Source organism: Dactylosporangium sp. NPDC048998, assembly GCF_043197855.1.
Taxonomy (GTDB): domain Bacteria; phylum Actinomycetota; class Actinomycetes; order Mycobacteriales; family Micromonosporaceae; genus Dactylosporangium.
In genome coordinates, this window is sequence record NZ_JBICTV010000013.1 from 163,986 (window position 1) to 211,759 (window position 47,774).

Below are 47,774 nucleotides of genomic sequence, written 5' to 3' on the forward strand. Positions count from 1 at the left end.
GAGCCAGGCCGCGATCCACCACGCCGCCTGCCCCGTCGCCGTCGTCAGATAGGCGTCAGCCGGTCGGCTCGACGACCCGGACGGTGTCGATGCCCATCGTGGTGCGCACCAGCGCCTCGACGACCGCGCGCTCGGTGTCGTCGTCGAACGTGCCCTCGACGGTCGCGACGGTGTCCCGGACGGTCACCGGCCAGTGGTGCCGCCCGTCGGCGTACACGTCCACGCGCCGCTGGGCCTCCCGCTGGGCGGCCCGCTCGGTCGGCAGGACCGTACGCAGCACGTCGCAGCGGCTCACGACGCCGACGACGTGCTCCTCGACGACAACGGGGACGGTGTGCGCGTCGCGGTTCACCATCGCGTCCGCGACGTCGATGACGTCGGCGTCCGGCCACGCCGACAGCGGCAGGCCCGACATCGCCTCGCGCACACGGCCGCCGCCGGCCTCTCTCGGCGCCGAGCCGGACAGCCGGCGGCGCAGCACATCCACCTCGCTGATCATCCCGACCAGCGCCCCGCTGTCGTCGACGACCGGCACGGCGGTGTACGACCGGTCCTCCAGCAGCGTCACCGCATCGCCCAGCGGCGCGTCGGCGCGCACCGTTTGGGCCGGAAAGGTCATGATGTCCTTGACGTGCATCTGCTGCTCCTTTCGTGCAGTTCCGCCGTCGCTCAGGCGTTCCCCTGCGCTGCTCCGGTGGCCGCCGGCCCGGCCGGCGAGGGCGCGGACGGCCGGGGCGGGGGCAGGCAGTAGCGGACGGGGATCCGCTGCGGCATCGTCCGGGCGCGTCCGCCGGTGCCGGCGGGTGCCGCCATCGGCTGCGGGTTCACGCCGCAGTAGACCTGGCTCGGCGGCGTGGCGCCCCCGGCGACCATCTGGGCCAGGGCGCGCTCCATGCCGATGCAGGCGTCCTCGACGTAGTCCAGCCCGGCCGCCTCGGCGAGCCGGCGCGCCTCGGCGCTGACGATCCCCCATTGCAGCCAGACCGCGCCGGCACCGATCGCCGCCGCGGTGCGGACGATGTCGGGCGCCTCGTCCGGGCGCCGGAAGACGTCCACGATGTCGACGTGCGACGGGATGTCGGCCAGCCCGGCGTACACCTGCTCGCCGAACAGCCGCTCGGCGTGCGGATTCACCGGGATGACCCGCCACCCCTGCTCCTGGAGCATCCGCGGCACCCAGTGCGCGGGCTTGAGCGGATCGCGGGACGCGCCGACGACCGCGACGGTCCGCGCATCGGCCAGAATCTGCCTCGCGGTGCGCATCGGACTCATCTCCAATCCTCGCCCGAGTCCCCACCACAGTCCCCACCACACCTCCACCATCGAGCGGGCCCCCGGCGGCGTGCAGTGCCGAAGGTCCCGACGTACGGGCGAAGGGCCCGCCGGGAAACCGTCAGGCATGCGATCCGCCTGGGCGCGGGCGAACCACCGCGACCGGGCACGGTGCATGGTGTATGGCGGCCCGGCCGACCGAGCCCAGCCGCAGGCCCGCGAACCCGCCGCGGCCGCGCGCGCCGACGACCAGCAACTGCGCCCCGGCCGATGCCCGGACGAGCACGCCTGCCGCCCGCCCGGCGGCGATGTCGGTGCGCACGTCTACTTCCGGGTACGTTTCGCGGCAGCCGGCGATCGATTCGGACAGCACACGGCGCTCCGCGTCTCGCATGCCTTCGAGCTCGTAGCGGTCCGCCGTGATGGCCGCCGGCACCTGGTAGGCGTGCAGGGCGGTCAGGCCGGCACGGCGGAACGCGGCCTGTTCGAACGCGAACCGGACGGCGTCGCGGGCGTGCCCCGACCCGTCGACGCCGACCACCACCCGGCCAGCGTTCGGGCCGTCGCCCTCCCGCGGCCGGACCACCACGGCGGGGCAGGCGGCATGGGTAACGAGTTGTGCGGCGGTCGACCCGGTCAGCAGTTCGGCGAAGCCGCCGGTACCGCGGCCGCCGACCACCACCTCGGCGGCGCGCCGCGACGCGGCCACCAGCGCGGCCCCGGGTCGCCGAGCGACGCTCTCGGTGGTGATCCGGAGCTCGAGACCGATGTCGCGGGCCTGCACGACCGCCTCGGCGAGCAGATGCGCCGGCGACCCCTCGGGAGGCGGCCCGCCGGCGGCCAGCGACCCGGGACCGGGGCCCGGTCCCGCACGCCCGGGCGCGCCGCAGGCATGCAGCAGGTGCAGCGGCAGATGTCGCCGAGCCGCGTCCGCGGCCGCCCACTGCACGGCGCGGACGCCGTCCCGCGAACCGTCGACGCCGACGACGACGGCCGTGGAGGGGGCCATGGAGGGGGACATGGAGAAGGCCGGGGAGGGTGCGTTCATGATCCGGCCTCCGGGGTGTCCGCGGCGGCTCCCGAGGTGTGCGGGCCACCGTCCGGCCGCTCGTGGGCGATCATCACCGGGCAGTCGGCGCGCTGCAGCAGGTGCATGCCGACCGAGCCCAGCAGCAGGCCGGTGAAGCCGCCGTGGCCGCGGCTGCCGACGACGGCCAGCCGCGCCCGGCGCGAGCGGTCGGTCAGGACGTTGGCCGCGTCACCGGCGATGCCGTGGCACTCCCACCGGACGTCGGGGTGCCGCTCACCCGCCGCCGCCACCTCCGCGGCCGCCTCCGCCGACAGCGAACGGCGGGTCTCCGCCGTGTCGTGCAGCAACGGGGGCGCGCCGAGCGCCGGCGGCGCGACCGGCGCCTCGATCGCCCGGACGGCGACCAGCCCGGACCGGCAGAGCCCGGCCTCGGTGAAGGCAAGGTCCAGCGCGCGGTCGGCGGACTCGGACCCGTCGATGCCGACGAGGACGTCACCGGACGGGTCGGCGCGCCCCCGGACCACGACGACGGGGCACGTCGCGTGCATCGCCACCTGCTGGCTGACCGACCCCAGGACGATCCCGGCCGCGCGGTGCCGGGCGCGGGTACCGACGACCAGCAACGCGGCGTCGCCGCTCTCCTGCAGCAGCACGTCGGCCGCGCGCCCCAGCACCGCCGTGCCCTGGATGGAGGTGCCGGGCGCGACGGTCTCCACGTCCCGGACCACGTCCGCGACGAGCATCTCCGCGAGCTGACGCGCGGTGTCGGCGAGCCCGCCGCGCGGCGCCATCACCGCCGGCACCCGCCAGTGATACGCCAGCACGATCCGCAGCGGCGCCCCGCGCCGGGCGGCCTCGGCCGCCGCCCACCGCGCGGCCCCCAGCGAGAGCGACCCGCCGTCCACGCCCACGACCACCGCGTCGCCCATTCACAACACCCCCACCGAACCGTCCACCCCGGCAATTCCCCCGACGCCGCGGTCCATGCGGGAGCCGTGGCGGCTCACTCCGCGGCATCACCCCCGCGACTCACCCCGCCTCATGCGGATCCCTGTGCGAATCCCAAGGCCCAGCGGGTAGGTCCGGGGCATCACCGCCGCACGAGAGGTTGCGTGTCATGTACTTCACCGACCGTGCCGAGGCGGGCCGACGCCTGGGCGAGCTACTGAGCGAGCGACTGCGGCACCTGCGGGTGCCGGACCCGATCGTGGTCGGCATCCCGGGCGGCGGGATGCCGGTCGCGGTCCAGGTCGCCGCCGCGCTCGGCGCGCCGCTGGACGTGCTGGTCGTACAGCGGCTCGGGGTGCCGTTCCAGCTCGACGTGACGACCGGTGCCGTCGCCCCGAACGGCGTCCTCGCCGTGAACACCCACGTGCTGCGCCCCGCCGGCATCGAGGCCGACGATCTCGCCGCCGCGGAGGAGCGCGCCCGGGAGGCGCTCGGCGAGCGGGCGCGGCGCATCCGGGGCCTGCGCGCGGCGCTGCCGCTGCGCGGGCGGCGGGTCGTCGTCGTCGACGACGGGATGGCCACCGGCGCGACCGCGTACGCCGCGTGCCGCGCCGTCCGGGACCGCGGCGCGGCGTATGTCCTGGTGGCCGTCCCGGTCGCCAGCGACCGCGCGGTCGAGTGGGTCGGCGCGGTCGCGGACGGAGTGATCCGCCTGGAGGCCCTGGCCGACGGCACGGCCGTCGGCGGCTGCTACGCCGACTTCCCGCCGGTGCCCGACGACCGGGCCGCCGTCCTGCTGGCGAGCGGGGCCGGACCCGGCGCCGATCCGCCGCCGGGCGCGGCGACGAAGAGCGCGCGGCCGGGCACCGCGCGGGCGCCGGGCCGGCACGACGCGCCGACGGACGCCCGCGGCCTGGTCATCGCCGCGTACACGAGCGACAGCGCCCTGCAGAGCCCGCGCCACCGCCGCGTCGCGAGGCGCCTGCGCGACGCGGGGCTGGCCACGCTGTCGATGAACCTGCTGACGCCGGAGGAGGAGCTGGACTGGGACAGGGCATCCGACGCCGAACTCCTCGCCGAGCGGCTCGTCGCCCGGCTGGAGCCGCTCGAACGGCACGACAGCGTCCAGGGCCTGCCGATCGGCCTGTTCGCCACGGGCACGGCCGCGGCGGCCGCGCTCAAGGTCTCCGCCGCGGCGGGACCAGACGCGATCGCGGCCATCGTGTGCCACGACGGGCGGCCGGATCTCGCCGGGCCGGACCTCGCTCAGGTGCGGGCCCCGACGCTGCTCATCGTCGCCGGGCGCGACCGGCACCTGTTCGAGCTCAACCGGTCGGCGCAGCAGCGACTGGCCTGCACCAGCCGCCTGCAGACCGTTCCCGGCGCCGGTCACCTGCTGCAGGAGGCGGGCGCGATGCCGGCGATGACCGATCTCGTTCGCGCCTGGTTCGTGACCCATCTCGTGGGCGAGCCGGCGGTCACGGCTCGATGACGTCCTCGAGCGGCCGGCGGTTGGTGTAGCACGTGGTGGGCGCGTAGCCGAACCGCAGGACGAGCTGCGGATCGTGGAGGCGGCCCAGCGTCAGCCGGAGCCGTTCGCGGATCGTGGGTACCTCGATCGGCTGGGAGTACATCGCGGTGCTCAGCCCGAGATCGGCGGCGGTGAGCAGCACCCGCTGCAGCGCCATGCCGGCCTGGACGGCGTCCGCGGGCCCGTCGCCGAGCACCCCGAACACGGCCACGACCGGTTCGCGGGACAGGTCGCGGGTGGTGCCGTGCTCGGCGCCGCCGAAGTCGCGGCGGGCCAGCAGCTCGGCAGGGTGCGGCGCGGCGCCGGCGGCGTCCCGGTCGACGCCCTCCACCCGGTGATCCGCCTCGGTGGTCCACGCCCGCATCTCGGCCACGTACGCGGGATCGGCGCTCAGCTCGGCGTCCGCGCTGCGGATCAGCGACGCCACGGCCTCGAGGGCCGGCTCACCGACGACGAAGTCCAGCCAGCCGCTCTCCTGCCGCGCGGCATCCGTCAGCTGGACCACGAGACTCCGGTCGACCGCACCCTCGGAAAACGGCCCGCGGTTGGTGTGCCGGCGGCGGATCTGCCGATACAGCCGGCGCTCCACCGGCAGGGGCGGCCGCCGGCCGGCCGGCGAGAGATGGACGAGCGTGTCGCCGCGGCCGAGCCGGTACTGGGCCGGCTCGCCGGTGTCGGCGAGCGCCAGCCTCAGGTTGAACGTGGCGGCCCCGCACGACACACGCGAGGCGCGGCAATGCGGGTCGCACACCGGAACCTGGCGGGCCGGGTCGAGGAGCACGTCGATGCCCTCGTCGGTGTACCGGAATCGCCACGGCTGGGTGTTGTGGATGGACGGCGCCCACACGGCAGCACCGACCGCCGCGATGAACGTCTCGCGGCTCCAGGTCCGCGGCATCGTCATCTGGGACATGGCCGTACCTCCGTTCCCGAAAGGCGCGCGGCTCCTATCCCAACGGTGACACGGCCGGGTTCACCCCGGTCAGGGCAGAAGGTCCCGAGCGCACCGTCCCACCCGGCGGTAATCGCGCCGGGTGGCGGCGGTCCGGCGGCCACAACCACGGGCACGGCCACGCGGTGTCACGTGGCCGGCGCGCCCAGCTCGTAGCCGTTGACCAGGTCGCAGTCGATGCCGATGACGCAGTTCATCGACGCGTCGACCCACGGGTACAGCTCGCGCTCGTACCGGGCGAGCCGCGCCTCGTCGAGCACGAGCCGGGCGGCACCGGTCACCACCACCGTCCAGCCGGCCTGGCGCTCCAGGTCGATCATGTCGGCCTCGTAGGCGACGACGACCGACCCGTCCGTGGTGGCCGCGGTGGCCAGGCTGGTGCCGAGGTTGCTGCGGATGATGATGGTGTCGCCGTCGAGCAGGTGATTGACGGGTCTGATCGCGGGTAACGCGCGCACGGTGAAGACCACCCGGCCGATCGGCACGGAGGCCAGCAGCTCCAGGCAGCGTTCCCGGCTCAGCGGTCGCAGCGCCGCCATCCGCGCCCTCCTTCCGGTTACCGACTCACCGACGAATTACCGAGGAACTGTGCGGCACGTCCCGCAGGGACGCCAGGGACCAAAGGCCCGGCTTCGGCGGGACCTTCCGACCGTGCCGGCGAGCTTGCCCGGGGGCCGGGCCGCACCGCGCGGGCCGGGCCGCGCGGTGCCCGCACCGCTTCAGAAGATGACCGGCGCCCGGTAGGACCGCGGCTCGTCCTCGGTCTGCGCTGACAGGTGGCTGACCACGTCGACCACCCCGTCGACCCGCTCGACCTGGCGGACCACGGAGGGGACGACCGAGCTGCGCTCGACCTCGCCCAGCAGCGTCACCACGCCGTCGTCGACCTCGACCCGCAGCTGGGAGAGCTCGACGCCGACCAGCCCGTCGAGGGCCTCGGCCAGGATCTCCCGGCGGATCTCCGCGTCCGAGCGCAGGAAGACCTTCAGCAGGTCGCGCCGGGTCACCATGCCGATGAGCCGGCCCAGTTCGTCGACGACCGGCAGCCGCTTCAGCCCGGCCGACTCCATGATCCGCGCCGCCGCCGGCAGCGAGGTCGTGCCCATGACGGTGACCGCCGGGGCGTTCATCAGCTCGCCCGCGGCGGTCGCGTGCGCCTTGCCGCGCGCCTGGCGGGTATGGCGGGTCTCGAACAGCCGGACCCGGTCGTCGTCGCCCGCGAACTCGATCTTCGCCAGCAGGTCCGCCGACGACACGACGCCGACGACACGGTCGAACGCGTCGACCACCGGCGCCGCGTTGACCTCGTGCGCCTCCAGCAGGTCGACGATCTCCTTGAACGGGGTGTCCTCCTGCACCGACACCGCCCCGATGGTCATCACGTCCGCCACGTTCCACCGGCTCATCTCCGGCCTCCTTCGTCGTGTCATCACGTCGTCACGGCCCGACCGTATGACCGGCCCCGGATCGGCGGGCAGGGCCCAACGGCACGGTCGCCGGGAGCCGTTGGACACCACGCCCGGCCGCCTCCCGGCCCTGCCCGGCGCCGCGCGGGCGTGGTTAGCGTCCGAAGTGGACCCCGAACGGACACCCGAGGAGGGCGGCCATGAACGGCACGGACGCGGACACGGGCAAGGACGTGATCGTCGGCGTCGACGGCACACCGGCGAGCGACGCCGCGCTGCGCTGGGCCGCGGCGGAGGCCGCCCGCAGCCGGGCGCGGCTGCGGGTCGTGCTCGTCTACCACTGGCGCTGGCCCGGCGGGATCGGCGCCACCGACCGGATCGAGGGGTACACCCGGGAACAGGCCGAGGCGGCCGTCGACGCGGCGGTCCGCGCGGTCCGCGCCCACCGGCCCGGCCTCGACGTCTCCGGGTTCGCGGTCTTCGGCGACCCGGCCGACGTCCTGGCGGGCCTGGCGGCCGGCGCGGCGCTCACGGTGGTGGGCAGCCACGGGCGCACGGCGCTCGCCGACGCGACGCGCGGCGCCACCGGCACACGGGTGGCCATGCGGGCCCGCGGCCGCGTCGCGGTGGTCCGCGGCCGCACCGAGGCCGCCGACGGCCCGGTCGTCGTCGGCGTCGACGGCTCCCCCACCGACGACCGCCTTCTGGCCACCGCCTTCGAACACGCGGCGCGGCGCGGATGCGAGGTCGTCGCCCTGCGGGTCCAGGCCCCGCAGGCGGCGCCGTGGGGCGTCGGCATCCCGCCGCTGGCCACCAATCCCGTGCAGGCCCGGGCCAACCGGCTCGCCGAGCTCACCGACGACGTGCAGCGGTGGCACGAGAAGTACCCGACCGTGCCGGCCATGGCCCGCATGCCCGGCGGCGACCCGGCCAGCGCGCTGCTGGACGCCTCGGGCGAGGCGCAGTTGCTGGTGCTCGGCGGCCGCGCGCACGGCCCGGTCGCCGGGCTGCTGGCCGGCTCCGTCAGCCAGCGCCTGCTCTTCCACGCCGAGTGCCCGCTGCTCATCGTCCACGACGGGCGGCGTGGCTGAGGTCCCGCCGCCCGCGGGACCTCGGCCCCGCGGGATCGGGAGATTCGGCACCGGCGTGACGGCGACGCTGCGACGAGGCTGAAGACATCGACGAGACATCGACGAGAGAGGAACGGGAGACCACGATGAGCACCTCGCACACCCAGCACACCCCCGCCAGTCACCTCGAGCGCGTCGAGGCCCCGGGCAGCATGCTCACCAAGACCGCGGCCAAGGCCCTCGCCGTGCTGCGCTACGCGACCGGGTTCGTCTTCCTGTGGGCGTTCCTCGACAAGACCTTCGGCCTGGGCTACTCCACCCCCGAGGCCAGGGCCTGGATCAACGGCGGCAGCCCGACCAAGGGCTTCCTCTCCTCCGTCGACGCCGGTCCCCTGCAAGGCTTCTTCCACACCATCGCCGGCACCTGGTGGGCCAACTGGCTGTTCATGCTCGGCATGCTCGGCATCGGCCTGGCCTTGATCGCCGGCATCGGCCTGCGCATCGCGGCAGCCTCCGGCACCCTCATCATGGCCATGATGTGGCTGGCCGAGTTCCCTCTCGCGCAGCACACCGCCAAGGGCGCCCCCAGCGGCTCGACCAACCCGCTCACCGACTACCACTTCATCTACGCCGCGGTGCTCATCGTCCTGGCCGCCGCCTACGCCGGCCACACCTGGGGCCTCGGCCGCCGCTGGGCCAAGCTCCACATCGTCCAGCGCAACCGCTGGCTCATCTGACCACACTGCCAACCCCCCTCGCCCGGGAGGCCGCCGCCAGGCGCCTCCCGGGCTTCATGCACGGCGGGCGGCCCGGGCTGGCGGTGCTGGTCCTGGTGCGCCCGCCGGCCCGCACGCCGGCGCGGCCCGAGCCGGTCACCGCCGGGTCGGTTTGACCCGTCACCGCGGGGAAAGTCCGCTCGGGTGAGCGCGCCGAGGATGGCCGACACGACCGGCGACGAGATCCGGGAGAAGTCCCGGCTCCGCCGCAGCCTCCGGCGCTTCGACCTGTTCTTCTTCCTGCTCTGCACGATCGTCGGGCTCGACACGATCGGCGCGGTCGCGAAGAACGGCGCGGAGGGGTTCACCTGGCTGGTCTTTCTCGCGGTGGCGTTCTTCGTGCCGTACGGCCTGCTGATGGCCGAGCTCGGCGCGGCCTTCCCGGTCGAGGGCGGCCCGTACGTGTGGTGCCGGCTCTCCTTCGGCCGGTTCGTCGCCGCGATCGTCACGGTGCTGTACTGGTGCTCCAACCCGATCTGGCTGGGCGGGACGCTGACCATCCTCGCGGTCTCCGCGTTCGGCGAGTTCTTCACGCCGCTGCACGGCATCGCGAAGCTGCTGTTCGCGCTGGCGTTCATCTGGCTCGCGGTGGCCTCGGCGATCGTGTCGGTCCGGCTCGGCCGGTGGGTGCCGAGCCTGGGTGCCTTCGTCCGGGTGGCGGTCGTGGGGTTCTTCACGGTGTCGGTGCTGCTGTACGCGCTGCGCAACGGCGTCGGCGGCTTCGGCCCGTCGGCGTTCGCGCCGCAATACGCGGTGTTCATCGCCGTGGTACCCGTGCTGGTCTTCAACTACGTCGGGTTCGAGCTGCCCAGCGCCGCCAGCGAGGAGATGCTCGACCCGCGCCGGGACGTGCCGCGCGCCATCGCCTGGTCCGGTCTCGGCGCGGTGCTGCTCTACGGCACCCCGATCCTGGCCATCCTGCTGGTCCTGCCCCGGGAGCAGGTGACCGGCGTCGGCGGGTTCCTCGACGCGACCCGGCAGGTGTTCACCGTCTACGGCGGGTCGGTGGCCGGCGACGGCACCGCGACCCTGAGCGGCACCGGGAAGGTCCTCGGCGCCGTCATGGCGGCCGCGTTCATCTTCGCGCTGCTGTCCAGCGGCGCGACCTGGATCATCGGCGCCGACCGGGCGCTGGCGGCGGCCGGCCTGGACGGTGCCGCACCGCGAGGGCTCGGGCGCATCTCGCCCCGGACCGGCACCCCGATCGCGGCGAACCTGCTCAGCGGCGTCATGGCGACGATCGTGATGCTGCTGGCGTTCCGCCTGTCGGCCGGCAGCGCCGAGCGGTACTTCGCGATCGCGCTCGGCGTCGCCGTCTCCACCACGACGATCTCCTACCTCGGCATCTTCCCGGCGCTGGTCCGGCTGCGCCGCACGCACCCGGACGCGCCCCGGCCGTACCGCGTCCCGGGCGGCCCGGCCGGGGCCTGGCTCGCCAGCGGGCTGACCACGTTCTGGGCCGCCGTCGCCACCGTGTGGCTGCTCTGGCCGGGGCTGGGCACCGACTGGTTCGGCGCCGGCGGCGACCCCGACGCGGCGCTGCCGAAGGGGGTCGGGCGCGCCGCGTTCGAGCTCACCCAGATCGGCCCGGTCGTCGTCCTGCTCGCGACCGGCGTACTGTTCTATGCCCTGGGCGCGCCCACCCGCGGCCGGCGGGTCGCATCCGACCGGGCGCGCACGACCGGCGATGGCGGGTGATGAGCCGGGTGATGGGCCAGGTGACGAGCCAGGTTACGAGCATGGAGACGGACGCGCCCCCGGCGGGGCGGGCCCGGGGTCGCCTGAGGATCTTCGTCGGCGCCGCCCCCGGCGTGGGCAAGACCTACGCCATGCTCGTCGAGGGCCACCATCGCCGGGCGCAGGGCACCGACGTGGTCGTCGGCTTCGTCGAGACCCACGGCCGCCGGCCGATCGCCGAGATGGCGGAGGGGCTGGAGGTGGTCCCGCGCCGGAGCACCGTCTATCGCGGGATGCGCTGTGCCGAGATGGACCTGAACACGGTATTGGCCCGGCACCCGCAGGTCGCGCTGGTCGACGAGCTGGCGCACACCAACGTCCCCGGCTGCGGCAACGCCAAGCGGTGGCAGGACGTCGAGGAGCTGCTGGCGGCCGGCATCGACGTGATCACCACGCTGAACGTGCAGCATCTGGAGTCGCTCAACGACACCGTGGAGCAGATCACCGGCGTGGTACAGCGGGAGCGCCTGCCCGACGCGGTGGCGCGCCGGGCCGACCAGATCGAGCTGGTCGACCTGTCCGTCGAGGCGCTGCGCCGCCGGTTGGCGCACGGCGACGTGTACCCGTCCGACCGGATCGAGGCGGCGCTGACCCACTACTTCCGGCCGGGCAACCTCGCCGCGCTGCGCGAGCTGGCGCTGCTGTGGGTCGCGGACCGGGTCGAGGAGGGGCTGCAGCAGTACCGCACCGAGCACGGCATCGGCGCGCTGTGGGAGGCGCGCGAGCGGATCGTGATCGGGCTGGCCGGCGGCGTCGGCGGCGAGACGATCATCCGGCGCGCCGCCCGCATCGCGGCCAGGACGCCGGGCTGCGACCTCACCGCGGTGCACGTGACCGAGTGCAGCGGGCTGGTCGGGGCCGATCCGGCCCTGCTGGCCCGCCAGCGCACGCTGGTGGAGTCGCTGGGCGGGCGCTATCAGCAGGTCGTCGGCAACGACGTCGCCGACGCGCTGCTGGCCGCCGCGCAGGCGCAGAACGCCACCCAGATCGTGCTCGGGGTCAGCCGGCGGGGCCGGTGCGCCCGGCTGCTCGCCGGCGAGGACGTCGCGGCGAAGGTGATCCGGCTGTGCGGGCCGATCAACGTCCACATCGTCACGCACGAGGGCGCCGCCGGTCCGCCGCGCCTGGCGTGGCCGCGCATCGCCAGGGGGCTGGGCCCGCATCCGCGCTGGTACGCGCTCATCCTCTTGGCTGTGCTGCTCCCGGTGCTCGCCGTGGCGCTCGGGCCCGCCGGTCCGGCTGCGCCCCTCGTCACCGGGCTGGCGGCCGTGCTCGGCGCGCTCCTCGTCGTCGGCGCGGTGGCCGGCCTGGCCTTCGAGGCGGCGACGGACCGGGCCCGGCAGGCCGCCGCCGAGTCCACCCAGGCGAGCATCCTGAGCATCCTGGCCGCGGACGTGCTGCGCGGCCAGGGCAGCCCGGCCGCGCTGCTGGAGCAGCTGCGCGAGGCGTTCGGCCTGGACGCGGTCAGCATGCTGGAGCACCGCCACCGCAACGGCGAACCCGCGCCGGAGTGGCACGTCGCCGCGAGCGCCGGCCCGGACCCGCCGGAACGGCCCGACGACGCCGACGTCGCCGTGCCGGCCCGCGCCGGTGTCGTCGTCGCCGGGCGGGGCCGGCGCCTCAGCGTCGGCGAGCTGCGCATTCTCACCGCTTACGTCGCCCATGTCGCGGCCCTGCTGGCCGAGCGGACCGACACCCAGGACGCGGCCTCGGCGCTGGAGCAGGCGCTGGCGGCAGCCGTGCCCACGCTGCGCGCGGCACTGGGCGGCAGCGCCCAGGCCGAACTGCCCGAGCTGCCTGAGCTGGCCGAGCCGGCCCACCCGGCCCGGGCGGCCGAGCCGGGCGGCACCGGGCCCGGCGCGGCGCGGGCCTCGCTCGACGAGGCGGTCCGGCTGCTCACCGACCTCGACGACCTCCGCCGGCTCGAGGCCGGGACGCTGGACTCCCGGCTACGCCCGCTCGACCTGGCGGAACTGGCCGATGAGCTGGCCGACGCGGTGCGGTCCCAGGCCGGCGTACGGTGCGCGCCGGGGTGGACGCTGCCGGAACCGCCGCCCCTCGTCATCGCCGACCGCTGGATGCTGACCCGGGCGCTCGCGGGCCTGATCGCCGACGCGGTGCGGCACGGGCCGCCGGACCGGCCCGTGGCCGTCGCCGCCGCCGAGGCGAACGGCCAGGTCCAGATCCGGATCGTCGATCACCGCCGCGAGGACGAGGAACCCCCCGATGCCTCGTGTGCACCAGAGGCCCCGGACGGGGCCGCGGCGGCACCGGAGGCACCCGAGGCCGCGGACGGCGCGGGCCTCGCCGATGTCGCGGCCGACACCGCGTACCGCCTGGCGCAGGGGCTCACCGAGGCCACCGGCGGCACCCTGCGGCTCGAGCAGAGCCCCGGCGGGGGCCGCACCGCGGTCGTCACGTTGCCGGCGGCCTGCCGGCCGGCCGCCGCGGTGGCGGCCGGCCGGTCGTAACGCCCGGCCCGCCGCGCGCGCTACTCATCCGTCGCCGGTGGCACCGGGGCCGAGGCGAGCAGCCGCTCGACCATCGCGGTCAGCGCCTCGATGCGCCGCTCCGCGCGGCACATGCGCAACGCCATGTCGGTGGTGTCCGTGCTGGGCCTGTCCTCGTGGATCACGTCCGGTGCCGGCTGCCAGGCAGCCCGTGTCATCGTGGTCGACATCGCCGTCACACCTCCCCGTTCCCGCTCCGATGTTCCCTTCCCGCACCTCAAGCATCCCGGCGGGCGGGGCGGCCCGGTCAGGCCCTTCGTCCCGAACGCGCGGGACGTGCACCGGCCCGGCTCAGGGCTGGGCGAAGGTGTAGCCGGCGTCCAGCAGGCGCGGCAGGGCGATGGTGAGGGCGCTGAGGGTCTGGTCGCGGTCGCCGCCGCCGTCGTGCTCGAGGATGATCGCGCCGGGGCGGGTCCTGGTCAGGATCGTGTCGACGATGTGCTGGACGCCGGGGCGGCTCCAGTCGCGCGGGTCCACGCTCCAGTCGAGGGGGCGCATGCCCAGGGTGCCGCACTCGGAGAGCACGGCCGACGACCAGGCGCCGCCGGGGGCCCGGAACAGGGTGGGTTGATGCCCGCCGGACGCGGTGCTGATCGCGTCGGTGGCGCGGTGCAGCTCGGCCCGGATCTGGGCCGCCGACTGCTTCGTCAGGTCGAGCGGGTGCGTGTAGGTGTGGTTGGCGACGTGGTGCCCGGCGGCGACGACCTGCTTGACGAGGTCGGGGTGGGCGGCGGCGGCCCGGCCGATCATGCAGAACGTCGCCCGGATGTCGTGCTTGGCCAGCAGCGCCAGCATTCGCGGGGTGTACTGCGGGTCGGGCCCGTCGTCGACGGTCAGGGCGATCTGCGTGTCCTTGCAGGGCAGGTAGTACTGCGGCCCGCCCCGGCGGGGCGTCCCGGCGCCGGGGATCGCCGGGCAATGCCCGGGGGTGGGCGGCGCGACGGACGGGATGACCGACGGCGTGGGATCGGCGGACGCCTCGCCGGAGTGGGAGTCGCCGGGTAGCTCCCCGCCGGCGTGCCACTGCGTCGTGTCGTTGCCGCACGCGGCCAGCAGCGAAGCACCACCGAGCGCCAGCAACACCGACCGTCGCGTCACCGTCCTGCGGGCCGTGTCCACACGGCGACTCAAGCACACGCCCGTCCGTTGCGGCAACGCGCACCCGTCGCGTGATGGTGACCGGTACAGCCACGCTCAGCCGCCCGGCCGGGCGGCTGAGCGTGGGTTGAGCGGCCCGGTTACGACCGGGTGAGGATCTTGTTCATCGTGTCGATCTCGGCCTGCTGAGCGGTGATGATCCGCCGCGCGAGGGCCTTCGCGTCGGTGTTGGCGCCGTTGGCCAGCTCGTCCTCGGCCATCGTGACGGCGCCCCGGTGGTGGGCGATCATCATGGTGCAGAACTGCCGGTCGAAGTCCTTGCCGGTGGCGGCCTCGAGCCTGGCCATGTCGGCGTCGGACATCATGCCCGGCATGGCTGAGAACATGCCGGGGTGGTGCATGCCGCCGCTCATCATCGGGGCGGGCCGGCCCCACGCGGCGAGCCAGCCGGTCATGGTCTTGATCTCCGGCTCCTGCGCCGCCTCGATCTGCGCGGCGAGGGTCTTGACCTCGGGGTCGGCGGCGCGGGTGCCGGCCAGCGCGGCCATCTCCACGGCCTGCCGGTGGTGCGGGATCATCATCTGGGCGAACATGACGTCCGCGTCGTTGAACGCGGCCACGCCCGGCGAGGCGCCGCCGCCCGGGGTGGTGCCGCCGGAATGCATGCCGGACATCGGATCGTGCCCGCCGCCGCAGGCGGCCAGCAGCAGCGCGGTGCCGAGAGCGGCGCCGGCCAGGACGGCTCGGCGCACGAGGGTGCGTGTCATGACGGTTGGAGACCTTTCGGTTCGGAAGCTGCGCAGGACTCGGCAGCACGGCGCCGGCCGATGCGGCCGGGCCGTGCGGGGCGTCCTATGTGCGCAGGACCGACACCGCGGCGAGGGTGAGACCGACCGGTCTGGGTGGTGGTGCCCGCGGCCCGGAGCGCCCCGTGACGCGGGCGCGGGCGGCCGCCGCGATGGTGCCGCGGCGGGCGTGCAGGATCGCGGCGGCGAACAGGAGAACGGCGAAGGCGACCAGGACGGCCAGGCAGACCTCCCAGCCGCTCATCCCGCCGCAGCCGTCGGCGGCACACGCGCCGGCGGCGGTCAGCACGGCGACGAGCGGCGCCAAGGCAGCGTGCTCCGCGGCGGGCCCGCCGGTTGACCCGGCGGTGGGCCCGGCGGTGGGCCCGGCGGTGGGCCCGGCGGCCGTGGCGGGGTGCTCGTGGCCGCCGGCCGGCCGCGGGGCGTGGTGGCCGAGGCTGTGCATCGCGGTCAGGCCCAGCAGGGTGGCCAGCAGCAGCGCGAGCCGGGCGGACCGCCCCAGCCTGCCGTTCACCGCGTACGCCACGCCTTTACGGTACCGGCGGGCGCCGCCCGGGTCCGCCGCGCGGTCGGGCGACCTCACTCTGCAGCTGGGCAAGGGGCGCCGCGGCAGGCATGGGCATGCGTTCGCCGGGTAGTCCCCGGGGGCCGTGCGGACGGACGAGCTTCGGGGGGAGCAGGATCGGATGAGCAGGCCGGCGATCCACCTACCTACGACGATCCACCTACCTGCCGGGATCACACCGAACCTCTTCGGGATCTCGTACGGGCTGGCCGGCCTGGCCGGCTGCTGGACCTACGCCGCGCTGCTGAGGCTGGTCCCGGGGGCCGTGGCCGACGTCCTGTACGTCATCACGGCCGTCGTGTGGCTGTGGCTCCTCGTCGGCTACGTGTCCGACGTGCCGCGGCGGCCGGGGGGCTGGGCGGCCGAGCTGAGCGATCCGGTCCAGGCGCCGTTCGTCTCGCTGGCCCCGATCGTCGGCATGCTGTTGTCGATCGGGCTGATGCCGCACGCCCCCGCCGCGGGCCGGTGGCTGTTCGGGATCTTCGCCGCGGCCTCGATCGTGCTGGCGGGCTGGCTGACCGGCCAGTGGATCATGGGCGGCCTGGACCTGGACCGGCTGCACCCCGGGTACGTGCTGCCCGCCGTCGCCGGGGGCCTGATCGCCGCCATCGGCGCGGCGCTGGCCGGCTGGCCGGGGCTGGCCCGCACGTTCTTCGGACTCGGCCTGGTGTCGTGGCTGCTCATCGGGTCGATCATCCTGGCCCGGCTGTACTTCCGCCCGCCGCTGCCGACGCAGCTGCAGCCGACGCTGGCGATCGACGTCGCCCCGCCCGCGCTCGCCGGGCTCGCCTATCTGGCCATCACCCGGGGCCGGGTCGACGCCACCGCCTTCGCGCTCGCCGGCTACACGCTGCTCACGGCCCTCGTCCAGGTGCGCCTCGTCGGGGTGTACCGGCGCCTGCGCTTCACGCCCGGGTTCTGGGCGTTCGCGTTCCCCTACGCCGCCGTCGCCACCTTCGTGCTGCACTGGCTCGCCTACGCACGCCCGCCGGGGTACCAGATCTGGGTCTGGGTGGTGCTGCTGGCGATCACCGCGTTCATCGCCGCCCTCGCGGCCGAGACGACCGCGGCGCTCGCCCGGCACCGTTTCCTGCCGCAGCCGCGCTGATGCCGCCGGCGGGCCGTGCGGGGCGTCAGGGTGGGCCGCCGCCCATCCTGCGCAGCATCGCCGGGCCGCCGGTGCGCAGGAAGCGGATGAGCAGTACCGCGGCCACGGCGAGGAACACGAGGTTGAGCCAGGTGGTGTAGTTCCAGGCGATGTGCGCCTCCAGCACGTCGGCGTCGCGCTCGGCGGGGACCAGGCGCAGCGGGCCGAACACGAGCTCGACGGTGTATCCGGCCAGGACCATGGCGGCGTAGAAGGTGAGCGCGATGAAGCCCGCCATCCGCCAGCCGTAGTACTTCCGGTAGATGTTGAGGATCGGCAGGATGATCAGGTCGGCGAAGAGGAACGCGATCACGCCGCCGAAGCTGATGCCGCCGTTCCACAGCACCGCGGCCAGGGGCACGTTGCCGATCGAGCACACGAAGCTGACCACCGCGACGATCGGGCCGATGAGGGGTCCCCACAGCGCCGACCAGGCCGGGTGGCCGGTGAAGAAGAACGCCTGCCAGAACGACGCCGGTACCCATGCGGCGAGGGCGCCGGTGATGAGCAGCCCGGCGGCGATGTCGCGCCAGATCGCCGCCCACTCCATGACGAAGATGTGCGACACCGCCGTGAACCCGCGCGCGGAGGTCAGCCGCCGGCGGAACGAGCCGCCGCCGGTGACGGACATGTCCATCGCGGCGTGGCCCTCCATCGACCCGGCCACCCCCTTGTTCGCCTGGTCGAGGGCGTCGGCGACCAGGCGCTCGCGCAGGAAGACGCGGAACAGCACGGCGATGAGCACGATCATGATCGGGCCGCCGACGAACTCGGCGAGGGTGAACTGCCAGCCCATCAGCAGCGCGAGGATGATGCCCAGCTCCACGACGAGGTTGGTGGAGGCGATCTCGAACGTCATCGCCGCGGTGAAGCTCGCCCCCTTGCGCAGCAGCGACCGGGCCAGGGCGACCGATGCGTAGGAGCACGACGACGACGCGATCCCCAGACCGGTCGCGCGGGCCAGCGCCGACGGGCCGTCGCCGCCGAGCGCACGCACCACGCTCTCCCGGCGCACCACCGCCTGGACCACCGCGGACAGGGCGAAGCCGAGGATCAGCGCCCACAGGATCTCCCACGTCATGGAGCCCGCGATGGCCAGCGCCTGCCACAGCCGATGCACGACCGTGCACCTATCCACGCGACGCCGCCTGACACCATGGGAGGGCCGGCTCGTCGAGCCGGCCCTCCGGTGCACTACGCGATGCTCACGCGGAGTAGCCGCGAGCCGCGATCCAGTTGGCCATGTTGCTGGTCGCCATCCAGTACGTCCGCGGGCCGAACATGCCGGACGGGTCGGCGACCTGGACGGCGCGGCCGTTGTCGCGGTAGCCGACGATCGAGATGAAGTGGCCGCCCGAGAACTCGTGATAGACGCCGACCGCGTCCGTCGCCCCGCCGACGATGTTCGCCACGATCGCGCGGTCACCGCTGATGGCCCGCACGACGTCGTCCTGCACGCGCGCGGCCTCCTCGGGCGTCGCTTTCTGGCCCGGGATCCATCGGGTCTGGTACACGTCCTTGCCCAGCGCGTTGTTAAGCACCCGCGTGGTCTCGGCGGCCGAGTTGGTGCCGCTGGTCGTGGTGCCGAGCTGCCTCGCGATCTCGTCCTGGGACAGGGTGACGCCGTCCGAGGTCAGCGCGATGCGGGTGGAGGCGGGCCCGCAGTAGTAGTAGTTCGGCTGGAACTGGAAGTCGTACTGCAGGACCTTCTCCGCCGGCGCCTCGGGGGCCGCGCTCACCGGTGCCGGGCTCGCCGGCGCGGCGTCCAGTACGGGCCGGTTGTTCCCGTCCGCGGCCCCCATGGCGACGACCGCGGTGTCATGGGCCCCGGCCGGTGCCTCGGTCTGGTTGAACAGCACTCCGGTGGTGACGGCCGCCACGATCGCGGCGGCCGAGCCCAGCATCGCCGGATACAGGCGATGGGAGGTGGCGCGGTTGAGCAAAGGACGAATCGATCGGTGACGCATGTGATACTCCAAAGCAGGGTGTTCCTTCGAATGGCGACGCTGGAGCCACGGCGTTCGCCGCACGGACCGGCACGAGGGCACGCGAAGGCGGCCCGCACGGCGATGCCGTACCGGGCGTGCCGGCGCGCGACGGGAACGCGCAAGGGTTGTGGCTCTTCGAGAGGCGGCATCGCGGCAGCGTCAGACGCCCGCTTCGCGCGGCGGTACGGCCGCGGGTCGCGGCGGTGTCGCCGCGAGCGGTGCGAGGAGGGGTCCGGAGACGGGGTCTGACCTCAGCCGTCGAGCAGTGCCTGGCAGCCGGGCCGGAACGGCCTCGTGCTGCCCGATGTCCTACCGGGCGGTGGTGTCCCGCCGGGGGGCCGTGCGGGTGCCGCGGCCAGGGGGCGCGCCATACCAGAGGTCGTACACCGTTGAAGTCTCCTTCCGATGCCGCCTACCGGGTTAGCTGACGGATTCGGGCTGGAAGTGCCCTACCGCAGGCGGTGACGCCCGCGGATTCACCCCGGGACTACGTGGGTCCCCGGCTCGTTCGCACGACTCGGCGGGTCCGCCCCGGCGCCATCTCGACATGGCAGAGGACCGGCTCGGACCGCCTGACCCTACTGGCCGGTACCGGGGTTGCCAAGCGTTCAACCGGATCCTGCAAACGGACACCGCCGGCGTACCTGCCAGCCGGTATAGCGGCATGCGGGTAGCCGGGCCGCCCGGACGGCCGGTGGCAGCGATGTCCGGCTTGTGCGCATTCAGAAACACTGGTCTGCATCAACCCCGGCCCGAGAAGGTTTCTCGTCACCGTGAGTTCCCGGTCTTCGACCACGCGCCTGGACGCCACCCACTCCAACTCCCCCTGGGCACCGCTGCGCTCCCGCTCCTTCCGCGCACTGTGGCTCGCCATGTCCGCCGCCAACGCCGGCATGGCGATGCAGGTCGTGGGCGCCCAGTGGCTCGCCGCCGGCGGCGCCGGCGCGCAGGGGCGGCACACGGCCGCCGACATCCTCGTCACGCTGGTACAGGCGGCGGGCATGCTGCCCATCCTGGTGCTCGGCCTGCCGGCCGGCGTGCTGGCCGACCTGGTGGACCGCAGGCGCCTGCTCATCCGGGTCCAGCTCGGCACCGCCCTCGTCGGCCTGCTGCTCGCGGCGCTGGCCATGGATGGGCGGATGCAGCCGACGGCGCTGCTCGCGCTGCAGTGCGCCCTCGGCGTGGGTGCGGCCTTCACGATGCCCGCGTTCGGGTCGCTGACCCCGGAGCTGGTCGAGCGCCGGCACCTGCCGCACGCCTCGGCGCTCGGGGCAATCAGCACCAACGTCACCCGGGCCGCCGGCCCCGCCACCGCCGGCATCCTCATCGCACGGGCCGGCGCGTCGGCCGTGTTCGCGCTGCACGCCGTGACCGTCATCGCGTTCGTCGCGGTGCTGGTCGCCTGGCGTCCCGAGCGCCCGTCCGCGCCGCGCTGCACGGAGCCCTTCGGCGCGGCGCTCGGTGCCGGATGGCGATACGTTCGCAGCACACCCGTCGTACGCCGGATCCTCGGGCACGCGCTGCTGTTCCTGCTGCCCGGCTCGGCGCTGCTGGCGCTGCTGCCGCTACTGGCGGCCAACCGGCTCGGCCTCGGCGTCAGCGGATGCGGCATGCTGCTCGGCGCGCTCGGCGCCGGCGCCGTGGCCGGCGCGATCGTCCAGCCGCGGCTGCGCGCGCTGCCCGCCCGGGACCGCATGGCGGCCGCAGCCGGCGTGTTCCTGGTGGCGCTGGTGATCGTGGCGGTCAGCCGCAACCCGGTCACCGTCGCCGCCGTGCTCATCGCCGCCGGCGCGGCCTGGGTGGTCGCCCTGGCCTGCACCAACTCGGCGATCGAGAGCTACCTGCCCGAACACGTCCGGGCGCGCGGGCTGGCGTTCTACCAGGTCGTGCTCTTCGGTGGGCAGGGCATCGGCGCGGTGGGCTGGGGTTGCTGCGCGCACCGCCTCGGCCTGCAGTGGGCGCTGCTGCTGGCCGCGGCCGGCCTCGGCGTCGCGGCGCTGGCCGGGCGCGGATGGCCGCTGCACGAGCACGGCCAGAGCCCCGGACGGCCGAGCCCCGAACACGCGAGCCCTGCACAGCCGAGCCCCGAGGCGGAGGCGCCGCGCCGGCCGCTCGCGCTGCCGTCCTGGAACGATGTCACACACCACCCGGCGGCCCGGCCGGCCCGGCTGGCCACCACGCCGCGGCACGACGGGCGCCCCCCGGCCCGTCCCGCGGGACGGCGGACCCGTCCGGGCACCAGCGCCGCCGTACCGGCCGCGATGCGCACCGCACCGGTGCTGGTCACCATGCTCAGGCCGGGCCCGTCCACCGCCGGATAGGCCGGCGCGCCACGGCGCCGGCCGCCGCATCCGGATCGAGCGTCAGAGGAGCTTGTCCAGCGTCAGCGGGAGGCCCCGGATGCGGCGGCCGGTGGCGTGGAAGACCGCGTTGGCGATCGCCGGGGCCACGCCGACCAGGCCGATCTCGCCGACGCCCTTGACGCCGACGGGGTTGAACCGGTCCGGCTCGCCGACGAAGGACACGTCGAGGTCGGGCACGTCGGCGTTGACCGCGATCAGGTAGTCGCCGAAGGTGGCGTTGACGACCCGGCCGGTCGCGGGGTCGGTGACGGTCTCCTCCAGCAGCGCCATGCCGATGCCGCCGACGGCGCCGCCGATGATCTGGCTGTGGGCCGTCTTCCGGTTGAGGATGCGGCCGGCGTCGACCACCGACACCAGCCGGGCCACGCGGATGCGGCCGAGGTCGGCGTCGACGTGGACCTCGGCGAAGCGGGCGGCGAACGGGCCGGCCGGTGCCATGCCGAGCTCCTCCGGCTTGGCGGGCACGGCGGACCCGTCGGCGGTCAGCTCCGGCAGGTCGTGGCGTTCGAGGATCTCGCGGTACGACTCGCCGCTGGAAGGGTCGTCGCGGCGCTGCAGCCGCCCGTCGACGGCGACCACGTCGGCGGCGGTGAGGCCGCGCAGCGGCGAGGCGATGTCGTCGGCGACGAGGTCGAGGAACGCCTGGATGAGGTTGCGGCCGGCGGCGTGGATCGCGCTGCCGAGCGACGCGGTCATGCCGGAGCCGCCCTGCATCGGCGCGGCCGGCAGGTCGGTGTCGCCGAGGCCCATGCGGACCTGGTCGACCCGCAGGCCGAGGCGCTCGGCGCCCAGCTGGGTCATCACCGTGTACGTCCCGGTGCCGATGTCGGTGGCGGCGCTGCTCACGTACGCGCGGCCCTCCCGGTCGATCGTGGCGCGGGCGTCGCACGGCTGCTGGAACCAGAAGAAGCTGACGCCGGCCATGCCGTAGCCCACGAGCGTGTCGCCGCGGCGGGTCGAGCGGGGCGCCGGGTCGCGGTTCCACCAGCCGAACCGCTCCGCGCCGAGCTCGTAGCACTCGCGCAGGGCCTTGCTCGACCACGGCAGCCGCAGCTGCGGGTGCTCACCGGTGTAGTTGCGCAGCCGCAGCTCCAGCGGGTCGATACCGAGGGCGTAGGCGAGCTCGTCGAGGGCGCACTCCAGGGCGAAGTGGCCCTGCGCGTCGCCGGGGCCGCGCATCGACGTCGGCACCGGGATGTTGAGCCGGCACAGCCGGTCGCGGGTGGTGACGTTCGGGCAGTCGTAGCCGACCGCGGAGACGGTGGTCACGGGCTCGGCGATGTTGTCGTCGTCGACGGCGGCCGTCTGCACCGACTCGTGCTCGATGGCGGTGAGGGTGCCGTCGCGGCGGGCGCCGATCCGGATCCGCTGCACGGTCGCCGGCCGGTGGCCGATGCCGGTGAACATCTGCGGGCGGGTCAGCACAAGCTTGACCGGGCGGCCGACGACGCGGGCGGCCATCGCGGCGAGGATGACGTGCGGCCAGACCCGCAGGCCGGCGCCGAACGCGCCGCCCACGAACGGGGCGAGGACCCGAACGCCGGTCTCCGGCACGCCGAACGCGGCGGCGAGGGCCGCGCGGGTGGCGTCGGGCCACTGCGTCGAGTCGTGGACGGTGAGCCGCTCGCCGTCCCACGCGGCGACGGTCGTGAACAGGCCCATCGGGTTGTTCGTCTCGTCGGGCGTGGTGTATTCGGCGTCGACGACCGCGTCGGCGGCGGCGAGGCCGGCGGCGGAGTCACCGCGGGTGTGGTCGCTGCCGTAGGGGTCCTCGACGGTCACGGCGCGCGGGTCGTCGAGGGCCAGCACGGCATCGGCGGGCGCGTAGTCCACGTCGACCAGGCGGGCCGCCTCGCTCGCCTGCTCGAACGTGTCGGCGACGACCATCGCGACGTACTGTCCATGGTGGACGATCTCCCGCCGCTGCAGCGGCGGGGGCGGCTGGCGCCAGAGGCCGGTGTCCGGCCCGCGCTCGATGCGCGGCGCGGTGTCGGTCGTGACGACGGCGATGACGCCGGGCACCGCCTCGGCCCCCGAAGTGTCGAACCCGGTGATGTGCCCGGCCGCGATCGTGCTGCGGACCAGGGCGGCGTGAACGAGCCCGGGATAGGTGACGTCGCCGGGGTAGGGCGCGGTCCCGGACGCCTTCTGCGCGCCGTCGACCCGATCGACGCCGGCGCCGAGCGTGGCGCGTTCGATGGTGGTCACGACGCCGCCCCCGCGGTGGGTCCGGTGGTGGTGCGCAGCGCCCGGACGAGGACGCGCTTGGCCAGCTCGACCTTGAACTCGGTGCCGGGCACGGTGAACGGCCGCTGGACCGCGGCGTCGGCGGCGGCGCGGAAGGTGACGTCGCCGACCGGCGCGTCGCGCAGGAGCTCCTCGGCGGCCCAGGCCCGCCACGGCACGGTGCCGACGCCGCCGAGCGCAATGCGGGCCGAGACGATGACCCCGTCCTCGACGACGGTCGCGACCGCGGCCGAGGCGAGCGCAAACTCGTAGGAGGCGCGGTCGCGAACCTTCAGGTAGGTGGTGCGGGCCCGCGGCGGCAGCAGCGGTATCTCGACCTCGGTGATCAGCTCGCCGTGGCGCAGGACGTGCTCGCGGTGCGGCGTGTCGCCCGCCAGGCGGTACAGCTCGGTCAGCGGGACGGTGCGCGCGCCCCGGTCGGAGCGCAGGTGCACGATCGATCCGAGGGCGGTCAGCGGTACCGCGAGATCCGACGCGTGCAGCGCGATGCAGGACGGCGACGCGCCGAGGATCGCGTGCATGCGGGCGACGCCCTCCACGGCGGCGCAGCCGCTGCCCGGCAGGCGCTTGTTGCAGTGGTCGACGGCGAGATCGCGGAAGTACCGGCACCGGGTGCGCTGCAGCAGGTTCCCCCCGATCGTCGCCATGTTGCGCAGCTGCGGCGAGGCGCCCAGCAGCAGCGCGTCGCGGACCAGCGGCAGCAGGCGGCCGACGCTCTCGTCGGCGGCCATCTGCGCCATGGTGGTGGTCGCCCCGACCCGCAGCGCGGTGTGGTCGACGGCGATGCCGGACAGCGGCAGGCGGCTGATGTCGATGAGCCGCCGGGGCGCGACGACGCCGTCCTTGAGCATGAGGTCGACCTGGGTCGTGCCGCCGGCGACGAAGGCGGCGCCGGGGTCGGCGCTGACCGCGGCGATCGCGGCCTCCGGGTCGGGCGCGAGCGTGTAGGTGAACGTCATCGCCCGGCCACCTCCCGGATCGCGGCGACGATGTTCGGGTAGGCGCCGCAGCGGCACAGGTTGCCGCTCATGAACTCCCGGATCTCGTCGTCGGTGCCGGCCCGGCCCTCGTCGAGCAGGGCCACCGCGGACAGCACCTGCCCGGGCGTGCAGTAGCCGCACTGGAGTGCGTCGTGCCGCAGGAACGCCTCCTGGATCGGGTGGCCGCCGCCGAGCCCCTCGACGGTGAGCACCTCCCGGCCGTCGGCCTGCGCGGCGAGGGTGAGGCAGGACAGCACCCGCCGCCCGTCGAGCAGGACCGTGCACGCCCCGCAGGCGCCCTGGTCGCAGCCCTTCTTCGTGCCGGTCAGCCCGAGCCGGTCACGCAGCGCGTCGAGCAGCGTCACCCCGGCGTCGAGCCGCAGCTGCTCGGCCCGGCCGTTGACGCTCGCGTTCATGGTGATCTCGTTCATAGCGGGCGTGGGCCTACCCGGGGCCACGACGCGTAAACCGTCACCCCGCGGCCCCGGCGGGCCGGGCGCCGTCCGATCGGCGCGGCGCCGTTCGTCGTAGAGATGGGCCCGTCCGGGTCCACCCCTACCACGAGAGGCCGCCCATGACCGTCCACGACCAGCACGCGGTCGACCGGCCCGCCGTCCGGGCCGTGCCGAGCCGATGGCCCGTCACCGCCGTGTTCTTCATCAACGGGCTCACGCTGTCGACGTACATCGTCCGGGCGCCCTCGCTGAAGAGCGCGTACCACCTCACGGACGGCCGGTTCGGGTTCACCGGCATGCTGTTCGCGGTCGCCGCGCTGGCCTGCATGCAGCTGGCCGGGCCGATGGTGGCCCGGCTCGGCAGCCGGGCCGTGCTGCGCGTGACGCTGGTCGTCATGCCGCTGCTGCTGGCCGGCACCGCCGTGGCGCCGGGCCGGTGGGGATTCGCCGTCGCCGCCGCTGCGCTGGGCGCCGTCCACGGCACCACCGACGTGGCCATGAACGCCGGCGCGGTCAGCGTCGAGCGGCTGATCGGGCGCCCCATCCTCAACGGCTGCCACGCCGCCTGGAGCGTCAGCGCGGTCGTCGCCTCGGTCGTCACCGCCGCCCTGGCCGCCGCGGGCGTCGCGCTGTCGGCCCACCTCGCCGTCGCCGCCGCGGTACTGCTCGCCGCCGGGCTGCTGGTCACCCCCCGGCTGCCGGCGGCGGACGGGGACCGCGACGACGCCACGGCCCACCTCGCACACCAGGAGAGCCCCGCCGGTCCCGGATGGCGGCACGGCTGGAGCCGCGCGCTGCTCGTGCTGGGCCTGACCGGCACGGCCCTGATGGTCTGCGAGGGCGCCGCCCTCGGCTGGGGCGGCATCTTCCTGCACGACGGCCGGGGCGCCTCCCTGAGCGTCGCCGCCACCGCGGTCACCGCCTACACCGCCGGCCAGACCGGCGGCCGGCTGGTCGGCGACCGCCTCTCCGGGCGGCTGGGGCCGGGCCTGCTGTTCCGCATCGGCGCGTCGGTCGCGGCCGGCGGCTTCGCGGTGGCGGTGCTGGCGCCGCCGCCGATGGTCGCCGTGGGCGGCTTCGCCCTCGCCGGCGTGGGCGCGTCGGTGCTGCTGCCGCTCACCTTCAGCGCGGTCGGTCGCCTGCCCGGCGCCGCGACCGCCACCCTGGTCTCCCGCCTCACCACCTTCACGTACGCGGGGCTGCTGTTCGGCCCGGCCCTGATCGGCTGGGCCGCGGAGCTCTTCGGCCTCACGGCCACGCTGTTCGCGGCGGTCCCGGTCTTGGCCGTCCTCGCCGTGCTGCCCCGGCCGGGCGCCCCCGCGGATCCGGTACCGCACGGCTGACGCCTTGGACAACGCGCCCCACGCGCGCCGGTGTGAGCGCGGCGGCAGTTGCGCTGCGGTGCCACCATCGGGCCATGGCCCGCAAGCGGCATCGACGTGACCATCCGGAGCAGCCGGTGCGCCCGGCGCCGCCTCCGCCGTGGGCATACTTCCTGCTCGCTGCGCTCCCCCCGGCTGCCGGCCTGGCCGGCATCCGCGCGCTGTGGCTGAGCAACGACGTCGACGACGGCTGGTGGTGGATGGTGGGCGGCCTGCTGGTCGGCCTGGCCGCCGGTGGACTCGCGATGTGGTCAGCGGAGAACCGCCAGACCCTGGTGACCTGGTCCGTTCCGGTCCTCGGCGCCGCATCGGCCGCGTTCGGTGTGCCGGGCAGGCACGGCCAGCTACTGTCGGACAGCGAGGCGCTCCCGGTCGCGGCAGCCGTGGCGGGCGGATCGCTCGCCTTTTTCGTGGGGGCGCTGCTGTGGCTCACCGGCCGCCTCGACCGCGGCGGCCACCGGGTGACCGTCTGGCTGCTCTGCTCCAGCACCGCGGATCCCGACGGGTACCGGGCGATCTGCGACTGCTCGTGGAAGAGCGAGCGATTCGCGGACGTCGCCGGCGAGGACGCCGAGGAGCGGGCCTTCGCGGCGGCCCGCGGGCACAGCCCGAAGGTCTCCCGCTTCGTGCAGGTGCGACCCTGAACGAATCTCGTGAGACCAGTTCGCCCAGCTCAGCGCAGGGGCGGAATCCCATGCCACCGGATGGGGCGCCTCACCCTCGATGCGATGGCCGTCACCGTCCGTCGTGATCGCCCACGACCGCCAGCGCGTCGATCTCCACCCGGAACGCCGGGTGGACCAGCCCGACCACCCGCACCAGCGAGCTCGCCGGCGGGGCGGTCGCGTTGACGTACCGGTCCCGAACCGCCCGGAACGCCGGCAGATCGGCCAGATCGGTCAGGAACACCGTCAGCTTCACCACGTCGGCGAACGTGGCGCCCGCCGCCGCCAGTGCGGTGCCCAGGTTTCGGAACACCTGCTCGGCCTGCGCCTCCGGGTCGCCCGGCCCGACCACGTTGCCGTCGGCGTCGAGCGGTACCTGCCCCGAGACCGCGACGCAGCGGCCGGCGAAGGCGACCACATGGCTGTAACCGTTGGGCGCAGGCAGCCCAGCAGGCCGTGGATAGTGCTCGATCACACGGTCCAACATAGCTGGGCCTCACGGCGTAGCAACCGAAGCGGCCGACCTGAATCCTCTAGCATCGAGGCATGGCATTGCTCTACCGAGCCGATCTGAGCCCGAGCAAGCTCGAGCTGCTCGCCGCGTGGCTGCCGAAGCAGTCCTGGTACCGCGGGCCGGCCGCGCCCGAACCGGAGCGCGTAACGGCGTTCCGGTTCGACGACCCCGACGGCGAGGTCGGCATCGAGACGATCGTCGTGCGGGTCGGCGACGGGCCGCTGCTGCAGACACCGTTGACGTACCGGGCCGCGCCGCTCCCCGGTGCCGAGGCGTGGCTGCTCGGCACCACCGAGCACTCTGTCCTCGGCACCCGCTGGGTGTACGACGCGTGCGGCGACCCCGTCTACGCCGCGGCGCTGACCGCCGCCGTCCTGACCGGCGGCGGCCAGGCGGAGGAGATGATCGACATGGGCGACGGCCGGCTCGAGCGCCGCGAGCCGCACGCCGTCGCCAAGGGCAGCGGAACGGCGGCGTCCCTTCCCGCCACGAAGATGAAGATCCTGAGCGTCGACGGCGGCGATCCCGCGGTCATCGTCACCGACGCGGTGGAGCTGACCGCGCTGCGCACCTTGGGCGGGACCGCACCCGGCGACCTCACGCTCACGGCCACCTGGAAGGACCAACCCGACCCGGTGCTGCTCGCCACGGCCCGCACCCGCTGAAGGCCTGACTCGACAGCGACGTTCCGGGGCATGCGGACGGTGTCGTAGCCGGGGTCGACGCGCCGCGGGGCTGTCCGAGCGGCTGTGGCCTGCCAAGATCCGCGAGACAGAACCTAGGTGCGACGCGTCCGCTGAAGCTCGGCCGCCGTAATCAGGTCGTCGAGGCTGTCACGGGTCACGGCCAAGTCCTGGATCTGCGCATCGATGCGGCCACGCTCGGCGACGAGGCGGTCGAGGATGGCGTCGACGTCGGCGTCTGAGGCGGCACAGGGCGGCAAGCCCAAGATCGCCTTGCTGCTCAGGCCCGCGGCGAACAACCGCTGAATCCACCGGACGCGCTCTACGGCGTCCGGCCCATAGGAGCGATGCCCGCCGGCGCTACGGGCCGGCGCCAACAGCCCCTGCTCCTCGTAGTATCGCAGCGCGCGCGTGCTGACTCCGGCTGCTGCCGCCAGATCCCCGATACGCACCGCACTCTCCCCTGTGACCCATGTCGCCTTGAATCTCACGCCGACGTGAAGTTTTAGCGTAGCGACACCGACATTAGGGAGCTCACATGGACGTCAAGGGTTCGGTCGCGCTGGTCACCGGCGCCAACCGGGGCATCGGCCGGCATTTCGTGCACCAGCTGGTCGAGCGCGGCGCGGCGACCGTGTACGCCACCGCCCGCAAGCCCGAGAACATCAACATCCCCGGCGTCAAAGTGCTGCCGCTGGACATCACCGACCCGGAATCAGTCGTAGCGGCAGCGACGGCCGCTCCCGACGTCACCCTGCTCATCAACAACGCCGGGACCACCCTGCGGCAGAACGTCATCGACGGCGACCTGGACAAGATTCGACAGGAACTCGACACCCACCTCTGGGGCACGCTACGAATGATCCGGGCGTTCGGACCCGTCCTTGGGCGCAACGGTGGCGGTGCCATCCTCAATGTCCTATCGGTCCTGTCGTGGTTCTCCAGCGGCGCCGCGAACTCCTACTCGATCGCCAAAGCCGCCGAGTGGGCGCTGACCAACAGTGCCCGGATAGAGCTCGCCGGCCAGGGCACCCTCGTCACCGGCCTGCACATGGCCGCGGTCGACACCGACGCGATGGCGGGCCACGACGTCGACAAGCTCGACCCCGCCGACGTCGCCCGGGCCGCACTCGACGGCATCGAAGCCAGGGCGCTGGAAGTGCTTCTCGACGAGCCCACCCGATACCTCAAAGCGGGCCTCTCCGGTGACGTGCGCGCCCTGTACCCGTCCGCGGCCTGATACGAACGGGCCAGGGCCAGAGGGCTTTCGGCTGGATGAAGACGCCCGCATCACACCCGCCGGGCTGCTCGGCGGGCAGGCGACGGCACTCCTCACTCACGGCCGCAGCGTCGCCGGTTCCGCCCGAACGACCGCTTCAAGACCACCCGTGCAACGCCGGGAGGAACCAAGGGCCCAGGCTCGAAGGCCGCCGGGCCAGCTATGGCGTTCAAGCTCATCGAGGCTGCCCAGGTCCGGTGGCGCGCAGTCAACGCACCCCACCTCGTCGCACTCGTGCGCGCAGCAACGCATCGGCGCGAACATCGGCGACGATCACACGACACATGGTTTCACGGCCGCGTAACGGCAGGTGCGCGAAGCCTGGCTGCTCAACCTAGATCCAGCCGTGTTCGGCGGCGATCCGGGCGGCCTCGTGGCGGTTGGCGGCGTGCAGCTTGGCGATCGCGGCGGCGAGATAGTTGCGTACGGTGCCCGGGGAGAGGGAGACGCGCCGGGCGATCTCGTTGACGGGTGCGCCATCTCGGGCCAGGGCGAGCACGTCGGCCTCGCGGGGTGTGAGGGGCGAGTCGCCGGCGCCGATTGCCTCGGCGGCGAGTTCGGGGTCGACGTGGCGTCCGCCCTCGGCGACCTTGCGCACCACCTGTGCGAGTGTGCGTGACGACACGGTCTTCGGCAGAAACCCGCGAACGCCGGCGGCGAGCGCAGACTTCAGGTAGCCGGGGCGACCGTGCGAGGTGACGATGATGGCCCGGCAGTCGGGCAGCTCGACCGTGAGTCGGCGGGCGACCTCGATGCCGTCCGGCGCGGGCATCTGCAGGTCGAGCAGGGCCACGTCCGGGTTCAGGCGCAGTGCGGCGGCGAGCGCCTCGGCGCCGGACGCGGCGTGGCCGACGACCTCGAGGTCGTCCTCGAGGTCGAGGAGCCCCGCGATCGCGTCGCGGATGAGATGCTCATCGTCGGCGACGAGGATGCGGATCATGGACTCTCTCCCTCTTTGAGCGGGACGACGGCGTCGACCAGGAACCAGTCTCCGTCACGCCGCGTCTCCGTCCGCCCGCCGAGCGCGCGGATACGCTCGGACATCGCGCGTAGTCCGGTTCCGGCGTTCGGGTCGGCGGAACTTGGCGGCGCGGTTGCGGTGCCGTCGTTCGCGATGGTGAGCTGGGCCTCGCCGTCCTCGACGGCGGTGGCGATCGTGACCCGGGTGGCCGTGGAATGGCGCAGCACGTTCGTGACACCCTCGCGCACGACCCAGGCCAGCGCGTTGGCGGCTTCGGCAGGAACCGGGTCACCGGTGACCATGCACTGGATGCCTGCGGAACCGAGCAGCGACTGAGCACCATCGAGTTCCGCCTGCCAGGTGGTCTGCAGCTCCCCGCGGACTACCCGGCGTACCTCGGCTCCGGCCTCCCCCGCGAGCCGGCGGACCTCGGCCATCTCGTCAGCAGCGCGCTCGACGCGCCCGCGGCGCACGAGTTCCGAGGCGAGCTCACTCTTCACCGCGATGGTGGCGAGAGTACGGCCGAAGACGTCGTGCAGATCGCGGGAGATGCGCAGCCGCTCGTTGGCGAGGGCGAGCGCGGCACGGTCCACATGCGCGCTCTGCAACTCGATCAGTACCCGCAGTGTCCACACGCTCGACCAGCCTGCCCACAGCCCCACGCTGACGATCAGCACGCTCACGATGAGCAGTGGGAGGCTGACGAGCACGGCGAACGGAATCGCCAGCGCGATGACGGCGGCATTCAGCGCCAGCGTGCGGCGTGCGTCGAGCACTGGCACGAGGCTCGCGGCCGCCGATCCGACCGCTGCGGCGACCGTGACGCCCGTCGCGGGCACCGGGATGGTGAGAAGCGCTGCGACCGTCGCCACGAGTACCGCCGCCCACGCGACGACGCCGGCCGCGGGCAGGCGGCGCTCCTGCCCGACAACCATGTCGACGCTCCGCCGGCTCACGAGGACGTTGCCGACGACGAGCAGGGCGGCGAGCACCGTCGCCACGATGATCGTGACGAGGTGCTCGCCGACGGGAAGCCCCGACCCGAACAGGCCGCTGAGCAGCGTGACAATCGGGGTTGTGACGACGGCGTACGTGGACCAGCGCACGAAGGTCTCGAACCGTCGTGCGCTGACCACGGGCCAGTCGCTCATGCCATTCATTGTGCCTTCGGCGCATACACCGCCAAAACGGACGGCTCGAGCCCGGGGGTGCGCGCGGGGCCGGTGCGACGGGTGCGGAACCAGATCATCGTGGTGATGATCGCCATCAGCACGCACGGCATCAGGAAGATGATCGAACCGACGCCCGACGAGCGGTCACCGCCGGAGACGGGGTCGCTGTGCATCACGAGCATCAGCAGGAACGCGAGCGTGTTGTTCACGGCGTGTATCACGATCGAAGTCTCAAGTCCCCCGGTGCGCCAGGTGATAAGCGACCAGGTGATGCCAAGCGTGACGTAGTAGATGTTCAGCCATATGTCGGTGGATCCGTGAATGATGGCGAACAGGATCGTCGAGACAGTGATGCCGATCATGAGCGCGGTGCGCGGTCCCCGGCCCCAGCTCGCAGCAACGCGGAACGCAAGCCCGCGGAAGCCGTACTCCTCACCCGCGGCTTGTAGCGGCTGGAGGACGAGCGTGATCACGAACAGCCAGAACAGGTCGGACGCGGCCCAGTCCGTCACCTTGTACGGCGATAGCGCCGTGAACACCGTCATGTAGACGGCCCAGACCGGCAGCAGGATGATCACGGCGCGACCAATACGGGCACGACGCAGCTTCGAGAGCACCGAATGCAACGAGGCTCCCTTCACGCCGTAGAGCCAGCGCTGGATGCACATACTCCAGGGGATGAGCAGCGCGATCGACACGAGGTTGCCGAGCTGCATGATCGGCGTGTACTCGGTGCCGCCGGCGATGATGTTGTGGCGGCCGAACACATGGAGGTCGATCTGCCCGCCGGCATATCCGATGATGCCGCCGAAGCCGAACAAGCCGAACAGCACCAGTACGAGCGCGAGCACGCCGCGCCCGATGTGGCGCTTGTCGCCGGCGAGAACGCGGTGGTACTCGACGCCCGGCGGGACAGGTCGGGGGCCACGGCGTCGTTTTCCGGCTTCGACGGTTATGGAGCCCGCGTCCGGCGCGGAGGGCGTGATGAGGAAATCGTTCTGAGTCACGCCCCCATCCTTTCCGGGTGTATTCACGCACGGCAGTCGCACGGGTAATGACTTCTTGATGCGATTCGCGCAGCGCGGTAATGACATATGTCATGGAGCACCACTGAAGGCTTTTTGGGACGTGGATCACGTCCAGGTGGAAGTACGGCGTGGCTCGGATCTCCGTCCGCGTAGCAGAACTCGGCCAGGTGACTGGTATTTAACGCCGTTAACCTCGCGCCTTCGTTCAGCACGACGTCCGAGGCGTCGCCGGGGGAGGCAGACGCGACGCCCAGGCAGCCGCGCCTTGTGGGACGACGCCACCTGAGTTCCGTCTGGTCTCCGGCTCGATCGACCCAGTCGGCCGTCAGCGACGGGTGACTGCCTGGCCGGCGGTCCCGCGCGTGCTCGTGCGCGGTTCGGCCGGCAATGCGGGAAGGGGTGCCCAGAGCAATCGTTCCCATCGCCCCGGTGGGCGGCTGTGCAGCACCTGGGCGGCCGCCGGCTCGGCTCGGGCGAACGACGCGAGCACGCCGACCGCTGCCAACGTTGCGACGAGCGAGGTACCGCCCTTGGAGATGAACGGCAGCGGGACGCCGGTGATGGGCATCAGTCCTATGACCCCGCCAATGTTGATGACGGCTTGGCCGGCGATCACGAAGATGATGCCGGTGGCCACCAGGCGGCGGAAGGTGTCGTCAACCCGGGCGGCGATGCGGAGGCCGGTGTAGGTGAGGGTCGCCAACAGGGCCAGTACCACGAAACAGCCGACGACGCCGAGTTCCTCGGCGATGACGGCGAAGATGAAGTCGTTCTGCGCCTCCGGCAGGTGCCCCCATTTGAGGTGTCCGCCGCCGAGGCCAACACCGAACCAGCCGCCGTTGGCGATGGCGTACACGCCGCGGAAGAACTGGTAGGCGGGCCCGTTGCGGTCAGCGGCAGACGGGTCGAGGAACGTGGTCAGCCGCGCGACCCTGTAGCTCTTGCCGGGCATCGCGATCAACGTGACCATGCCGGCTGCGATACCTGCGAACAGGACGGCGAACACTCGAGTGTGCACACCGGCGACGAACAACATCCCGGTGACCATGACCAGCAGACACGCCATGCTACCGAAATCGTTGAGACCGACCAGACCCAGCAGCAAAACGGTGACCGGCAACAACGGAAAAACGAGGCTGCGCCAGGCGACGATGTCCTTGCCCTTCCGCGCCAGCACGTCCGCCGCCCACACGGCGAGGGCCAACTTGCCCAGCTCGGAGGGCTGCAGTTGCACCGAGCCGAATGACAACCACCGGTCCTGGGCGTACACCGGGCCGAGGTGCAGTGGACGCGGTACACCGTCAGGGTCTGACCGCAGGCGTGCCATGAACTCGAGTGCGTCAACGGCGAACATCGACAGAATGGCCAACCACACCCCGACGGGCGCCATCGCACGGTAGGTGCGTACCGGTAGGCGCTGGCACCACCAGAATGCGCCCAGGCCCACGACGGCCCCAACGCCCTGCTGGACCACCGGCGAGTATGCGTTTCCGGTTCGCCCAAGAGCATCGACGCTGGTAGCCGAGAAGACCATGACCAGCCCGATGACGAGCAGCAGCCCGCTGCACGACAGCAGGAGATAGTAGGAGGCGAGCGGCCGCTGCAGCAGCCCTCGCAGGGTGACCAGGCCACCCCTGACCCGAAGCGTGTTCAGCCCTCCAGCCGCCGGATCAGCGCGATCGGGATGCGCGACCGCAGCAGCCTCTTCAGGCTTGCGTATCGGCTTGTTCGCCAACGGGGACTCCAAGGGACCAACGGCCGCTTCGGCCGGCGCCGGAGACCGCGATCACCACAGCCGCTGGGCCCCCGATGCAGTGTGGGGAAAGACGTCACGCAGCTACGGACGGCATCGTGGTCCCGTCCCGCCAGGTAGACAACGTACAGGCTATTTGCGTGGCGACGCAAATATCTGGCGCCCACGCAGCCGAGGCGCGGTACGAGTCGTTGACGCCATCTGGCTCTCGGATGCCATCCCGCAGACGCCGGCCGCCGCTGTGCATAGAGTTGGCCGCGTCGGGGTCGAAGGCCGCCATGACCAGCAGGAAGGCCAGGACGTATGGCGTCAGTTTTCGATCTGGTCCGCTACGGCGGGCCGCCCGCGCCCAGCCTCGCCGCCGCACCGCACGCGTGGCGGGTCGACCCGCTGGTGCTGGCGGCCGTGCTCGTCGCCGCGGGCGGCTACCTGTTCGGCGTGTGGCGGGTCCGCCGCGCCGGCGGGCAGTGGCCCGTCGCGCGTACCCTCGCCTTCTTCGGCGTGGGTCTGGTCGCCCTCGCGGCGACCACGATGGGCTGGCTCGGCGTCTACGCCCCAGTGCTGTTCTCGGCGTACGCGATGCAGGTGGTCGCGCTGCTCATGGTGGTCCCGCTGCTGCTGGCCCTGGGCCGGCCGATCGAGCTGGCCAAGGCGGCACTCGGGCCGGCCGGGTCGGCGAGGCTCGACACGGTCCTGCACAGCCGCCCGGCCCGCCTGTTCACGGTGCCGGTGGTCAGTCCGCTGCTGCTCGCCCTGATCCCGTTCCTGGTCTTCTTCACGCCGTGGTACCAGGCGACGCTGCAACATCCGGTACTCGCGTCGTTGACCCACCTGGCGCTGCTGCTAGCCGGGCTGGCCGTGCTCGTGCCGATCTGGGAGGCTGACACCATCGCGGCACCCGTGCCGTACCTGCTGGCCCTCATGTTCGCGCTGATCGAGCTGCTCGCCGACGCCGTGCCCGGCATCGTCATCCGGCTCGACACCCACGTGATCGCTGGCGCGTACCTCGCCACCCTTGGCCGCCCCTGGGGTGGGAGCCTCCTGCACGACCAGCAGCTCGGCGGCGACTTCCTGTGGTGCATCGGCGAGGCCGTCGACGTGCCGTTCCTCGGTCTGCTCCTGCTGCAATGGGTCCGGGCCGACGCCCGCGAGGCCCGACGCGTCGACGAGGCACTGGACGTGGCCGGGGCGGACGGCGGCACCGGCGCGCCCGGCGACGAGGACGGGGGGTTCGGCGTCGAGCGGCCCTGGTGGGAGACGGACGCCTCGGTCTTCGGCGACCGGGCCGCCCAGTTCCAGCGTCGCGATCACGACTGAGGCCAAGTCCGGCGGCGTCGAGCCGCTGCCTGCCACGAGGTCGTCAGGGTGGCGCAGGCCATGGTGACGGACGGCGCGCGGTGTGGTTAGGGTGTCCTGGCCGTGGTGTTCGGGAAGCCGGTGTGAGACCGGAGCGGCCCTCGCCACTGTGATCGGGATGCCGGAGGCCACCGCAAGGTCACTGGGCGCGAGCCTGGGAAGGCCGGCCGCCGGCGCACCACCCGTCAGCCAGGAGACCGGCCACGGCACCCGAACGACCCGTCCACGAGGTGCTGGAAGGCGGTCCCGCTGTGCGGTCCCCTGCGTCCTGGCGCGCTCTCGCGCCGCTGTCCGTTCTCATCGTCCTGCTCACCGGCTGCTCCGGCACCGAGCCCCGCGCCACGGCGTCCGCGTCGGCCGGTCCGGTGGCGCTGACCAACTGCGGCACGCCGGTCACGATCAGCGAGCCGCCGGCGCGGGCCGTCACGATGAACCAATCCGCTACCGAGATCATGCTGGCACTCGGTCTGCAGGACCGGATGATCGGCACCGCGTACCTCGACGACCAGGTCCTGCCCGAGTACGCCGCCGCCTACGCCAAGGTTCCGGTGCTGGCCAAGGAGTACCCGGCGAAGGAGAAGCTGCTCGAGGCCGCGCCGGACTTCGTCTACGGGTCGTTCTCCAGCGCCTTCGGCGACGAGGGTGTCGGCGACCGTGGCGAGTGGCAGAAGCTGGGCATCGGCACGTACCTCTCGCCCGCCGGCTGCCCGAAAGAGACCCGGCCGGCGAAGCTGGCGATGGATGACGTGTTCACCGAGATCCGCGAGATCGCCGCGATCTTCGGCGTGCAGGACCGGGCCGAGGCACTGATCAGCGACCAGCAGGCCCGCATCGCGAAGGCCGCGGCGGGCGCCAAGGGGGCCAAGGTGCTGTGGTGGGACGGCGGCAGCGACGCGCCGAGCGTCGGCGCCTGCTGCGGCAGCCCAGGCATGATCATGACGGCGGCCGGGGCCGTCAACGCCTTCGCCGACGTCACCGGCAGCTGGGCGGACACCAGCTGGGAGACCGTCGCCGAGCGCAACCCGGACGTCATCGTGCTCGTCGACGCGAGCTGGGACCAGGCCACGGCCAAGCAGTCGTTCCTGGAAAACAACGCGACGCTCAAAGATCTGCCCGCGGTCAAGGCGAAGCGGTACGTCGTGCTGCCGTTCTCCTCGACCTCGGCGGGCGTGCGCAACGTGCTCGCCGTCGAAGCCCTGGCCCGCGGTATCAGCGGAGCGGGCAGCTGACCGCCGTCACCACCCGCGCGGACGCGGCACGGCCCCGGGCGCTGCGGACGGTGGGAACCGTGGCGGCGGTGCTCGTGCTGGCGGCTGTTCTGCTGCTGTCGGTGGGCACGGCGGTGACGTTCGGGCCCGCGGACCTGTCGCAGGGCACGGTTTGGGCCGTCATCGCCGACCACCTCGGCCTGATACACGCCGACGTGCCGCTGCTGCGCGACCACATCGTGTGGGAGCTGCGCCTGCCGCGGGTGCTGGGCGCCGCCGTTGTCGGCGCCGGGTTGGCCTCCTGCGGGGCGGTCATGCAGACGGTCACCCGCAACCCGCTCGCCGACCCGTACCTGCTCGGGGTGTCGTCCGGGGCTTCGCTCGGCGCGGTCGCCGTCCTCGTCCTCGGCATCGGCACGGGGGTCATGGCGCTCTCCGGCGGCGCGTTCGCCGGCGCGATCGCCGCGTTCGCGCTCGTGATCGCCGCCGCCGGCCGGAAGGCGGTCCTGCGACCGACCCGAGTGGTGCTCGCCGGCGTCGCCCTCGCCCAGCTCTGCGCCGCGTTGACCTCGTTCGTGATCATCTGGGTGGCGGATCCGCACGCCACGCAGAGCATCACCTTCTGGCTGTCCGGATCCCTCGCCCGCGCCGACTGGACGGCCCTGGCCTGGGCCGCGCCGGTCCTCGCGGTCGCGCTCACCCTGCTCCTGCTACACGCCAGAGCGCTCAACGCGTTCGCGTTCGGCGAAGAGGCGGCCGCCACCCTCGGCGTCGACGTCGGCCGGGTCCGATGGCTGCTGCTGATCACCACCGCCCTGCTCACCGCGGTCCTGGTCGCGGTGAGCGGCGCGATCGGCTTCGTCGGTCTGATCCTGCCGCACGCCGCCCGGCTACTCACCGGCCCCGACCATCGGCGGCTGCTGCCGGTCGTCGTGCTCGCCGGGGCGATCTTCCTGATCTGGGTGGACACCGCCGCCCGGACCCTGTTCGAGCCCCGCGAGCTGCCGGCGGGCGTGCTGACCGCCCTGCTCGGGGTGCCCGCGTTTGTCGTCCTGCTGCGCAGGCGGGAGGTGAACGGCTGATGCTCGACATCCGCGACGTGTCGTGGGCGGTGCCAGCCGCCCGCATCCTCGAGGACGTGACCTGCGCGGCGCCGCGCGGCAGCCTGGTCGGCCTGCTCGGCCCCAACGGCTCCGGCAAGACCACCCTGCTGCGCGTCGTCGCCGGCCTCACCCCACCGACGTCCGGGACGGTCACCCTCGACGGCGACGACGTCACCGTGCTGCGCCGGGCCGACGCGGCACGACGGATGGCGCTGCTCGCGCAGTACACCGAGACCGATCTCGACCTGACCGCGCTCGACGTAGTGCTGCTCGGCCGCACCCCCCATCGCCGCTCCCGCTGGTCCGACAGCGACACCGACCGGGCGGCCGCCGCCGACGCGCTCGAACAGGTCGGCATGACCGCCTACGCCCACCGCACGTGGCAGACGCTGTCCGGCGGGGAACGCCAACGGGTCCAGCTCGCCCGCGCGCTGGCCCAGGAACCGCACCTGCTGCTGCTCGACGAACCCACGAACCACCTCGACATCGGCCACCAGCTCCAGCTGCTCCACCTGGTCCGCCGCGCCGGCATCACCACCTTCGCCGCCCTGCACGACCTCAACCTGGCCGCGATGTTCTGCGACCTCGTCGTGGTCCTGGACCGCGGCCGGGTCGCCGCGTCCGGGCCACCGCTCGACGTGCTGACCCCCGCCCTCCTCGCCGACGTCTACGGCGTGGACGCGCGGGTTACCGTGCACGACGGACACCCGGTCATCACCTACCGGCGACCGGCAGCATGAACGTCCTGCTGGTGGCCCGCTCCGTCACCCACCACGGCGGCCACCGGCTGCCTCTTCCCGTGCAACCTCGGCCCGCTCATCATCGTCCACCCCGACGACATCTGGTACGAACACGTCGACGCTGAACGAGCTGTCCCGGATCTCACCGTACGGGCCCTAATGGTATGTCCTGGCACCACCTCGATGTTCAGACGGCAGCTCAGAAGAAGGCACTACCAGGCCGTTACGTGGGTGACGCGGATGAACCTGACAGGCTCGCTGCCGTCGTTGCGGTAGCCGTAGTCCCGGTCGGTGGCGAGCCGCGCTGATGCACCCGCGTCGAGAACCGTGTCGTCGTGGCCGTCGGCGATCAGGGTGAGTACACCACTGATGACCAGAAACAGCTCTTCGCTGCCGGGCGGGTCCGGCTCTGCCCGGTAGGAGTCCCCGGGGACGAGAATCCAGTCCCACAAGGCTGCCGAGGGTCGCACTGTGCTCGCGGTGGACAGCACCGCGTGACTTCCGGCAGCGGAGGACCAGATACCGGTGGCGGTGCCAGGGGCGTTGACGACCAGTGAGCCGGGCCGGGTCTCGCGGGCCAGGGACGCGAAGTCGGTGCCGAGGGCGTGTGCGACCTTGGCGACGGTGACCAGGCTGGGGTTGGCCTCGCCGAGTTCGATGTGGCTGAGCATCCGCATGCTCACACCGGAGGCGTCGGCCAGCTGCTGCATCGTCATGCCTGCCTCCTGACGGCGCCGGCGGACCTCTTGGCCGACCCGTTCGATGAACGGGTCGCTCCAGCCGGCCTTCGTTTCCATCGACACCTCCGCACTCAGCCCGGTGGGCGCACGACCCGTCCACCACGAGCCCGGTCACAGCATGCAGCATATTGCACACGACAGGGGTCTGCACTATATTGCATGTACCGATGAAACAGAGTGCAGCTGCCCGGAGTTCGGTGACCGGCAGCTGATCACCTGCCTTGCTCCCGGCGCCTCCCCCGACCGCCACGACGTGGCTCGACCCTCAGGAGACCGACAATGACCTCCATTGCATCCGCCGCCGGTGGGTCGACCGAGTTCGACGTCGCTGCGCTGAGGGCGCAGTTCCCGTCCCTGGCCTCGGGCATTGCGCACTTCGACGGCCCGGGCGGCACACAGACGCCGCAGTCGGTCGCCGACGCGATCACCGCCACGATCACCGGCCCGCTGTCCAACCGCGGCACGGGCTCGGTGTCGGAGGCAAACGCTGACGCCGCGGTCACCGCGTTCCGGCAGGCCTACGCCGATCTGCTCGGCGTTCCCGCCCGCGGGATCGTCCACGGCCGCAGCGCCACGCACCTGACCTTCGACTTCTCCCGGGTGATCGCCAAGCAGTGGCGCCAGGGTGACGAGGTCGTCGTGAGCAGGCTCGACCACGACGCCAACGTCCGGCCCTGGGTGATCGCCGCGGAGAACGCCGGTGCGGTCGTACGCTGGATCGACCTCGATCCCACCACCGCCGAGATCGATCCGGCCTCCGTCGAGGCGGCCATCACCGAACGGACGCGGCTGGTCGCGGTCACCGCCGCGTCGAACCTGCTCGGCACCAAGCCGGCGGTGCGGGCGATCGCCGACGCCGCGCACGCCGTCGGCGCGCTGGTCTACGTCGACGGCGTGCACTACACCGCGCACCAGTTCGTCGACGTCCCCGCCCTCGGTGCGGACCTGTACGTCTGTTCCCCGTACAAGCTCCTCGGCCCGCACTGCGGCGTCCTGGCCGCATCCCCCGACCTCCTCGGGACCCTGCATCCGGACAAGCTGCTCCCCTCCACCAACGCCGTCCCCGAGCGCTTCGAACTCGGCACCCTGCCCTACGAGACCCTCGCCGGCGCCACCGCCGCCGTTGACTTCCTGGCAGACATCGCCCCCGCAGCCGTCGGAGCCACGGACGGCGATTCCTCGCGGCGGGAGCGGCTGCGGGCCTCTCTGCATGCCGTCGACGAGCACGAGATGCGCCTTCGCCGCCTGCTCGAAGACGGACTCGCGGCACTGGGCTCCGACGTCGTGGTCCACTCCCGTGCCGCCGACCGCACCCCGACCCTGCTGGTCACCCTGCCCGGCCGCAAGACCTGGGACGCGTACCGATTCCTTCTGGGCCGTGACGTGCTCGCCCCCGCCGGGTCCTTCTACGCATACGAGCCGTTCCGCCGCCTCGGCCTGGACGACGAGCACGCGCTTCGGCTCGGCCTGGCCCCCTACAGCGACGACACCGACATCGCGCGCGTCCTCGACGGCCTGGCCGCTTTCCTTGCCCAGTGACACGGCGGAGCGAAGCGTCAGCGGGTCAGTCATCCTCAATCCGGCTGCGTTGCCACGTGTCGTTCGCGTCGAGCCATGCCTGCAAGAGTCGACGTGCTTCCCCGTGCTGGTCCCGGGCCTGCTCTTGCCCGGTCCGAGAGGTCATATAGTCGCGCGGTGACCATGGAGCAGGTTCGGCAGGCATATTCGTCCGTCGCAGAGCTCTACATCGAGCTGTTCGGTACAAGCCAGCAGGTCCACGCCGACGACCTGGCCTTCATCGGACGACATCTGGCGGGCCGGCCTGGCACGGTGCTCGATCTGGGCTGCGGGCCTGGCCATATCACCGGCTACCTTCGCTCGCTGGGCGTCGACGCAACGGGAATCGACATGGTCCCCGAGTTCATCGCCCATGCGCAGGCGGTCCACCCGAGCGGTAGGTACCAACTCGGGTCGCTGGAAGACCTCGACGTTGCCAACCACTCGATCGCCGGCATTCTGGCCTGGTACTCCTTGATCCATCTACCGCCGCAAAGGCTCGACCGCGTGCTCGCTAAGTTCCGGCGAGCAATGGCGCCGGCTGGAATGTTGGTGCTCGGCGTCTTCGTCGGTGACGAGGTCGCCGCCTTCGACCACAAAGTCGTGACCGCCTATCGCTGGCCCATGGACGAGATCGTCGAGCGGCTGATGCGAGCCGGATTCACGGAAGTCGAGCGCCTGCAGCGGCCCAGCGAAGGTGCTCACCGGCCGCACGCCGCCGTCGCGGCAATTGCAACTGAAGGGTGAGCCGAGTCCCGGTCGGCCGTGGGGCGGAACGAGTCCGTCCTGTCGTGCAACACGACCGGCCCGCAGCTTCGTGTTAGGGGGGAGCAGGGAGGGCCGGTTGATATTCGAGGAGTACGTGGCGGCGCGATTGCCGGCGCTGCTGCGGCAGGCGACGGTGCTGGCCGGCGATCCGCACGTGGCTGAGGACGTCGTCCAGGACGTACTGATCAAAGCGCAGCCGAGATGGGCGCGGATCAGCGAGCTGGACGTGCCGGACGCGTATCTGCGCAAGATGATCGTGAATGAGCTGCTGTCAGCCCGCCGCCGGGTCGCTGCCGCCCTCCGCCGGGAACAGGTCCAAGCGCCGGCGCCGGCCCAGGATGGCGTCGACGTGGTCGTGCAGCGCGCGGCGATCTTGCAGGTGATCCGTACCCTCCCGGTCCGTCAGCGCCTCGTGATCGCTCTGCGCTTCTACGAGGACATGACCGACGGCGACATCGCCGCGTTGCTGGGCTGCACCGAGGGGACGGTACGCAGTCAAGCGTCACGTGCGCTGGCCAAGCTGCGCGAGATCGCCGCGTTGCAGCCGGTACGGGAGGAATGATGATCGACACCGACGCCATCCGAAGCGCCTTCGCCGCCCTCGCAGACGAGGCCCCGCCATCGGACCGGATCCGCGCCTCGCTGACCATCCGCGCGCGGCGGCACCGCCAGCGCCGGCTGGTCCTGCGGCTCGCCGGCGCCGGTACGGTCGCGGCCGCCACCGGTGTCGCGGCGGCCGGAGTGTGGCGTCTCACCCAACCCCCCGCGTCGAGGTTTCCGGTGCTCTTTGCCGGTCCCGGGGGCGGTTGGCTGGAGGTCCCCCTGCGCTTCCGTCCGGCATGGCTGCCCCGCAGCTACGGCGAGGGCAAACGCACCGTGGTCGTGGATGGGACACAGGCCCCCGCCCTCTCGCGGGGCTGGCAGCCAGGCACCGCGAACCAGGCGATCGAGTTGCTGATCGGCTGGCATCCGTCGCTCGACCCCGACCGGCCGAGCGGTCGAACGACAACCGTCGACGTCAATGGCGTACCCGGCCGGCTCGTCCAGGTCGGCGATCAGAATCTCGGCACGTACCTCACCTGGCAGCCGCCCGGCCAACCGCAACTGTTGATAGGCGTACTCACCGATGACGTCGCGGACGCCCAACAGCACCTGGCCCTCCGGGTCGCGCGTTCAGTGCGGCCGGATCCGGAAGTCACCTGGGTCGGCCCTCGCTTCGGCTGGCTGCCATCGGACCTCGCCACCGTGCCCTGGCGGCTGCACCACGGGTTCGAGGACACGAACTGGACCCAGGAGGTGACGATGAGCGGCACCGGGGGGCGGCAGCTCTCCATCAGCATGGGAACCAGCGCGGCGATGCGGCTGGCGAACACGTTCACCACCACGCCGATCCGCATCCGCGAGTGGAGCGGCTGGCAGGTGCCCGAGATGAGGCAGCTCTTCCTGACCCTGCCCGGCGGCGTCGAGGTGTTCGCCCAACTCGACGACGGACCCGGCGGCGAGCAGGCAATGCCCACGCTGATCCGGATCCTCGAGGAGTTTGATTTCGGACCATGGCCGGACATGAGCTGGATCGGTGGACGCTGAGGTTCAGGTGCGGGAACGGTTGGTGATGCCGTCCAGGATGGTGATCAGGTTGTGGTGGAAGGTTTCCTCGGCGTTGAGGTGGGCGCCGTCGATAACAAGCCGGGCGACGGTGGGGTAGCGGCCTGTTTCGAGCATGCGTGTCAGGTAGGGCCCGAGGGTGGCCTGCCAAGCGGACACGTCGGTGCCGGTCAAACGGGCGGTGCGTCGCTCGGTGATCTCCCTGCGGAGCGCTCCGACGATGAACGCGTTGAGGGCGCCCAAGGCCCGCTGGAGATCGTCGATACCGCGCACGCCGGGGGCCTGGCTGAGCGCCGCCGCGGTCGATTCGCCCACGGCGAGCGCGTGCGGTCCTAAGTGTGGCCGTCCGCCGAGCAGGTCGGCGAACCACTCATGATCAAGAGCGGCATCGCGGGTCCGGTGAACGATGGCCAGTACGGTGGCACGCCACTCGGAGTGCTGGCCGGCCTCGGCAATCTGGGCGTACACGGCGTCGACCATCAGATCAAGCAGTTCGGATCTGTTGATCACGTAGTCGTAGAGCCGCATCGGACCGACACCGAGCTCTTTGGCGATCTTGCGTACCGATAGCCCGTCGAGGCCGTGTGCGTCGGCGAGCCCGATCGCCGTGGCGGCGATCTTCGCGCGGCTCAGCGGCACCGGCGCCGCCCGCGGCTGAGGCTCGGGCCGTTCCCAGACAGGCAGCGGTGCGCTACCGTACGGCGTATCCATAAGGTACATCGTACGGTAACGGAGATGATGATGCGAATTGCGATCGCCGGCGGTGGCCTCGGCGGCCTGACGCTGGCCCGAATCCTGCACCGGCACGACATCGACGCGGTGGTGTACGAACGCGAGGCAAGCCGATCCGCGCGATCACAGGGCGGCATGCTCGACCTGCACCCGGAGTCCGGGCAACAGGCTTTGGCCGATGCGGGCCTCACCGGCCGATTCCGGTCCGAGGCACGGCCGGAGGGCGAGGAACTTCGCATCCTCGACCCGGCCGGACGCACCCTCATGCACCACAAGCCACAACCCGGCTCATTCTCCGGACGCCCCGAAATCGACCGCGGCGTACTGCGTGATCTTCTGCTCGATTCGCTCCCCGGCGACGCGGTGGCCTGGCAGCACCGGCTCGTCGCGGCGACGCCACGCCCCGGCGGAGGCTTCGGGCTGACGTTCGACGGCGGCCACAACGCCGACTGCGACGTCCTCATCGGTGCGGACGGCGCCCGCTCGGTCGTCCGGTCGCTGCTGACCGACGCGACACTGTCCTCCGTGGCCATGTTGGCCGAGCTCAGCATCAGCGACGCCGACCGGCGCCACCCGGATCTCGCCGAGCTGGTCGGCCCCGGAAACCTCTGGTGCATCGGCGTGAACCAGATCCTGGCAGCACAACGCCAGAGCGACGGCAGCATCCGAGTCGGGATCTCCCTACGCGCGGACGATCGCCACCCAGACACCTACCGCAGCAAGCGCGCTCTGCTGAACATGTTCGATGGCTGGAACCCCAGCCTCACCGCACTCATCGAAGCCGGCGACAGCCCGCCGACCCCACGCAGGATCGAGGCGATGCCCACCGGTACACGCTGGGCCCACCAGCCGTGCATCACCCTCATCGGTGACGCCGCGCACCTCATGCCGCCGGTCGGCGAGGGCGCCAACCAAGCCATGCTCGACGCCGCCGAACTCGCCGCCGAACTCGCCACCAACCCCGCCGACCCCGACTCGGCGATCCGGACGTACGAAGAGGCGATGTTCATCAGAACCCACCCGATCGCCGAAATGTCCGCACGAGTCCAGGCAATGATGCTGTCCCCCACCGCAGCCGACGACATCATCCGCTTCTTCACGCCGCGGCCCACCGAGCCGGCACCCGCAGACCGACAACGCGCGACGCAGCCGGCCTCGCCCTCGTAGACGCTCCTCCCTGAAGATCGTATGTCGCTATGTGCGGTAAACGTGATCAAGCGGTTCGGCGGGCTTCTGGCCGCGTGATGCGTTACTGCATTGAGATCCGGGCCAGCACTACCGGGTGGAGAGGCCGTCCAGGATGACGTCGATGGCGCGTTCGAGCATCGCCGCTGGAACTGGCGTGGCCGCGGTGGTCTGGGCTAAGCCGCGAATTATCAGGTAGAGCTCTTCGACGCCGACATCCGGCCGGACTGCGCCAGCAGCTTGGGCACGTCGTAACACCATGTCGACTGCTGCCTTCACCTCGCCTGCCACGGTGACGACGGCCGGTGGGGCATCGCCCAGCATTGAGGCCAAGGTGAGTTTGCTCGCGCCGCGCTCGATCATCTCGCGGATCAGCGCGGGCAACGCCGCCGTCGGATCGGGCGCGGCGGCCGTTGCCCGGGTTCGGTCGAGCAGACCGGTGAAATGCCGCACCAGCGCGGCCTCGATCAGCGCCTCCTTGGTCGGGAAGTGCCGGAATACCGTCGCGATGCCCACGCCAGCCAGCCGCGCCACCTCCTCGGTGGAGCCGGCCTCGCCGTGCGTGCCGAAGACGTGGTCGGCTGCGGCGAGAATGCGCTCGCGGTTCTCCCGAGCATCCTGGCGCATGTGACCACTTTAACCGAAGTCTAGACTTCGATACTGTAACCGGAGTCTCGACTTCGTTAGGAGGGGTGCCATGCGCACGCCCGAGGAAACCGTCCGCGCCGTGGCCGCCGGCGTCTGTCGCCTCATGCGTGGGGGGCTCACCGCCGCTGAGGAGGCGGCGCAGATCGATGAGCTGGCAGCCTGCTACGCCGAGCGCACCGACGTGCGCCATCCGTTCAACCCGTTCGGCGACACCCCGCTGAGCAGCCGGACTAGGGTGCGAGAGCACTTCGGCACCGGCGGCCGCCCGGCCGGTGTGGAACGCTACGACGTCGTTGACGACCGTGTGTACCCGACACCAGATCCCGAGGTGGTGATCTTCGAATTCCGGTACGCCGGCGTGATTGACGGCCGCGCCTTCACGCTGCCCTGCATCTTCGTGGTCCGGGTCCGGGACGGCGCGATCGTCGAGTCCCGTGACTACGTTGACCACGTGGCTGGCGCCCGCGCTTTTGGTCGACTGCCCGCCTTGGCTGCCGCGCTTACCGCGCCTCAGGCCGGGTCCTGGTTTTGAGTGTCTGATTCTCGAGGCATCGGGGAGCGAAGCCGCGCTTGCATGGATGGATACCTATCCGATCCTGACGCGGGTAACTCAGGTGCCCGCGCTCAGGCCAGCCGAGGCGAGTCGCCTCTATCAATCCGTCGAGACGCCCGCCCACGGGTCGGGCCGCGGTTCCAGCGGCTCCCGCCCGTGGACCGCCGCCATGGCTTCGTCGACTTCTCCCCGGCGAAGCAGCATCTCGGCCAGGACGTCCCCGATGAAATGCGATGTGGCACGCGGCCTAAGCAGCGCGATCGCCTCATCGGTCCGGCCCAGGTCACCCAGGATGTAGGCCGCCAACTGCGGGTTCTCGACAACAGATGACAAGCCTTGATGAAGGTTCAGAACAAGGGGTTGTCAACTCAAATCGTCTCTTGCTCGGCCACAGAGCCATGTCGAAGTCAACAGTCGCCGCCAGGCCGCAGGGCCGGCACCGTGCGTCTCGAGAGAGCGTACCGCTGAGGGCAACAACGGGACAAACACGGCGGACGCTACGGTAACGGCGCGCGGGGGCGGACCGCGTCACCGGTCTGGTGATGCCGCCACTGTGTACCGCCGGGTAGCAAGGCGGCGCAGCGACCGCGGACGCCAGGCAGCGCTGTCGGCACACTAAAGGCCACGGCAACGGGCCGCATGGCCCGCACCGCCAGCCATGGAATGCGCGCACACGCCGCCGGAGCACCTGATCACGTTTCCGATGAGCGGGATGTCGGTCATCGTCGGTATGGCTGCGGCCGACACGGCATCGGTAGGCTCGAACTCGTGCAGATGCGGGTCGGTCGGGGGGATGACGCAACCGGAGCCGTCCGGACCGAATCCGTGCTGGTGACCAGGTTGACGATCGCGACCGTGGTCGAGGCCGGTGACTGGGCCGTGGAGCTTCCGTCTCCTCTGGTGCTGCGCCGTGGTGAGAGCGTGTGGGTCGATGGTTCCGTGGTCTGCGTCCGCCGGTCGGACGGAGATGTGGCCCGGCACTCCGGCGATGGCTTCTGGCTCTGCCGATAGGCTCCGTCCGGCTGCCGGCTTTCTCGACTACCGCAAGTAGCCGCAAGGTTCGCACGCGACGCCCCGCCACGGCCAGTTCGGCGCCGCCGCCCGGCACTCGTGCCCTGCGGTCGCCCGATTACGGCGGGCCGCCTGCCTGGTCCGGACGGCAATACTGTCGGCGATCACGTAATTCCCCCATCTGACGGGGTTTCGATCACGTAATTCGGTTCTGTCGCGGGAAGTGTGGTGGGTGTTCGGGCCGCGGGTC

47 protein-coding genes, 1 pseudogene and 2 riboswitches (1 of these 50 only partly in view) are annotated in these 47,774 nt (G+C 72.4%); of the genes and pseudogenes, 22 read left to right on the plus strand and 26 right to left on the minus strand.

Translation table 11 applies throughout. The features are described 5' to 3' along the window. On the plus strand, positions 1-52 hold the final stretch of the coding sequence (locus ACGFI8_RS27725; protein ID WP_392809261.1) for a universal stress protein. 827 nt of this gene lie to the left of the window's left edge; only the last 52 of its 879 coding nucleotides appear in the window; the start codon falls outside the window, past its left edge; the stop codon is at positions 50-52. A 3-nt stretch (positions 53-55) separates the two neighbouring features. Here ACGFI8_RS27725 and ACGFI8_RS27730 read toward each other — a convergent pair whose 3' ends face one another. The 4 genes and pseudogenes from ACGFI8_RS27730 to ACGFI8_RS27745 all read right to left on the minus strand — a co-directional run bounded on the left by ACGFI8_RS27730 (position 56) and on the right by ACGFI8_RS27745 (position 3,231). Beyond that, positions 56-637, minus strand: a complete 582-nt coding sequence (locus tag ACGFI8_RS27730; protein WP_392809263.1) for an HPP family protein — start codon at positions 635-637, stop codon at positions 56-58. 221 nt (positions 638-858) lie between these two features. Beyond that, a pseudogene (locus tag ACGFI8_RS27735) lies at positions 859-1,263 on the minus strand (CoA-binding protein); the annotation flags it as partial. Positions 1,264-1,393: 130 nt separating this feature from the next. Further along, a complete protein-coding gene (locus ACGFI8_RS27740) occupies positions 1,394-2,320 on the minus strand; it encodes a universal stress protein (protein ID WP_392809264.1) in 927 nt (308 codons plus the stop codon). Next, positions 2,317-3,231 carry a universal stress protein gene (locus ACGFI8_RS27745; protein WP_392809265.1) on the minus strand — a complete coding sequence of 305 codons (915 nt, stop codon included), beginning with the start codon at positions 3,229-3,231 and terminating at the stop codon, positions 2,317-2,319. The genes ACGFI8_RS27740 and ACGFI8_RS27745 overlap by 4 nt, the downstream gene beginning before the upstream one ends. A gap of 188 nt (positions 3,232-3,419) precedes the next feature. Here ACGFI8_RS27745 and ACGFI8_RS27750 point away from each other — a divergent pair, with 188 nt between their 5' ends. Continuing rightward, a complete protein-coding gene (locus ACGFI8_RS27750) occupies positions 3,420-4,742 on the plus strand; it encodes a phosphoribosyltransferase (RefSeq protein WP_392809267.1) in 1,323 nt (440 codons plus the stop codon). On the opposite strand, the gene ACGFI8_RS27755 is transcribed toward ACGFI8_RS27750, so the two are convergent. The 3 genes from ACGFI8_RS27755 to ACGFI8_RS27765 all read right to left on the minus strand — a co-directional run bounded on the left by ACGFI8_RS27755 (position 4,729) and on the right by ACGFI8_RS27765 (position 7,139). Beyond that, positions 4,729-5,694 carry an Acg family FMN-binding oxidoreductase gene (locus ACGFI8_RS27755; protein WP_392809269.1) on the minus strand — a complete coding sequence of 322 codons (966 nt, stop codon included), beginning with the start codon at positions 5,692-5,694 and terminating at the stop codon, positions 4,729-4,731. The two genes, ACGFI8_RS27750 and ACGFI8_RS27755, sit on opposite strands and share 14 nt — an antisense overlap. A 167-nt stretch (positions 5,695-5,861) precedes the next feature. After that, positions 5,862-6,272 (minus strand): pyridoxamine 5'-phosphate oxidase family protein, encoded by a 411-nt coding sequence (locus ACGFI8_RS27760; protein ID WP_392809271.1) that lies wholly within the window; start codon positions 6,270-6,272, stop codon positions 5,862-5,864. A 180-nt stretch (positions 6,273-6,452) separates the two neighbouring features. Beyond that, the gene (locus ACGFI8_RS27765) at positions 6,453-7,139 is read right to left on the minus strand and encodes a CBS domain-containing protein (RefSeq protein ID WP_392809273.1); all 687 of its coding nucleotides are present in this window, start codon (positions 7,137-7,139) and stop codon (positions 6,453-6,455) included. Between the two features lie 200 nt (positions 7,140-7,339). Between ACGFI8_RS27765 and ACGFI8_RS27770 the strand changes: the two genes are divergently transcribed. The 4 genes from ACGFI8_RS27770 (at position 7,340) to ACGFI8_RS27785 (ending at position 13,193) form a co-directional block, all read left to right on the plus strand. Further along, positions 7,340-8,230, plus strand: a complete 891-nt coding sequence (locus tag ACGFI8_RS27770; RefSeq protein WP_392809275.1) for a universal stress protein — start codon at positions 7,340-7,342, stop codon at positions 8,228-8,230. A gap of 125 nt (positions 8,231-8,355) precedes the next feature. Next, positions 8,356-8,946, plus strand: a complete 591-nt coding sequence (locus ACGFI8_RS27775) for a hypothetical protein (protein ID WP_392809277.1) — start codon at positions 8,356-8,358, stop codon at positions 8,944-8,946. Between the two features lie 183 nt (positions 8,947-9,129). Next, positions 9,130-10,683: an APC family permease gene (locus ACGFI8_RS27780; RefSeq protein ID WP_392809279.1), complete on the plus strand. Its 1,554-nt coding sequence runs from the start codon at positions 9,130-9,132 to the stop codon at positions 10,681-10,683. Between the two features lie 41 nt (positions 10,684-10,724). Next, entirely contained in the window at positions 10,725-13,193 is a 2,469-nt protein-coding gene (locus ACGFI8_RS27785) for a universal stress protein (protein ID WP_392809280.1), read from the plus strand. A 20-nt stretch (positions 13,194-13,213) separates the two neighbouring features. On the opposite strand, the gene ACGFI8_RS27790 is transcribed toward ACGFI8_RS27785, so the two are convergent. The 4 genes from ACGFI8_RS27790 to ACGFI8_RS27805 form a co-directional block, all read right to left on the minus strand. After that, a complete protein-coding gene (locus tag ACGFI8_RS27790) occupies positions 13,214-13,402 on the minus strand; it encodes a hypothetical protein (protein WP_392809282.1) in 189 nt (62 codons plus the stop codon). A 121-nt stretch (positions 13,403-13,523) separates the two neighbouring features. After that, the gene (locus tag ACGFI8_RS27795; RefSeq protein ID WP_392809284.1) at positions 13,524-14,330 is read right to left on the minus strand and encodes a polysaccharide deacetylase family protein; all 807 of its coding nucleotides are present in this window, start codon (positions 14,328-14,330) and stop codon (positions 13,524-13,526) included. A gap of 140 nt (positions 14,331-14,470) precedes the next feature. Beyond that, a complete protein-coding gene (locus ACGFI8_RS27800; protein WP_392809286.1) occupies positions 14,471-15,097 on the minus strand; it encodes a DUF305 domain-containing protein in 627 nt (208 codons plus the stop codon). An 85-nt stretch (positions 15,098-15,182) separates the two neighbouring features. Next, positions 15,183-15,662: a hypothetical protein gene (locus tag ACGFI8_RS27805; RefSeq protein WP_392809287.1), complete on the minus strand. Its 480-nt coding sequence runs from the start codon at positions 15,660-15,662 to the stop codon at positions 15,183-15,185. Positions 15,663-15,822: 160 nt separating this feature from the next. Here ACGFI8_RS27805 and ACGFI8_RS27810 point away from each other — a divergent pair, with 160 nt between their 5' ends. Further along, the gene (locus ACGFI8_RS27810; RefSeq protein ID WP_392809289.1) at positions 15,823-16,809 is read left to right on the plus strand and encodes a hypothetical protein; all 987 of its coding nucleotides are present in this window, start codon (positions 15,823-15,825) and stop codon (positions 16,807-16,809) included. A gap of 25 nt (positions 16,810-16,834) precedes the next feature. On the opposite strand, the gene ACGFI8_RS27815 is transcribed toward ACGFI8_RS27810, so the two are convergent. Further along, positions 16,835-17,968, minus strand: coding sequence for a permease (locus ACGFI8_RS27815; protein ID WP_392809291.1), 1,134 nt, complete (start codon positions 17,966-17,968; stop codon positions 16,835-16,837). Between the two features lie 85 nt (positions 17,969-18,053). Then, the gene (locus tag ACGFI8_RS27820) at positions 18,054-18,815 is read right to left on the minus strand and encodes a C39 family peptidase (protein WP_392809293.1); all 762 of its coding nucleotides are present in this window, start codon (positions 18,813-18,815) and stop codon (positions 18,054-18,056) included. A gap of 415 nt (positions 18,816-19,230) precedes the next feature. Further along, a riboswitch (cyclic di-AMP (ydaO/yuaA leader) is annotated at positions 19,231-19,369 on the minus strand. Positions 19,370-19,609: 240 nt separating this feature from the next. Here ACGFI8_RS27820 and ACGFI8_RS27825 point away from each other — a divergent pair. Next, the gene (locus ACGFI8_RS27825) at positions 19,610-21,157 is read left to right on the plus strand and encodes an MFS transporter (RefSeq protein WP_392809294.1); all 1,548 of its coding nucleotides are present in this window, start codon (positions 19,610-19,612) and stop codon (positions 21,155-21,157) included. Positions 21,158-21,199: 42 nt separating this feature from the next. Here ACGFI8_RS27825 and ACGFI8_RS27830 read toward each other — a convergent pair whose 3' ends face one another. From ACGFI8_RS27830 to ACGFI8_RS27840, 3 genes are read right to left on the minus strand one after another with little or no spacing between them, the layout of a single operon-like run. Beyond that, positions 21,200-23,407 (minus strand): xanthine dehydrogenase family protein molybdopterin-binding subunit, encoded by a 2,208-nt coding sequence (locus ACGFI8_RS27830; protein ID WP_392809295.1) that lies wholly within the window; start codon positions 23,405-23,407, stop codon positions 21,200-21,202. After that, entirely contained in the window at positions 23,404-24,405 is a 1,002-nt protein-coding gene (locus ACGFI8_RS27835) for an FAD binding domain-containing protein (protein WP_392809297.1), read from the minus strand. The genes ACGFI8_RS27830 and ACGFI8_RS27835 overlap by 4 nt, the downstream gene beginning before the upstream one ends. Continuing rightward, the gene (locus ACGFI8_RS27840) at positions 24,402-24,842 is read right to left on the minus strand and encodes a (2Fe-2S)-binding protein (protein ID WP_392809299.1); all 441 of its coding nucleotides are present in this window, start codon (positions 24,840-24,842) and stop codon (positions 24,402-24,404) included. The genes ACGFI8_RS27835 and ACGFI8_RS27840 overlap by 4 nt, the downstream gene beginning before the upstream one ends. A 158-nt stretch (positions 24,843-25,000) precedes the next feature. On the opposite strand from ACGFI8_RS27840, the gene ACGFI8_RS27845 reads away from it, so the two are divergent. After that, entirely contained in the window at positions 25,001-26,224 is a 1,224-nt protein-coding gene (locus ACGFI8_RS27845) for an MFS transporter (protein WP_392809300.1), read from the plus strand. 74 nt (positions 26,225-26,298) lie between these two features. After that, entirely contained in the window at positions 26,299-26,907 is a 609-nt protein-coding gene (locus tag ACGFI8_RS27850) for a hypothetical protein (protein WP_392809301.1), read from the plus strand. A gap of 91 nt (positions 26,908-26,998) precedes the next feature. On the opposite strand, the gene ACGFI8_RS27855 is transcribed toward ACGFI8_RS27850, so the two are convergent. Then, the gene (locus tag ACGFI8_RS27855) at positions 26,999-27,403 is read right to left on the minus strand and encodes a RidA family protein (protein ID WP_392809303.1); all 405 of its coding nucleotides are present in this window, start codon (positions 27,401-27,403) and stop codon (positions 26,999-27,001) included. A 71-nt stretch (positions 27,404-27,474) separates the two neighbouring features. Between ACGFI8_RS27855 and ACGFI8_RS27860 the strand changes: the two genes are divergently transcribed. Further along, positions 27,475-28,107 (plus strand): hypothetical protein, encoded by a 633-nt coding sequence (locus ACGFI8_RS27860; protein ID WP_392809305.1) that lies wholly within the window; start codon positions 27,475-27,477, stop codon positions 28,105-28,107. A 113-nt stretch (positions 28,108-28,220) separates the two neighbouring features. Here ACGFI8_RS27860 and ACGFI8_RS27865 read toward each other — a convergent pair whose 3' ends face one another. After that, complete coding sequence (locus ACGFI8_RS27865; RefSeq protein ID WP_392809307.1) at positions 28,221-28,577, minus strand: MerR family transcriptional regulator; 357 nt, start codon at positions 28,575-28,577, stop codon at positions 28,221-28,223. A gap of 86 nt (positions 28,578-28,663) precedes the next feature. Here ACGFI8_RS27865 and ACGFI8_RS27870 point away from each other — a divergent pair, with 86 nt between their 5' ends. Next, entirely contained in the window at positions 28,664-29,365 is a 702-nt protein-coding gene (locus tag ACGFI8_RS27870) for an SDR family oxidoreductase (protein ID WP_392809309.1), read from the plus strand. Between the two features lie 373 nt (positions 29,366-29,738). On the opposite strand, the gene ACGFI8_RS27875 is transcribed toward ACGFI8_RS27870, so the two are convergent. From ACGFI8_RS27875 to ACGFI8_RS27890, 4 genes are all read right to left on the minus strand, one after another. Further along, positions 29,739-30,344 (minus strand): DNA-binding response regulator, encoded by a 606-nt coding sequence (locus ACGFI8_RS27875; RefSeq protein WP_392809311.1) that lies wholly within the window; start codon positions 30,342-30,344, stop codon positions 29,739-29,741. Continuing rightward, positions 30,341-31,516 (minus strand): sensor histidine kinase, encoded by a 1,176-nt coding sequence (locus ACGFI8_RS27880; protein WP_392809313.1) that lies wholly within the window; start codon positions 31,514-31,516, stop codon positions 30,341-30,343. The genes ACGFI8_RS27875 and ACGFI8_RS27880 overlap by 4 nt, the downstream gene beginning before the upstream one ends. 5 nt (positions 31,517-31,521) lie before the next feature. Then, positions 31,522-32,544, minus strand: a complete 1,023-nt coding sequence (locus ACGFI8_RS27885) for a CPBP family intramembrane glutamic endopeptidase (RefSeq protein ID WP_392809315.1) — start codon at positions 32,542-32,544, stop codon at positions 31,522-31,524. A 346-nt stretch (positions 32,545-32,890) separates the two neighbouring features. Beyond that, positions 32,891-34,300, minus strand: a complete 1,410-nt coding sequence (locus ACGFI8_RS27890; RefSeq protein ID WP_392809317.1) for an FtsW/RodA/SpoVE family cell cycle protein — start codon at positions 34,298-34,300, stop codon at positions 32,891-32,893. Positions 34,301-34,621: 321 nt separating this feature from the next. Here ACGFI8_RS27890 and ACGFI8_RS27895 point away from each other — a divergent pair, with 321 nt between their 5' ends. From ACGFI8_RS27895 to ACGFI8_RS27910, 4 genes are all read left to right on the plus strand, one after another. Next, complete coding sequence (locus ACGFI8_RS27895; protein ID WP_392809320.1) at positions 34,622-35,635, plus strand: cytochrome c oxidase assembly protein; 1,014 nt, start codon at positions 34,622-34,624, stop codon at positions 35,633-35,635. An 86-nt stretch (positions 35,636-35,721) separates the two neighbouring features. Then, positions 35,722-35,895, plus strand: a riboswitch (cobalamin riboswitch). Positions 35,896-35,925: 30 nt separating this feature from the next. Then, a complete protein-coding gene (locus ACGFI8_RS27900) occupies positions 35,926-36,903 on the plus strand; it encodes an ABC transporter substrate-binding protein (RefSeq protein ID WP_392809322.1) in 978 nt (325 codons plus the stop codon). A 59-nt stretch (positions 36,904-36,962) separates the two neighbouring features. Beyond that, on the plus strand, positions 36,963-37,964 hold the full coding sequence (locus ACGFI8_RS27905) for a FecCD family ABC transporter permease (RefSeq protein WP_392809323.1): 1,002 nt from the start codon (positions 36,963-36,965) through the stop codon (positions 37,962-37,964). Beyond that, complete coding sequence (locus tag ACGFI8_RS27910) at positions 37,964-38,725, plus strand: ABC transporter ATP-binding protein (RefSeq protein ID WP_392809324.1); 762 nt, start codon at positions 37,964-37,966, stop codon at positions 38,723-38,725. The genes ACGFI8_RS27905 and ACGFI8_RS27910 overlap by 1 nt, the downstream gene beginning before the upstream one ends. A gap of 212 nt (positions 38,726-38,937) precedes the next feature. Here the strand turns inward: ACGFI8_RS27910 and ACGFI8_RS27915 are convergent, their stop codons facing one another. Then, positions 38,938-39,522 (minus strand): helix-turn-helix domain-containing protein, encoded by a 585-nt coding sequence (locus tag ACGFI8_RS27915; RefSeq protein WP_392809326.1) that lies wholly within the window; start codon positions 39,520-39,522, stop codon positions 38,938-38,940. Positions 39,523-39,744: 222 nt separating this feature from the next. Here ACGFI8_RS27915 and ACGFI8_RS27920 point away from each other — a divergent pair, with 222 nt between their 5' ends. From ACGFI8_RS27920 to ACGFI8_RS27935, 4 genes are all read left to right on the plus strand, one after another. Then, the gene (locus ACGFI8_RS27920) at positions 39,745-41,004 is read left to right on the plus strand and encodes a cysteine desulfurase-like protein (RefSeq protein ID WP_392809327.1); all 1,260 of its coding nucleotides are present in this window, start codon (positions 39,745-39,747) and stop codon (positions 41,002-41,004) included. 156 nt (positions 41,005-41,160) lie between these two features. Then, entirely contained in the window at positions 41,161-41,769 is a 609-nt protein-coding gene (locus ACGFI8_RS27925; protein ID WP_392809329.1) for a class I SAM-dependent methyltransferase, read from the plus strand. 97 nt (positions 41,770-41,866) lie between these two features. Then, positions 41,867-42,352 carry a SigE family RNA polymerase sigma factor gene (locus ACGFI8_RS27930; protein ID WP_392809330.1) on the plus strand — a complete coding sequence of 162 codons (486 nt, stop codon included), beginning with the start codon at positions 41,867-41,869 and terminating at the stop codon, positions 42,350-42,352. After that, entirely contained in the window at positions 42,352-43,377 is a 1,026-nt protein-coding gene (locus tag ACGFI8_RS27935; protein WP_392809331.1) for a hypothetical protein, read from the plus strand. Before ACGFI8_RS27930 ends, ACGFI8_RS27935 begins: the two co-directional genes overlap by 1 nt. Positions 43,378-43,380: 3 nt before the next feature. Here ACGFI8_RS27935 and ACGFI8_RS27940 read toward each other — a convergent pair whose 3' ends face one another. Continuing rightward, positions 43,381-44,106 carry a TetR/AcrR family transcriptional regulator gene (locus ACGFI8_RS27940; RefSeq protein ID WP_392809333.1) on the minus strand — a complete coding sequence of 242 codons (726 nt, stop codon included), beginning with the start codon at positions 44,104-44,106 and terminating at the stop codon, positions 43,381-43,383. Between the two features lie 24 nt (positions 44,107-44,130). Between ACGFI8_RS27940 and ACGFI8_RS27945 the strand changes: the two genes are divergently transcribed. Further along, positions 44,131-45,294: an FAD-dependent oxidoreductase gene (locus ACGFI8_RS27945; RefSeq protein ID WP_392809335.1), complete on the plus strand. Its 1,164-nt coding sequence runs from the start codon at positions 44,131-44,133 to the stop codon at positions 45,292-45,294. Positions 45,295-45,402: 108 nt separating this feature from the next. Here the strand turns inward: ACGFI8_RS27945 and ACGFI8_RS27950 are convergent, their stop codons facing one another. Next, positions 45,403-45,939 (minus strand): TetR/AcrR family transcriptional regulator, encoded by a 537-nt coding sequence (locus ACGFI8_RS27950; RefSeq protein WP_392809336.1) that lies wholly within the window; start codon positions 45,937-45,939, stop codon positions 45,403-45,405. Between the two features lie 70 nt (positions 45,940-46,009). Between ACGFI8_RS27950 and ACGFI8_RS27955 the strand changes: the two genes are divergently transcribed. Further along, complete coding sequence (locus ACGFI8_RS27955; protein ID WP_392809338.1) at positions 46,010-46,492, plus strand: nuclear transport factor 2 family protein; 483 nt, start codon at positions 46,010-46,012, stop codon at positions 46,490-46,492. A gap of 120 nt (positions 46,493-46,612) precedes the next feature. Here ACGFI8_RS27955 and ACGFI8_RS27960 read toward each other — a convergent pair whose 3' ends face one another. Next, entirely contained in the window at positions 46,613-46,819 is a 207-nt protein-coding gene (locus ACGFI8_RS27960; RefSeq protein WP_392809340.1) for a hypothetical protein, read from the minus strand. Positions 46,820-47,774 lie beyond the last annotated feature (955 nt).

Bases quoted from the DNA above. Each gene is read 5' to 3' on its own strand.
- ACGFI8_RS27895 (WP_392809320.1), top strand. From the start codon at position 34,622: ATGGCGTCAGTTTTCGATCTGGTCCGCTACGGCGGGCCGCCCGCGCCC.
- ACGFI8_RS27840 (WP_392809299.1), bottom strand. From the start codon at position 24,842: ATGAACGCGAGCGTCAACGGCCGGGCCGAGCAGCTGCGGCTCGACGCC.
- ACGFI8_RS27935 (WP_392809331.1), top strand. From the start codon at position 42,352: ATGATCGACACCGACGCCATCCGAAGCGCCTTCGCCGCCCTCGCAGAC.
- ACGFI8_RS27845 (WP_392809300.1), top strand. From the start codon at position 25,001: ATGACCGTCCACGACCAGCACGCGGTCGACCGGCCCGCCGTCCGGGCC.
- ACGFI8_RS27950 (WP_392809336.1), bottom strand. From the start codon at position 45,939: ATGCGCCAGGATGCTCGGGAGAACCGCGAGCGCATTCTCGCCGCAGCC.
- ACGFI8_RS27850 (WP_392809301.1), top strand. From the start codon at position 26,299: ATGGCCCGCAAGCGGCATCGACGTGACCATCCGGAGCAGCCGGTGCGC.
- ACGFI8_RS27740 (WP_392809264.1), bottom strand. From the start codon at position 2,320: ATGAACGCACCCTCCCCGGCCTTCTCCATGTCCCCCTCCATGGCCCCC.
- ACGFI8_RS27940 (WP_392809333.1), bottom strand. From the start codon at position 44,106: ATGGATACGCCGTACGGTAGCGCACCGCTGCCTGTCTGGGAACGGCCC.
- ACGFI8_RS27945 (WP_392809335.1), top strand. From the start codon at position 44,131: ATGATGATGCGAATTGCGATCGCCGGCGGTGGCCTCGGCGGCCTGACG.
- ACGFI8_RS27835 (WP_392809297.1), bottom strand. From the start codon at position 24,405: ATGACGTTCACCTACACGCTCGCGCCCGACCCGGAGGCCGCGATCGCC.
- ACGFI8_RS27790 (WP_392809282.1), bottom strand. From the start codon at position 13,402: ATGTCGACCACGATGACACGGGCTGCCTGGCAGCCGGCACCGGACGTG.
- ACGFI8_RS27820 (WP_392809293.1), bottom strand. From the start codon at position 18,815: ATGCGTCACCGATCGATTCGTCCTTTGCTCAACCGCGCCACCTCCCAT.
- ACGFI8_RS27760 (WP_392809271.1), bottom strand. From the start codon at position 6,272: ATGGCGGCGCTGCGACCGCTGAGCCGGGAACGCTGCCTGGAGCTGCTG.
- ACGFI8_RS27915 (WP_392809326.1), bottom strand. From the start codon at position 39,522: ATGGAAACGAAGGCCGGCTGGAGCGACCCGTTCATCGAACGGGTCGGC.
- ACGFI8_RS27745 (WP_392809265.1), bottom strand. From the start codon at position 3,231: ATGGGCGACGCGGTGGTCGTGGGCGTGGACGGCGGGTCGCTCTCGCTG.
- ACGFI8_RS27870 (WP_392809309.1), top strand. From the start codon at position 28,664: ATGGACGTCAAGGGTTCGGTCGCGCTGGTCACCGGCGCCAACCGGGGC.
- ACGFI8_RS27755 (WP_392809269.1), bottom strand. From the start codon at position 5,694: ATGTCCCAGATGACGATGCCGCGGACCTGGAGCCGCGAGACGTTCATC.
- ACGFI8_RS27875 (WP_392809311.1), bottom strand. From the start codon at position 30,344: ATGATCCGCATCCTCGTCGCCGACGATGAGCATCTCATCCGCGACGCG.
- ACGFI8_RS27955 (WP_392809338.1), top strand. From the start codon at position 46,010: ATGCGCACGCCCGAGGAAACCGTCCGCGCCGTGGCCGCCGGCGTCTGT.
- ACGFI8_RS27730 (WP_392809263.1), bottom strand. From the start codon at position 637: ATGCACGTCAAGGACATCATGACCTTTCCGGCCCAAACGGTGCGCGCC.
- ACGFI8_RS27750 (WP_392809267.1), top strand. From the start codon at position 3,420: ATGTACTTCACCGACCGTGCCGAGGCGGGCCGACGCCTGGGCGAGCTA.
- ACGFI8_RS27810 (WP_392809289.1), top strand. From the start codon at position 15,823: ATGAGCAGGCCGGCGATCCACCTACCTACGACGATCCACCTACCTGCC.
- ACGFI8_RS27860 (WP_392809305.1), top strand. From the start codon at position 27,475: ATGGCATTGCTCTACCGAGCCGATCTGAGCCCGAGCAAGCTCGAGCTG.
- ACGFI8_RS27765 (WP_392809273.1), bottom strand. From the start codon at position 7,139: ATGAGCCGGTGGAACGTGGCGGACGTGATGACCATCGGGGCGGTGTCG.
- ACGFI8_RS27775 (WP_392809277.1), top strand. From the start codon at position 8,356: ATGAGCACCTCGCACACCCAGCACACCCCCGCCAGTCACCTCGAGCGC.
- ACGFI8_RS27785 (WP_392809280.1), top strand. From the start codon at position 10,725: ATGGAGACGGACGCGCCCCCGGCGGGGCGGGCCCGGGGTCGCCTGAGG.
- ACGFI8_RS27880 (WP_392809313.1), bottom strand. From the start codon at position 31,516: ATGAGCGACTGGCCCGTGGTCAGCGCACGACGGTTCGAGACCTTCGTG.
- ACGFI8_RS27920 (WP_392809327.1), top strand. From the start codon at position 39,745: ATGACCTCCATTGCATCCGCCGCCGGTGGGTCGACCGAGTTCGACGTC.
- ACGFI8_RS27910 (WP_392809324.1), top strand. From the start codon at position 37,964: ATGCTCGACATCCGCGACGTGTCGTGGGCGGTGCCAGCCGCCCGCATC.
- ACGFI8_RS27770 (WP_392809275.1), top strand. From the start codon at position 7,340: ATGAACGGCACGGACGCGGACACGGGCAAGGACGTGATCGTCGGCGTC.
- ACGFI8_RS27800 (WP_392809286.1), bottom strand. From the start codon at position 15,097: ATGACACGCACCCTCGTGCGCCGAGCCGTCCTGGCCGGCGCCGCTCTC.